Source organism: Salmonella sp. NW722 (assembly GCF_051702785.1).
Taxonomy (GTDB): domain Bacteria; phylum Pseudomonadota; class Gammaproteobacteria; order Enterobacterales; family Enterobacteriaceae; genus Salmonella; species Salmonella enterica.
In genome coordinates, this window is sequence record NZ_JAMMIN010000002.1 from 402,924 (window position 1) to 460,594 (window position 57,671).

The 57,671-nt window shown below is 53.6% G+C and carries 48 protein-coding genes and 1 tRNA gene (2 of these 49 cut by a window edge); 30 read left to right on the forward strand and 19 right to left on the reverse strand.

The window, feature by feature from the left end; all coding sequences use genetic code 11:
- The 6 genes from NA330_RS06305 to NA330_RS06330 form a co-directional block, all read left to right on the forward strand.
- Positions 1-219, forward strand: partial view of a LysR family transcriptional regulator gene (locus NA330_RS06305; RefSeq protein WP_001270773.1) — the end only. It extends 645 nt beyond the left edge of the window; 219 of the gene's 864 nt are visible here — the last part of the coding sequence; its start codon lies beyond the left edge, outside the window; the stop codon is at positions 217-219.
- Positions 220-341: 122 nt separating this feature from the next.
- Complete coding sequence (locus tag NA330_RS06310) at positions 342-1,520, forward strand: acetyl-CoA C-acetyltransferase (protein ID WP_000665984.1); 1,179 nt, start codon at positions 342-344, stop codon at positions 1,518-1,520.
- A 430-nt stretch (positions 1,521-1,950) separates the two neighbouring features.
- Positions 1,951-2,787 (forward strand): 5-dehydro-4-deoxy-D-glucuronate isomerase, encoded by an 837-nt coding sequence (gene kduI, locus NA330_RS06315; RefSeq protein WP_000383270.1) that lies wholly within the window; start codon positions 1,951-1,953, stop codon positions 2,785-2,787.
- A 56-nt stretch (positions 2,788-2,843) separates the two neighbouring features.
- A complete protein-coding gene (kduD, locus tag NA330_RS06320) occupies positions 2,844-3,605 on the forward strand; it encodes a 2-dehydro-3-deoxy-D-gluconate 5-dehydrogenase KduD (protein ID WP_017441100.1) in 762 nt (253 codons plus the stop codon).
- Positions 3,606-3,958: 353 nt separating this feature from the next.
- Positions 3,959-5,377: an arabinose-proton symporter AraE gene (gene araE, locus NA330_RS06325; protein ID WP_000253650.1), complete on the forward strand. Its 1,419-nt coding sequence runs from the start codon at positions 3,959-3,961 to the stop codon at positions 5,375-5,377.
- A 112-nt stretch (positions 5,378-5,489) separates the two neighbouring features.
- A complete protein-coding gene (locus tag NA330_RS06330; protein WP_000848629.1) occupies positions 5,490-6,197 on the forward strand; it encodes an aspartate/glutamate racemase in 708 nt (235 codons plus the stop codon).
- Here NA330_RS06330 and NA330_RS06335 read toward each other — a convergent pair.
- Positions 6,169-7,104, reverse strand: a complete 936-nt coding sequence (locus NA330_RS06335; protein ID WP_000741798.1) for a LysR family transcriptional regulator — start codon at positions 7,102-7,104, stop codon at positions 6,169-6,171. The two genes, NA330_RS06330 and NA330_RS06335, sit on opposite strands and share 29 nt — an antisense overlap.
- Before the next feature lie 117 nt (positions 7,105-7,221).
- Here NA330_RS06335 and lysA point away from each other — a divergent pair, with 117 nt between their 5' ends.
- The gene (gene lysA, locus NA330_RS06340) at positions 7,222-8,484 is read left to right on the forward strand and encodes a diaminopimelate decarboxylase (RefSeq protein WP_000056587.1); all 1,263 of its coding nucleotides are present in this window, start codon (positions 7,222-7,224) and stop codon (positions 8,482-8,484) included.
- 9 nt (positions 8,485-8,493) lie between these two features.
- On the opposite strand, the gene NA330_RS06345 is transcribed toward lysA, so the two are convergent.
- On the reverse strand, positions 8,494-9,516 hold the full coding sequence (locus NA330_RS06345) for a LacI family DNA-binding transcriptional regulator (protein WP_000968355.1): 1,023 nt from the start codon (positions 9,514-9,516) through the stop codon (positions 8,494-8,496).
- Between the two features lie 10 nt (positions 9,517-9,526).
- The gene (galR, locus tag NA330_RS06350) at positions 9,527-10,555 is read right to left on the reverse strand and encodes an HTH-type transcriptional regulator GalR (protein WP_000201030.1); all 1,029 of its coding nucleotides are present in this window, start codon (positions 10,553-10,555) and stop codon (positions 9,527-9,529) included.
- A 592-nt stretch (positions 10,556-11,147) separates the two neighbouring features.
- Between galR and aas the strand changes: the two genes are divergently transcribed.
- Complete coding sequence (gene aas / locus NA330_RS06355; protein WP_001726903.1) at positions 11,148-13,307, forward strand: bifunctional acyl-ACP--phospholipid O-acyltransferase/long-chain-fatty-acid--ACP ligase; 2,160 nt, start codon at positions 11,148-11,150, stop codon at positions 13,305-13,307.
- Positions 13,300-14,502, forward strand: coding sequence for a lysophospholipid transporter LplT (gene lplT, locus NA330_RS06360; RefSeq protein WP_000004686.1), 1,203 nt, complete (start codon positions 13,300-13,302; stop codon positions 14,500-14,502). Before aas ends, lplT begins: the two co-directional genes overlap by 8 nt.
- Positions 14,503-14,588: 86 nt before the next feature.
- On the opposite strand, the gene NA330_RS06365 is transcribed toward lplT, so the two are convergent.
- The 4 genes from NA330_RS06365 to mutH all read right to left on the reverse strand — a co-directional run bounded on the left by NA330_RS06365 (position 14,589) and on the right by mutH (position 17,798).
- Complete coding sequence (locus tag NA330_RS06365; protein ID WP_000558960.1) at positions 14,589-15,629, reverse strand: NADP(H)-dependent aldo-keto reductase; 1,041 nt, start codon at positions 15,627-15,629, stop codon at positions 14,589-14,591.
- Between the two features lie 190 nt (positions 15,630-15,819).
- Positions 15,820-16,038: a YgdI/YgdR family lipoprotein gene (locus NA330_RS06370; protein WP_000758662.1), complete on the reverse strand. Its 219-nt coding sequence runs from the start codon at positions 16,036-16,038 to the stop codon at positions 15,820-15,822.
- Positions 16,039-16,207: 169 nt separating this feature from the next.
- Positions 16,208-16,921 (reverse strand): TerC family protein, encoded by a 714-nt coding sequence (locus tag NA330_RS06375; protein WP_000895635.1) that lies wholly within the window; start codon positions 16,919-16,921, stop codon positions 16,208-16,210.
- A gap of 181 nt (positions 16,922-17,102) precedes the next feature.
- The gene (mutH, locus tag NA330_RS06380; protein ID WP_001274930.1) at positions 17,103-17,798 is read right to left on the reverse strand and encodes a DNA mismatch repair endonuclease MutH; all 696 of its coding nucleotides are present in this window, start codon (positions 17,796-17,798) and stop codon (positions 17,103-17,105) included.
- 682 nt (positions 17,799-18,480) lie between these two features.
- Here mutH and rppH point away from each other — a divergent pair.
- From rppH to recD, 12 genes are all read left to right on the forward strand, one after another.
- Positions 18,481-19,011 carry an RNA pyrophosphohydrolase gene (rppH, locus tag NA330_RS06385; RefSeq protein ID WP_000564481.1) on the forward strand — a complete coding sequence of 177 codons (531 nt, stop codon included), beginning with the start codon at positions 18,481-18,483 and terminating at the stop codon, positions 19,009-19,011.
- Between the two features lie 12 nt (positions 19,012-19,023).
- Positions 19,024-21,270, forward strand: coding sequence for a phosphoenolpyruvate--protein phosphotransferase (gene ptsP, locus NA330_RS06390; RefSeq protein WP_000957887.1), 2,247 nt, complete (start codon positions 19,024-19,026; stop codon positions 21,268-21,270).
- A 215-nt stretch (positions 21,271-21,485) separates the two neighbouring features.
- The gene (gene lgt, locus NA330_RS06395; RefSeq protein ID WP_000204645.1) at positions 21,486-22,361 is read left to right on the forward strand and encodes a prolipoprotein diacylglyceryl transferase; all 876 of its coding nucleotides are present in this window, start codon (positions 21,486-21,488) and stop codon (positions 22,359-22,361) included.
- 6 nt (positions 22,362-22,367) lie between these two features.
- Positions 22,368-23,162, forward strand: a complete 795-nt coding sequence (gene thyA, locus NA330_RS06400) for a thymidylate synthase (protein WP_000816247.1) — start codon at positions 22,368-22,370, stop codon at positions 23,160-23,162.
- Positions 23,163-23,346: 184 nt separating this feature from the next.
- Positions 23,347-23,817, forward strand: a complete 471-nt coding sequence (locus NA330_RS06405) for a prepilin peptidase-dependent protein (protein WP_017441103.1) — start codon at positions 23,347-23,349, stop codon at positions 23,815-23,817.
- Positions 23,808-24,371 carry a prepilin peptidase-dependent protein gene (locus NA330_RS06410; protein ID WP_000029156.1) on the forward strand — a complete coding sequence of 188 codons (564 nt, stop codon included), beginning with the start codon at positions 23,808-23,810 and terminating at the stop codon, positions 24,369-24,371. The genes NA330_RS06405 and NA330_RS06410 overlap by 10 nt, the downstream gene beginning before the upstream one ends.
- Positions 24,368-24,775: a DUF2509 family protein gene (locus NA330_RS06415; RefSeq protein ID WP_017441104.1), complete on the forward strand. Its 408-nt coding sequence runs from the start codon at positions 24,368-24,370 to the stop codon at positions 24,773-24,775. Before NA330_RS06410 ends, NA330_RS06415 begins: the two co-directional genes overlap by 4 nt.
- Complete coding sequence (locus NA330_RS06420) at positions 24,760-25,080, forward strand: prepilin-type N-terminal cleavage/methylation domain-containing protein (RefSeq protein WP_000019288.1); 321 nt, start codon at positions 24,760-24,762, stop codon at positions 25,078-25,080. Before NA330_RS06415 ends, NA330_RS06420 begins: the two co-directional genes overlap by 16 nt.
- Before the next feature lie 15 nt (positions 25,081-25,095).
- A complete protein-coding gene (gene recC / locus NA330_RS06425) occupies positions 25,096-28,467 on the forward strand; it encodes an exodeoxyribonuclease V subunit gamma (protein ID WP_023241565.1) in 3,372 nt (1,123 codons plus the stop codon).
- Between the two features lie 177 nt (positions 28,468-28,644).
- Complete coding sequence (gene ptrA / locus NA330_RS06430; protein ID WP_023241564.1) at positions 28,645-31,533, forward strand: pitrilysin; 2,889 nt, start codon at positions 28,645-28,647, stop codon at positions 31,531-31,533.
- Positions 31,526-35,071 carry an exodeoxyribonuclease V subunit beta gene (recB, locus tag NA330_RS06435; protein WP_023241563.1) on the forward strand — a complete coding sequence of 1,182 codons (3,546 nt, stop codon included), beginning with the start codon at positions 31,526-31,528 and terminating at the stop codon, positions 35,069-35,071. Before ptrA ends, recB begins: the two co-directional genes overlap by 8 nt.
- The gene (recD, locus tag NA330_RS06440; protein ID WP_023241562.1) at positions 35,068-36,903 is read left to right on the forward strand and encodes an exodeoxyribonuclease V subunit alpha; all 1,836 of its coding nucleotides are present in this window, start codon (positions 35,068-35,070) and stop codon (positions 36,901-36,903) included. The genes recB and recD overlap by 4 nt, the downstream gene beginning before the upstream one ends.
- Positions 36,904-37,005: 102 nt before the next feature.
- Here recD and argA read toward each other — a convergent pair whose 3' ends face one another.
- The gene (gene argA / locus NA330_RS06445) at positions 37,006-38,337 is read right to left on the reverse strand and encodes an amino-acid N-acetyltransferase (protein ID WP_000588964.1); all 1,332 of its coding nucleotides are present in this window, start codon (positions 38,335-38,337) and stop codon (positions 37,006-37,008) included.
- 232 nt (positions 38,338-38,569) lie between these two features.
- Between argA and amiC the strand changes: the two genes are divergently transcribed.
- Positions 38,570-39,823, forward strand: a complete 1,254-nt coding sequence (amiC, locus tag NA330_RS06450) for an N-acetylmuramoyl-L-alanine amidase AmiC (RefSeq protein WP_000011919.1) — start codon at positions 38,570-38,572, stop codon at positions 39,821-39,823.
- 109 nt (positions 39,824-39,932) lie between these two features.
- Here the strand turns inward: amiC and NA330_RS06455 are convergent.
- Positions 39,933-40,009, reverse strand: a tRNA-Met gene (locus NA330_RS06455).
- A 207-nt stretch (positions 40,010-40,216) separates the two neighbouring features.
- On the opposite strand from NA330_RS06455, the gene mltA reads away from it, so the two are divergent.
- Complete coding sequence (gene mltA, locus NA330_RS06460; protein WP_000678626.1) at positions 40,217-41,314, forward strand: murein transglycosylase A; 1,098 nt, start codon at positions 40,217-40,219, stop codon at positions 41,312-41,314.
- A 109-nt stretch (positions 41,315-41,423) separates the two neighbouring features.
- Complete coding sequence (gene tcdA, locus NA330_RS06465; protein WP_000117742.1) at positions 41,424-42,230, forward strand: tRNA cyclic N6-threonylcarbamoyladenosine(37) synthase TcdA; 807 nt, start codon at positions 41,424-41,426, stop codon at positions 42,228-42,230.
- Positions 42,231-42,281: 51 nt separating this feature from the next.
- Here tcdA and rarD read toward each other — a convergent pair whose 3' ends face one another.
- The 3 genes from rarD to csdA all read right to left on the reverse strand — a co-directional run bounded on the left by rarD (position 42,282) and on the right by csdA (position 45,117).
- Positions 42,282-43,169, reverse strand: a complete 888-nt coding sequence (gene rarD, locus NA330_RS06470; protein ID WP_077248417.1) for an EamA family transporter RarD — start codon at positions 43,167-43,169, stop codon at positions 42,282-42,284.
- A 299-nt stretch (positions 43,170-43,468) separates the two neighbouring features.
- The gene (csdE, locus tag NA330_RS06475; protein ID WP_000184198.1) at positions 43,469-43,912 is read right to left on the reverse strand and encodes a cysteine desulfurase sulfur acceptor subunit CsdE; all 444 of its coding nucleotides are present in this window, start codon (positions 43,910-43,912) and stop codon (positions 43,469-43,471) included.
- Positions 43,912-45,117 (reverse strand): cysteine desulfurase CsdA, encoded by a 1,206-nt coding sequence (gene csdA / locus NA330_RS06480; RefSeq protein WP_000991052.1) that lies wholly within the window; start codon positions 45,115-45,117, stop codon positions 43,912-43,914. The genes csdE and csdA overlap by 1 nt, the downstream gene beginning before the upstream one ends.
- A 192-nt stretch (positions 45,118-45,309) precedes the next feature.
- Here csdA and NA330_RS06485 point away from each other — a divergent pair, with 192 nt between their 5' ends.
- The 4 genes from NA330_RS06485 to rlmM all read left to right on the forward strand — a co-directional run bounded on the left by NA330_RS06485 (position 45,310) and on the right by rlmM (position 48,308).
- Positions 45,310-45,537, forward strand: coding sequence for a YgdI/YgdR family lipoprotein (locus NA330_RS06485; protein ID WP_000750393.1), 228 nt, complete (start codon positions 45,310-45,312; stop codon positions 45,535-45,537).
- A gap of 346 nt (positions 45,538-45,883) precedes the next feature.
- Positions 45,884-46,801: a glycine cleavage system transcriptional regulator GcvA gene (gcvA, locus tag NA330_RS06490; RefSeq protein ID WP_000044409.1), complete on the forward strand. Its 918-nt coding sequence runs from the start codon at positions 45,884-45,886 to the stop codon at positions 46,799-46,801.
- 18 nt (positions 46,802-46,819) lie between these two features.
- Entirely contained in the window at positions 46,820-47,215 is a 396-nt protein-coding gene (locus NA330_RS06495) for a DUF423 domain-containing protein (RefSeq protein WP_000203913.1), read from the forward strand.
- Positions 47,208-48,308: a 23S rRNA (cytidine(2498)-2'-O)-methyltransferase RlmM gene (rlmM, locus tag NA330_RS06500; RefSeq protein ID WP_001045494.1), complete on the forward strand. Its 1,101-nt coding sequence runs from the start codon at positions 47,208-47,210 to the stop codon at positions 48,306-48,308. Before NA330_RS06495 ends, rlmM begins: the two co-directional genes overlap by 8 nt.
- A gap of 58 nt (positions 48,309-48,366) precedes the next feature.
- Here rlmM and fucR read toward each other — a convergent pair whose 3' ends face one another.
- From fucR to fucP, 5 genes are all read right to left on the reverse strand, one after another.
- On the reverse strand, positions 48,367-49,077 hold the full coding sequence (fucR, locus tag NA330_RS06505; protein WP_000642331.1) for an L-fucose operon activator: 711 nt from the start codon (positions 49,075-49,077) through the stop codon (positions 48,367-48,369).
- Between the two features lie 57 nt (positions 49,078-49,134).
- Positions 49,135-49,557, reverse strand: a complete 423-nt coding sequence (fucU, locus tag NA330_RS06510; protein WP_000920848.1) for an L-fucose mutarotase — start codon at positions 49,555-49,557, stop codon at positions 49,135-49,137.
- A 1-nt stretch (position 49,558) separates the two neighbouring features.
- The gene (gene fucK, locus NA330_RS06515) at positions 49,559-50,977 is read right to left on the reverse strand and encodes an L-fuculokinase (protein ID WP_017441111.1); all 1,419 of its coding nucleotides are present in this window, start codon (positions 50,975-50,977) and stop codon (positions 49,559-49,561) included.
- 100 nt (positions 50,978-51,077) lie between these two features.
- Complete coding sequence (gene fucI, locus NA330_RS06520) at positions 51,078-52,853, reverse strand: L-fucose isomerase (protein WP_000724126.1); 1,776 nt, start codon at positions 52,851-52,853, stop codon at positions 51,078-51,080.
- A 31-nt stretch (positions 52,854-52,884) separates the two neighbouring features.
- Complete coding sequence (gene fucP, locus NA330_RS06525) at positions 52,885-54,201, reverse strand: L-fucose:H+ symporter permease (protein ID WP_000528622.1); 1,317 nt, start codon at positions 54,199-54,201, stop codon at positions 52,885-52,887.
- A gap of 555 nt (positions 54,202-54,756) precedes the next feature.
- Here fucP and fucA point away from each other — a divergent pair.
- Positions 54,757-55,404 carry an L-fuculose-phosphate aldolase gene (gene fucA / locus NA330_RS06530; protein ID WP_000440828.1) on the forward strand — a complete coding sequence of 216 codons (648 nt, stop codon included), beginning with the start codon at positions 54,757-54,759 and terminating at the stop codon, positions 55,402-55,404.
- Positions 55,405-55,420: 16 nt separating this feature from the next.
- Positions 55,421-56,569 carry a lactaldehyde reductase gene (gene fucO, locus NA330_RS06535; RefSeq protein ID WP_000013570.1) on the forward strand — a complete coding sequence of 383 codons (1,149 nt, stop codon included), beginning with the start codon at positions 55,421-55,423 and terminating at the stop codon, positions 56,567-56,569.
- A gap of 91 nt (positions 56,570-56,660) precedes the next feature.
- Here the strand turns inward: fucO and xni are convergent, their stop codons facing one another.
- Entirely contained in the window at positions 56,661-57,416 is a 756-nt protein-coding gene (gene xni / locus NA330_RS06540) for a flap endonuclease Xni (protein ID WP_001748700.1), read from the reverse strand.
- A gap of 170 nt (positions 57,417-57,586) precedes the next feature.
- On the reverse strand, positions 57,587-57,671 hold the final stretch of the coding sequence (gene sdaB, locus NA330_RS06545; RefSeq protein ID WP_000626384.1) for an L-serine ammonia-lyase II. It continues 1,283 nt past the right edge of the window; the window shows 85 of its 1,368 coding nt (coding positions 1,284-1,368); its start codon lies beyond the right edge, outside the window — the gene reads right to left on this strand; its stop codon occupies positions 57,587-57,589.

The following is a 57,671-nucleotide window of genomic DNA, read 5'->3' on the forward strand; positions in this document are numbered from 1 at the left end:
GCGCCAAACTATTTATTACTGTTGAGCATGGCGGTTCAGGGATTTGGCTGGTGCGTATTGCCCTGCGCGCTGGTGGAAGAGTTTGCGGCGGAAAAACCGCTGGCGCAGCTGGATGTTCCTGGCTGGCCGAGGGCGATTGCTATTGATTTGCTGTGGAACAAGAAGACGCCGCCCGGAACGGCGGGGAACTGGCTTCGCTACCATTTGCAGCAGAAATAAGCTGCGTCACCGTCAAATCAGTGTCATTTCCTTTGTGATAAAACTCACTTTTTTTAAACAATCAAGATAACTAATTTTAACAATGCTCTACTATGGCGGTGTCATTTTGCGCTGAGGTGGTAATGAAAGAGGTTGTGATAGTGGGGGCTTTACGGACACCCATCGGCTGTTTTCAGGGAACGCTGGCCCGTCATTCCGCCGTCGAGCTGGGGAGTATGGTCGTAAAAGCGTTAATTGAGCGCACCGGCGTGGACGCTAATGCTATCGATGAGGTCATCCTCGGTCAGGTACTGACGGCTGGCGCCGGGCAGAATCCGGCGCGCCAGTCAGCCATCAAAGGAGGGCTGCCGACTACCGTTTCCGCCATTACCATTAATGACGTTTGTGGTTCCGGTTTAAAAGCGTTGCACCTGGCGACGCAGGCTATTCAGTGCGGCGAAGCGGACATTGTTATTGCGGGCGGGCAGGAGAATATGAGCCGTGCGCCGCATGTCCTCAATGACAGCCGTACCGGCGCGTTGCCTGATGCCGACAATCTGGTGGATAGTCTGGTACATGATGGCTTATGGGATGCCTTCAACGATTATCACATTGGCGTGACGGCAGAAAACCTGGCGCGGGAATATGGCATCAGCCGCGAGTTACAGGATGCTTATGCGCTCAGTTCGCAGCAAAAAGCCAGGGCCGCGATTGATACCGGGCGTTTTAAAGATGAGATTGTCCCCATCGTCACGCAACGTAATGGGCAGACCGCAATTGTCGATACGGATGAACAACCGCGGGCTGACGCCAGTGCGGAGGGGTTAGCCCTGCTGCATCCGGCGTTTGATAGTTTAGGTTCGGTGACGGCGGGTAATGCCTCCTCAATCAACGATGGCGCCGCCGCGGTGATGATGATGAGCGAGACGAAAGCCCGGGCGCTGGGGCTGCCGGTGCTGGCGCGCATCCGCGCGTTTGCCAGCGTCGGCGTCGATCCTGCGCTAATGGGGATTGCGCCGGTATATGCTACCCGGCGCTGTCTGGAGCGTGCCGGCTGGCAATTGACGGAGGTCGACCTTATCGAAGCCAACGAAGCGTTTGCCGCCCAGGCGTTGTCGGTAGGAAAAATGCTGGAATGGGATGAGCGACGGGTAAACGTTAATGGCGGCGCGATTGCGCTGGGGCATCCTATTGGCGCTTCCGGCTGTCGAATTCTGGTTTCACTGGTGCACGAAATGGTTAAACGCGACGCGCGTAAAGGCCTGGCGACGCTGTGTATCGGTGGTGGCCAGGGCGTTGCTTTAACCATTGAACGCGATTGATCCTGCGCCAGCCATCCTTTTTCTGCTTCAGTATTCCGTCATAAAAAGCCCTCTATCACGAGGGCAAAGCCAGTGACAGAACCCCCTTTTTCGTTATAGCACAGAACGTTTTGCCGCGTCGGGCATTGCAGACGCATACCGCTTTTAATTCAATTCGCACATCAGACCTCGTTCTAAAACAAGCTCCAATTTTTATCTGAGTAACCGCATACAGCACCTGGCGCACATGTCTGAAAATCAGACAAGTGCGTAAGTTTTGGCGCCGATCGTGATCGCTACAGCAGTTTTAAAAATAACCAACCATATAAATGAAACGTTGTTTTATTTATTGTTGAAAACCTTTATCCAGGCGACTATGATGCCGTTAAATAAATCAAAACAGTGTTTTGAATTTTATGCCGTTGCGATCGATTTATCATTGGAGGGAAAAGTGGACGTAAGGCAAAGTATCCATAGCGAGCACGCTAAAACGCTGGACACCCAGGCGCTGCGACGCGAGTTTTTAATAGAAAATATTTTTGTCGCTGATGAATATACGATGGTCTACAGCCATATCGACCGTATTATTGTCGGCGGCATTATGCCCGTCAGCCATCCCGTTGAAATCGGCGGAGAGGTGGGTAAACAGCTTGGCGTTTCCCGGTTACTGGACCGCCGCGAGCTGGGCGTCATTAATATTGGCGGCGCGGGCGCCATTATCGTTGACGGGCAGCGCCATGACATTGGTCATCGTGATGCTCTGTATATTGGTAAAGGGGCGAAAGAGCTGGTCTTCGTCAGCAATGAGGCGAGCAGACCGGCGAAGTTTTATTACAACTGCGCGCCAGCGCATACCGCTTATCCGACGAAAAAAGTGTCGCCTGCCGACGTTGCGCCCGTCACCTTAGGCGATAACCTCACCAGTAACCGTCGCACTATCAATAAATACTTCGTACCGGATGTACTGGAAACCTGTCAGCTCAGTATGGGACTCACCGAACTGGCGCCCGGCAATCTATGGAACACCATGCCATGCCATACCCATGAGCGCCGTATGGAAGTGTACCTCTATTTCAATATGGAAGAAGACAGTTGCGTTTTCCATATGATGGGGCAGCCTCAGGAAACCCGTCATATTGTGATGCGTAATGAACAGGCGGTTATTTCCCCAAGCTGGTCAATACATTCCGGCGTTGGCACCAAAGCCTATACGTTTATTTGGGGCATGGTGGGAGAAAATCAGGTCTTCGATGACATGGATCACGTTGCGGTACAAGATCTGCGCTAGTCGCGACCGGTGATAACGCCTGTGCGTGACAGGCATGACAAAAATAAGGATTAACAATGATTTTGAATGCATTTTCTCTTGAAGGTAAAGTCGCGGTTGTGACGGGGTGCGATACCGGATTGGGGCAGGGGATGGCGTTAGGGCTGGCGGAAGCGGGCTGTGACATTGTCGGTATTAACATTGTTGAACCGACGGAAACTATTGCGCGCGTCACCGCTCTGGGACGTCGTTTTTTAAGCCTGACAGCCGATCTGCGTCAAATCGAGGGCATTCCGGCGCTACTGGAACGGGCGGTGACGGAATACGGTCATATTGATATTCTGGTGAATAACGCGGGTTTGATCCGTCGTGAAGATGCGATTGATTTCACGGAAAAAGACTGGGATGACGTTATGAACCTGAACATCAAGAGCGTGTTCTTTATGTCTCAGGCGGCGGCAAAACATTTTATTGCCCAGGGCAACGGCGGCAAAATTATTAATATCGCGTCTATGCTTTCCTTCCAGGGCGGCATTCGCGTTCCGTCTTATACCGCGTCGAAAAGCGGCGTAATGGGAATAACGCGTCTGATGGCGAACGAGTGGGCGAAACACAATATCAATGTAAACGCCATCGCGCCGGGCTATATGTCCACGAATAATACCCAGCAATTGCGCGCTGATGCACAACGTAGCGCCGAAATTCTCGACCGTATTCCGGCTGGACGTTGGGGGCTACCGGGCGATTTAATGGGGCCGGTAGTCTTCTTGGCATCCAGCGCCGCTGATTATATTAATGGCTATACCATAGCGGTAGATGGCGGTTGGCTGGCGCGTTAATCCGCTACTGACAAATGCGTTTCTGGAAAAATCGACTCTTTGGCCGAAAAAACTGATAAAGCCCTGTCCTCGTACAGGGTTTTTTTATGATCTCATTAGCATAGTCCATATTGTGGGTTTAACTTAATCCATATACTGTTAAATAATAGCTATGATCAATGGTTTAACTTATTGAAATATTGGTGGTTTAAAAAAATACCCGGCAACGGCGTTAAATTTAAAAAGTGTAATATCCATCACATATCGCTATAGCGTAGCCATTTAATCCATATTTATGCCGTTTCCAGCCTGACACTTGAGGAAGAGTATCCCGTACTTTCAGGCTATGTCTTACTCTGTTGTGGCAGGAAAATATGGTCTCTATTAATCATGACTCTGCTTTAACGCCGCGTTCGCTTCGCGACACACGACGTATGAATATGTTTGTTTCGGTTTCTGCAGCGGTAGCGGGACTGTTATTTGGTCTGGATATCGGCGTTATCGCCGGGGCGCTGCCTTTTATTACCGACCATTTCGTGCTGACCAGCCGGCTGCAGGAATGGGTCGTCAGCAGTATGATGCTTGGCGCGGCAATTGGCGCATTATTTAACGGCTGGCTTTCATTCCGGCTGGGGCGTAAGTATAGCCTGATGGCTGGCGCGATTTTGTTCGTGCTCGGCTCGCTGGGGTCGGCGTTTGCTTCCAGCGTGGAGGTATTGATTGGCGCCCGCGTGATACTGGGCGTAGCAGTAGGGATTGCGTCCTATACCGCGCCGCTTTATCTCTCTGAAATGGCAAGTGAAAATGTTCGCGGCAAAATGATCAGTATGTATCAACTGATGGTGACGTTAGGCATTGTGCTGGCTTTTTTATCCGATACGGCATTCAGCTACAGCGGCAACTGGCGCGCGATGTTGGGCGTGCTGGCGCTGCCTGCGGTGTTGCTCATTATTCTCGTGGTATTCCTGCCGAATAGTCCGCGTTGGCTCGCGCAAAAAGGTCGCCATATTGAAGCGGAAGAGGTGCTGCGTATGCTGCGCGATACCTCGGAAAAAGCCCGTGATGAACTGAATGAAATTCGGGAAAGCCTCAAACTCAAGCAGGGCGGGTGGGCATTATTTAAAGCTAACCGCAATGTTCGCCGCGCCGTGTTCCTCGGTATGTTGCTACAGGCAATGCAGCAGTTCACCGGCATGAACATCATTATGTACTATGCGCCGCGCATTTTTAAAATGGCCGGCTTTACCACCACGGAACAGCAAATGATCGCCACGCTGGTGGTCGGGCTGACCTTTATGTTCGCGACGTTTATCGCCGTCTTTACGGTCGATAAGGCCGGGCGTAAACCGGCGTTAAAAATCGGTTTCAGCGTAATGGCGTTAGGGACATTGGTGTTGGGCTACTGCCTGATGCAGTTTGATAACGGTACGGCATCAAGCGGCCTCTCCTGGCTTTCCGTTGGGATGACGATGATGTGTATCGCCGGTTACGCGATGAGCGCCGCTCCGGTGGTGTGGATACTGTGTTCGGAAATCCAGCCGCTGAAATGCCGTGATTTTGGCATTACCTGTTCAACCACGACAAACTGGGTATCGAACATGATCATCGGCGCGACATTCCTGACACTGTTGGACAGCATTGGCGCGGCAGGTACATTCTGGCTCTACACCGCGCTGAATATCGCTTTTATCGGCATCACTTTCTGGCTGATTCCGGAAACCAAAAATGTCACCCTGGAGCATATCGAACGCAAGCTAATGGCGGGCGAGAAGCTAAGAAATATTGGCGTGTAATCCCCCCTCCCATGCCGGATGACGCCTGTTATCCGGCATGATGAAAAATAGACTGGAAACGGATGTGTAAGTTTGCTTCACTGCCATAATGCTTTACAAAAAGGAGAGCGCAGTGAAAACGATCGGACTGTTGGGTGGTATGAGCTGGGAATCGACTATCCCTTATTACCGTTTAATCAATGAAGGCATTAAACAGCAGCTGGGAGGCCTGCACTCGGCGAGCTTACTGCTGCATAGCGTAGATTTCCACGATATTGAAGTATGTCAACGCCGCGGCGAGTGGGATAAAGCGGGCGATATCCTGGCGCAGGCCGCGCAGGGGTTACAGCAGGCGGGCGCAGAAGGCATTGTGCTGTGTACCAACACCATGCATAAAATCGCGCACATTATTGAATCTCGTTGTTCGCTGCCTTTCCTACACATCGCGGATGCTACCGGGCGAGCTATCGCCCGTCAGGGGTTGCATCGCGTGGCGCTATTAGGGACCCGCTATACGATGGAGCAGGATTTTTATCGCGGGCGGCTGGAACAGCAATTTGCGATTGAGACCATCGTGCCGGAGGCGGACGATCGGGCGCGTATCAATCAGGTCATTTTTGACGAGCTCTGTCAGGGGACATTCACTGACGCGTCGCGCCACTATTATTTACAGGTTATCGAACAACTGGCTGCGCAAGGCGCGCAGGGCGTTATTTTTGGCTGCACTGAAATAGGTTTGCTTGTTCCCCAGACGCAAAGCGCGCTACCGGTTTTCGATACCACGGCAATTCATGCCGCAGATGCCGTGAGCTTTATGCTTTCGTCATCGGCCCCAGAATAACCTCCAGCGGTTCGACCAGGCGCGAAAGATGCGTTTGTAAATGCTTACTGAAGGCGTCAACCAGCGCGGAGGCGGGGCGGTGTAGCGGGCGAATCAGGCTGACGGTAAAGGGCACGTCAATGCTGAAGCGGCGAACGGTGACGCCGCTGGCGGCATAGTCCAGCGCGGTCAGCGGGTTAACGATCGAAACGCCCGCCCCGGCGCGCACCATCGCGCAGACGGAGGCCGCGCTATGCGTTTCCACCACCATTCTGCGTTTCACCTGATGTTCGGCAAATAACGTATCCAACAACTGTCGATAGCTGTCCAGGCGGGAGAGGCTGATAAAGTTTTCCCCCTGAAAATCGTCTGGCGTCAGTACCGTTTTGGCGGCAAGCGGATGGTCGCAGGGCAGTACGCACACTTCATTTAGCGTTAGTAACTCGGTACGGGTTGTTCCTGCCGGGGCATGAAGCGTCTCCGTCAGCCCTAAATCGTGGCGCTGAGCGGAGAGCCACTCTTCCAGCAACGGCGACTCCTGCGGCACAATATTCAGGCTGACATCCGGATAACGCGCCAGAAAAGGCGGTAGTAGCGGCGGCAAAAAGGATTGTGAAAAGACCGGCAGGCAGGCGATAGAGAGTTCGCCCTGACGGAACTCGCGCAGACTTTCCGCCGCGCTGACGATGCGATCCAACCCATACCAGGAGCGTTGTACCTCTTCGAACAGGCGTAGCCCTTGCACCGTCGGATGTAAGCGCCCGCGTGTGCGCTCAAACAGCGTTAATCCCAGCACTTTCTCAAAACGCGCCAGCTCGCGACTGACGGTAGGCTGCGAGGTATGCAGCAGCCGCGCCGCTTCGGTGAGATTTCCGGCGGTCATTACGGCATGAAAAATTTCAATGTGACGTAAATTAACGGCAGCCATACGTTTCCCTGAATCATTTATCCCATATCATTTTTGCATAGACTGACAATAAAACGATATTTTTTATTCTTTCTAAGGTATGGCGTAATCGTTAAAAAGCCTGTTCCGGAGTTTGTTATGTCATTGCCGCATTATCACGCTGAAACTGACCTTAACGCTGAAAATTTGCTCAGATTGCCTGCTGAATTCGGCTGTCCGGTCTGGGTCTATGACGCGCACATTATTCGCCGTCAGATAGCCGCCCTGCAGCAGTTTGACGTCGTGCGTTTTGCGCAAAAAGCCTGTTCGAACATTCATATCCTGCGCTTAATGCGCGCGCAGGGTGTCAAGGTGGATTCTGTTTCATTGGGAGAGATCGAACGTGCGCTGGCGGCGGGCTACGATCCGCAAACGTGCCCTGATGATATCGTTTTTACCGCCGATGTGATTGACGCCGCCACGCTGGCGCGCGTCAGTGAACTGCATATTCCGGTCAATGCCGGTTCGGTAGATATGCTGACGCAGCTTGGTCAGGTTTCGCCTGGGCATCGCGTCTGGTTGCGCGTGAATCCTGGCTTTGGTCACGGCCACAGCCAGAAAACCAACACCGGGGGCGAAAACAGCAAACACGGCATCTGGCATAGCGATCTTCCGGCGGCGCTGGCGGTAATGCAGAAATACCGACTGAAACTTGTCGGTATCCATATGCACATTGGTTCCGGCGTCGATTATGGCCATCTGGAGCAGGTTTGCGGCGCGATGGTACGCCAGGTGCTGGAATGTGGTCAGGATGTGGAGGCGATTTCGGCAGGCGGCGGACTCTCGATACCTTATCGTGAGGGAGAAGAGCCCGTTGATACGCGCCATTACTATGGCCTGTGGAACGCGGCGCGCGAGCAAATCGCCCGCCATCTGGGACATGCGGTCAAACTTGAGATCGAACCCGGACGTTTTCTGGTGGCGCAATCGGGCGTGCTGGTAACGCAGGTGCGTAGCGTAAAACAGATGGGAAGCCGCCATTTCGTGCTGGTAGATGCGGGTTTTAACGATCTGATGCGCCCGGCGATGTACGGTAGCTATCACCGTATTTCGGCGCTGGCGGCGGATGGTCGCGCGCTTGAAAATGGCCCGTGGGTCGAGACGGTGGTCGCCGGGCCGCTATGCGAATCAGGCGATGTTTTTACGCAGCAGGAAGGGGGAATGGTTGAAACACGCGCCTTACCTGCGGTCATCCCCGGCGATTACCTCGTATTGCACGATACCGGCGCGTACGGCGCGTCTATGTCATCGAATTACAACAGCCGCCCGCTCCTGCCGGAAGTACTGTTTGACAATGGACAGGCGCGGCTGATCCGCCGTCGTCAGACCATTGAGGAGCTGTTAGCGCTGGAGATGCTCTGAAGCGCATCATTAGGCCGGACGTTGAAAAAACGGGCCCGCGGCGACGGACTCGCGCAGAATCAGCGTGCCGGTAAAGGGTGGGATCGGGGCGACCGGCTCGCTGTTCGCCAGACGAACGGCCTGATCGATCGCGGTGGCTATCATATCCTCGATGGGTAAATAGACTGTTGAAAGCCCCGGTTCAAGCCAGGTTGCGCCCGGCGCATCGTCAAAACCAAACAGCGACACATCCTGCGGGATGCGTAATCCGGCCTGGCGCAGCGCTTTTGCCGCGCCCAGCGCCGTGTCATCATTACAGGCGAATAGCGCGCTAAACGTGACGCCTTCCTCCAGTAATTCCCGGCAGGCGTCATAGCCGCGCGTCAGCGTGTAATCGCCGTATTTCACTTTTGCCGGTTGCCAGGGAATACCATACTTTTCCAGCGCCTTGCGATAACCCGCTACGCGTGATGTGCCAGTGGGAGTATGAACAGGCAGCGTAATACAGGCGATATCGCGATGGCCCTGCGTAATCAGATATTCCACCGCCTGGAATGCCGCCGTCTCCTGCTCGAAGAAAATAGCGCGATCGCGGGCCTGAGTGACGTTGCGATTAATAATCACCAGCGGCATTTCCGTGGCGTCAATCAACGACAAAATCGCCGGCTCATCCATATAGCGAGTGTAAAGAATAATAGCGTCGCACTGTCTGTCGGCCAACATTTGTACGGCTTTCTGCTCTCGTTCCGGCGTATCGTGACCATCGGTGACGATCAACTGCTTGTTATGAGACTCCGCCTGGCGCGACGCCCGGCGCAACAAACTGCCGAAATAGAAGCCGTCAAACGTAGAGACGACCAGACCGATGCTGTTGCTGGTGCGATTCGCCAGCGAGCGTGCCAGCAGGTTGGGGCGATAGCCCAGAGCCTGCATCGCCGTAAACACTTTCTGGCGCGTGCTTTCTTTTACCTGCCCCGTCCCATTCAGCACTCGTGAGACGGTGGCCTTTGATACGCCCGCATGGCGGGAAACATCCAGCATTGTCGCCATCATGCTACCCTGATTAATCGGTTGTCGACAGGTGCCCGGTATCCGTCGGCGTGGATACCGAATGTCGGCGTACCAGTGTCGGACTAAATACATGGGTCACTTCCGGCGTAGGGCATTTCCCTGCCAGCGCTAATGCCAGCTCCGCCGCCTGTGTCGCCATAGTGACGATCGGATACCGAATGGTGGTCAGTCGGGGACGCACATAGCGTGAGACCAGTACATCATCAAAACCGATGAGCGATACTTCGCCCGGCACCCCCACGCCATTATCATTTAATACTCCCATCGCGCCAGCCGCCATCGAGTCGTTATAGCAGGCCACTGCGGTAAAATTTCTGCCGCGACCTAATAACTCAGTCATCGCCTGCTCGCCGCCGCTTTCATCCGGTTCGCCGAACGTCACCAGCCGATCGTTAGCCGGGATATGGCTTTCCGCCAGCGCATCGTAATAGCCCCTCAGGCGATCTTCGGCATCAGAGATAGTGTGATTGGAACAGATATACCCAATACGCGTATGACCTTGCTGGATCAGATGCCGGGTCGCCAGCCATGCCCCGTAACGGTCATCCAGCGCGACACAGCGGTGTTCTAACCCCGGTAAAATGCGGTTAATCAGCACCATGCCGGGGATTTGCTTCATTAATGAGGCCAGGTCCGCATCCGGAATCATTTTGGCGTGCACCACTAACGCTGCGCAACGATGACGAATCAACTGTTCAATAGCCTGACGCTCTTTTTGTTCGTTATGATACCCGTTGCCAATCAGTAAAAAATTGCCGGTGTGATACGCCACCTGTTCAACGGCTTTCACCATCGCGCCGAAAAAAGGATCGGAAACGTCGCCGACCACCAGACCGAGGGTTTCCGTTGCCTGCTGTGCCAGCGCGCGCGCGTTGGCGTTAGGGTGATAGCTCAGGGACTCCATTGCGCTGGTCACCGCCAGCCGGGACGCTTCGCTGGCTTTTGGCGAATCGTTAATAACGCGAGAAACGGTGGCGACTGAAACACCGGCCAGTCGGGCTACATCTTTTATGGTCGCCATGATAATACCTATAGTGGGTAAACGCTTACATTACGCCAGTTTTACGGAAAATGAACGTCTGTTCAAGCCTCTTGCCCCGCCGTGTCGGGCAAATGTGACCTGCACGGGAGAAATGCGTCTGTAAAGTGACAATACAAATCTTTCGTTACAGTTTGCGAAGCGCTGTTGCGATTGTCTGCTGGCAGGCCAGCGAGTCAGGTTGATAGAGTGGTGATCCCAGAGGTATTGATAGGTGGAATCAACGTCATTGTTGATCACACGAATTACACCAACCTGCGTAGAGATGCGCAGGTTTTTTTTTGTTTCGCCTGAACCTGTAACAGTAACGGATAATTTACACAACTCGTTGCATTTCCGTTTATTCCTTTGCGTTTTCGGACTGGCGATGCAGACGCGCGAAGCCCACAATCAAGATCCCAGAGGTATTGATTGGTGAGATTATTCGGTACGCTCTTCGTACCTGTCTCTTGCACCAACCTGCGCGGATGCGCAGGTTTTTTTTCGAACCTATTTTGCTATCGCTCCTGTTACGCAACTCGTGTAATCTGCCACAATTCATGTTTTAGCGAATTGTCGGCCAAAGGGAGTTGAAATGCTGTTTGGATTTTTCCGTAACCTGTTTCGCGTGCTTTATCGTGTGCGCGTCACTGGCGATGTCCGGGCGCTACAGGGGAACCGGGTCTTAATTACCCCCAATCACGTTTCATTTATCGATGGTATGCTACTGGCGCTGTTTTTGCCGGTACGGCCTGTCTTTGCGGTATATACCTCCATCAGCCAGCAATGGTATATGCGCTGGTTAACGCCGCTGATCGATTTTGTACCGCTCGATCCCACTAAACCCATGTCCATTAAACACCTGGTACGTCTGGTGGAGCAGGGGCGTCCAGTGGTGATTTTCCCGGAAGGGCGGATTTCCGTGACCGGCTCGCTGATGAAAATTTATGACGGCGCAGGCTTTGTGGCGGCAAAATCGGGCGCAACCGTCATTCCGCTCCGTATTGACGGCGCGGAGCTTACCCCTTTCAGTCGCCTGAAAGGTCTGGTTAAACGGCGCTTATTCCCCCGCATTCAGCTTCATATTTTACCGCCGACGCAAATACCGATGCCGGAAGCGCCGCGCGCGCGCGACAGACGTAAGATAGCGGGTGAGATGCTGCACCAGATCATGATGGAAGCGCGTATGGCGGTGCGCCCGCGCGAGACGTTATACGAATCGTTGCTGGCGGCGCAATATCGTTACGGCGCGGGTAAAAACTGTATTGAGGACATTAACTTTACGCCGGATACGTATCGTAAGTTACTGACCAAGACGCTTTTTGTTGGCCGAATTCTGGAAAAGTACAGCGTTGAGGGCGAGAAAATCGGTTTAATGCTGCCGAATGCCGCCATCAGCGCGGCGGTGATTTTCGGCGCGGTTTCTCGTCGCCGCATTCCGGCCATGATGAACTACACGGCGGGGGTAAAAGGGCTGACCAGCGCGATTACCGCGGCGGAAATTAAAACGATTTTTACCTCCCGCCAGTTCCTCGATAAAGGTAAATTGTGGCACCTGCCGGAGCAGCTAACGCAAGTTCGCTGGGTTTACCTGGAAGATTTAAAAGCGGACGTCACACCCGCCGACAAGCTGTGGATTTTTGCCCACCTCCTGGCGCCGCGACTGGCGCAGGTAAAACAGCAGCCGGAAGACGAGGCGATTATTCTTTTTACTTCCGGCTCGGAAGGGCACCCGAAAGGGGTGGTGCACAGCCATAAAAGCATTCTGGCGAACGTCGAGCAGATAAAAACGATTGCGGATTTCACCGCCAATGACCGTTTTATGTCGGCGCTGCCGCTCTTTCACTCGTTCGGTTTGACGGTGGGCCTGTTTACGCCGTTGTTGACCGGCGCGGAAGTGTTTCTTTATCCAAGTCCGCTGCACTACCGCATTGTGCCGGAACTGGTCTATGACCGTAACTGTACCGTGCTGTTTGGTACGTCAACCTTCCTCGGCAACTATGCGCGCTTTGCCAATCCGTATGATTTTTATCGCCTGCGCTATGTGGTGGCCGGTGCGGAAAAACTTCAGGAGAGCACCAAACAACTGTGGCAGGATAAATTCGGTCTGCGCATTCTTGAAGGCTACGGGGTAACGGAATGCGCGCCAGTAGTCTCGATTAACGTGCCGATGGCGGCTAAGCCGGGCACTGTTGGCCGCATTCTGCCTGGCATGGACGCGCGTCTGCTGGCGGTGCCCGGTATTGAAAACGGCGGTCGGCTACAGCTGAAAGGGCCGAATATCATGAATGGCTATCTGCGCGTGGAAAAACCGGGCGTGCTGGAGGTGCCGTCGGCGGAAAACGCCAGAGGCGAAACTGAGCGCGGCTGGTACGACACGGGCGATATTGTACGCTTCGATGAAAATGGTTTTGTGCAGATTCAGGGGCGCGCGAAACGCTTTGCGAAAATTGCTGGCGAAATGGTCTCGCTGGAGATGGTCGAGCAACTGGCGCTTGGCGTTTCGGCGGACAAAATGCACGCTACCGCCATTAAAAGCGATGCCAGCAAAGGTGAAGCGCTGGTACTGTTTACGACTGACAGCGAACTCACCCGAGAAAAGTTACAGCACTATGCCCGTGAACACGGTATTCCGGAACTTGCCGTCCCGCGTGATATCCGTTATCTGAAACAGCTTCCCTTGCTTGGCAGCGGGAAACCCGATTTTGTGACGCTGAAAAGTTGGGTGGATGCGCCGGAACAACATCATGAGTGAGTCAGTACGTACTAACACCTCCATCTGGTCGAAAGGGATGCTGTCGGTTATTGTCGCGCAGTTTCTCTCGGCTTTTGGCGATAATGCGCTGCTGTTTGCGACGCTGGCACTGCTGAAAGCTCAGTTTTATCCGGACTGGAGCCAGCCTGTTTTGCAAATGGTGTTTGTGGGCGCTTACATTCTTTTTGCGCCGTTTGTCGGCCAGATAGCGGACAGCTTTGCCAAAGGCCGGGTGATGATGGTCGCCAATGGTCTTAAACTGGCGGGAGCGGCAGGTATCTGCCTCGGCGTGAATCCTTTTGTCGGTTATACGTTGGTCGGGATTGGCGCGGCGGCTTATTCTCCGGCGAAATACGGTATTCTGGGCGAACTGACGACGGGCGATAAGTTGGTGAAAGCCAATGGTCTGATGGAAGCCTCTACGATCGCGGCGATTTTGCTCGGTTCCGTTGCGGGCGGCGTATTGGCCGACTGGCATGTCATCGCCGCGCTGGTTGCCTGCGCGTTGGCCTACGCTGGCGCAGTGGCGGCGAACCTGTTTATCCCGAAGCTTGTGGCGGCGCGTCCAGGACAATCCTGGCGGTTGTCGGCGATGACGCGTAGCTTCTTCAGCGCTTGCGTTGTCCTTTGGCGTAACGGTGAAACGCGTTTTTCGCTGGTGGGGACCGGGCTATTCTGGGGCGCAGGCGTGACGCTGCGTTTTCTGCTGGTGCTGTGGGTGCCGGTGGCGCTGGGTATTACGGATAACGCCACGCCGACTTACCTGAACGCCATGGTGGCGGTAGGCATTGTGGTCGGCGCGGGCGCGGCGGCAAAACTGGTGACGCTGGAGACCGTATCGCGCTGTATGCCCGCTGGGATTTTGATTGGCGTTGTGGTTGCGATCTTCTCATTACAGCACGCATTGCTGCCTGCTTATGCCTTGTTGCTGTTGATAGGTATGCTGGGCGGCTTTTTTGTGGTGCCGCTCAACGCTTTGCTCCAGGAGCGCGGTAAGAAGAGCGTTGGCGCCGGGAATGCCATTGCCGTACAAAATCTGGGCGAGAATAGCGCCATGCTATTAATGCTGGGACTGTACTCGCTGGCGGTGCTGGTTGGCGTTCCGGCAGTGGCGATAGGTATCGGCTTTGGCGTGCTGTTCGCGCTGGCGATTGCGGCGCTGTGGATCTGGCAGCGCCGGCAGGCATCATACTGAGTGAATATGCCGGGCGGCGAGCGCGCGTTATCCGGCTTACATTGTCTCTGTAAGCCCGGAAGCGTAGCGCCACCGGGCACTGACCATCACGGCGCCGGATAGGTATAAACCTGATGCGCCGCCTCAATCTCCGCCAGAACCTCTTCGCTTAACGTCAGATGCAGACTTTCCACATTCGTCTTGAGCTGCGCCATCGTGGTTGCGCCCAGTAACGTACTGGCGACAAACGGCTGGCGGCGAACAAAGGCCAGCGCCATCTGCGCCGGATCAAGATTGTGACGCTTCGCGATATCGACGTAGGCGGCAACGGCTTTTTGCGCCTGTTCGCCGCTGTAACGTGTGAAGCGGCTGAACAGGGTATTCCGCGCGCCTGCGGGTTTGGCCCCGTTCAGGTATTTACCGGTTAATGTGCCAAACGCCAGACAGGAATAGGCGAGCAATTCAACACCTTCATACTGGCTGACTTCCGCCAGTCCGACCTCGTAGCTGCGGTTTAACAGGCTATAGGGGTTCTGGATCGTGACAATACGCGGCAGGTCATGTTTTTCCGCCAGATGCAGATAGCGCATAACGCCAAACGCTGTCTCATTTGAAACGCCAATATAACGAATCTTACCCGCTCGCTGAAACTCACTTAGCGCGTCTAACGTCTCCAGTAGACTTACTACTGGCGTGGAGTCCGTCCAGTTATAGCCGAGTTTACCGAAGCAGTTAGTGGGGCGCTGCGGCCAGTGCACCTGATACAAATCCAGATAGTCGGTCTGCAACCGGGTCAAACTGTCGTGTAGCGCTTCGCGAATATTTTTACGATCCAGCGCCTGATGAGGCCGGATGCCTTGATCATTATTACGTGCCGGTCCGCTGACTTTGCTGGCGATGATCAGTTTTTCACGGTTGCCGCGTTTGGCGAGCCAGTTACCGATATAGGATTCCGTCAGCCCTTGTGTTTCCGGGCGCGGCGGTACCGGATACATCTCGGCGGCGTCGATAAGGTTAATGCCATTTGCGATGGCATAGTCGAGCTGTGCGTGAGCGTCGGCTTCGCTGTTTTGTTCACCAAATGTCATTGTGCCCAGCCCTAGCGTACTTACTTCGAGCGAGCTGTGGGGTATACGGTGATAGTGCATAGCCGTTTCCTTTTTATTATGAAGTCAGAAATTCCCGACAAAGGACAATAAAAATGGCAGAGGGAAGGCAAAAGGGAAAGTAAAATTGCAGGCTGCGCGGCGTAATTGTTACCGGGCGTGGTCGCCACGCACCGTTACGGGACGCAGCCTGAAGGCTTGCAGAACGCTGACCTCGATCACAGGCCACCGCTTAACGTTCGATAATTTGAGACACTTCGTCACGGTTGATTTGCATCTCGTTTCCCTGCGCATCGGTATAGCTGACCAGACCGGTATCATCGTCAACTTGCGGTTTTCCATCGGTCAGGATCATACGACCATCTTTCGTCGCCATTACATAATCGCTGCTGCATCCGGATACCGCAAAAGCCAACCCTACTGCGGAAATTACAACTGCCCACTTTTTCATCCGTTTGTCCTCACATAGCCTGCATCTGATAATAGTCTGTTAATCATATGTCTGATAATAGTCTAGTAATAACGCGCAGCTCTGCATGTCGGAAGCAGCAAAATCTTAATCTGTGAGAAGAAAGGAAATAAAGTGAGTATTCGCTCCCCGGCGGGGGAGCGAGACAGGATTACAGCGGATTCTTTTTATTACGCAACAGGTTCAGGCTCTCTACTGCGATAGAGAAGAACATGGCGAAATAGATATACCCTTTCGGAACGTGAACGTCGAAACTTTCCAGAATCAGGGTAAAGCCAACCAGGATCAGAAAGGAGAGCGCCAGCATTTTTACCGACGGATGGCGATCGACAAACTCGCCGATGGGCCGTGCCGCAAACATCATGACGCCCACGGCAATAACGACTGCCGCCATCATAATAAACAGATGATCGGATAGGCCAACCGCTGTGATAACTGAATCAAGGCTGAAAATAATATCCAGCAGCATAATCTGTACTATTGCGCCCAGGAAAGAAGAAACCCGGGTTTTTAACCCTTCTTCTTCGCCTTCGATGGACTCATGGATCTCCTTGCTGGCTTTCCAGATTAAAAATAACCCACCCAGTAGAAGAATGAGATCGCGGGCGGAAATCGCTTCGCCGAAAAGCTCAAACAGCGGATTAGTCAGCCGAGTGACCCAGGCGATTGACGCCAGCAGCGCCAGGCGCATAACCATCGCCGCCGCCAACCCAAGCCGCCGTGCGTGGTTCCGTTGCGCCGTAGGAAGTTTTGCTACCACCAGAGAAAGAAAAATAATGTTGTCGATCCCAAGTACAATCTCCAGCAGCGTCAGCGTACCGAGCGCCAGCCAGGCATTAGGATCGGTTATCCATGCAAATAACATCGAACAAAGTCCTGCCAAAAAAAGAAGCGGTAATTATAGGCCCGTCGAGTGACGGGCGAAAGCCCAGGCTGAATTTGCGCAACCTGGAACGGTGTAAAATAGCGGCGACAATACGCTTACGTTTATCCGGCATCGGCCCGATGCGTAGCCATAGCGGAGGCGCATTTGCGTGTAATGGACGTTACGGATTCTGCAATAAAAAATGGCGAGCCAGCAGCGCCTGCGTAAAATTTTTTTTCAGATAAAATCCACGCGGTAGCGTCAAAATAGGTTCCCCGCGCGCGCCGATAGCCTCGGTGAGCGCCCTGGCATTGGCGGCTTTGGGTCGCAGTTGCAAGACTTCGCCATGACGGGCGGTAATGCGTTCCACCTGGCCCAGCACTATCATGTCCATCAGCTCTTCCCAGTCGAGGCGTAGCTGCCTGTCCTCTTCTTCACTCGGACTCCAGAGTAGCGGCGAACCTACGCGGCGTTCGGCTAACGGTATGCTGCGATCGCCTTCGACCGGCACCCATAGCACGCGCTTCAATTTATGCCGTACGTGACTTGTCTCCCAGGTCACGCCGCTGTTACCGGTTAACGGCGCCACGCAAACAAAGGTTGTTTCCAGAGGACGACCCAGACTATCCACCGGGATGGTTTTCAGTTCTACGCCTAACGCGGCGAAATCCTGCTCCGGCTTGCTCCCGGCGCTGGCGCCGAGCCAGATCTCCAACAAGACGCCGATCCAGCCTTTGTCTCGCTTCAAATCTTTAGGCGTGGTAATGCCGGCCATCGCCGCCAGCTCGCCTAACGTATAGCCGGAAAGCTGCCGCGCCTGGGCTAACAGCAATGCTTCCGAAGCAGGCGGAGTCAGTAGCGGACAAAGAGCGGACATGACAATTACCTTAGGTTAAAAAATGAGCAGTGATTTTATACCGTATGGGCAGAGTTTATCTTTTTCTGTGTCTTATATTCAATAGACTGATTTTTATTGCCTTTTTTGTGTTGTTTCTTCGTGTTGCGCAACACTGAAGCGGGTTTTCCAATTCTGGTCACTGACAATAAACAGGATCTTACACTATGTTATCCACAGAAAGTTGGGATAACTGTGTAAAACCACCACTACTGTTTCCATTTACAGCCTTGACGTGCGACGAAAATCGAAAATTCAGACAAATAGTGCGTAAGTTATTGGCACAATCTGTGGATAAAACCGACGCTGGTTGATCTTTCATCAGCATAAGGATCTTAGATGTGATACTGGTCACGCTTTATGAAGGTGGCATGTAAGATTTGTCTATAACACAATGAATATAAGGCACTATTTTTACTGTTTTCAGCATGAGGAATTCAGACTGTTCTGGGTTTTCCCGTGGTAATTCCATACTTCTTCACAACTATATCCACAGAAAAGGTGAATAAAATGGCGCAAGGGCGTCATCATCTGTTTATAACTCGGCTATTTACTGTGAGTTATTCAATTGTTATTAGGCTGTGTCACTATTACAGAGTGGTTTACCGCCTCACTGGAGTATGAAACAATCGTTCATATATAAGGTTTATGTTGAGGTAGTCCGGTGATTGATGACGATGGCTACCGCCCAAATGTAGGTATCGTAATTTGTAATCGTCAGGGGCAGGTGATGTGGGCCCGGCGATTTGGTCAGCACTCCTGGCAGTTCCCGCAGGGCGGGATAAATCCAGGGGAGTCGGCAGAACAGGCGATGTACCGGGAACTGTTTGAAGAAGTTGGGTTAAGCCGTAAAGATGTGCGGATCCTTGCTTCTACTCGCAACTGGTTGCGTTACAAGTTACCAAAACGTTTGGTGCGTTGGGACACAAAGCCGGTATGTATCGGCCAGAAACAAAAGTGGTTTCTTTTGCAGTTAATGAGCGCCGACGCCGAAATCAATATGCAAACCAGCAGTACGCCGGAGTTTGACGGCTGGCGCTGGGTAAGTTACTGGTATCCGGTTCGACAAGTGGTGTCATTTAAACGCGATGTCTACCGCAGGGTAATGAAAGAGTTTGCAAGTGTTGTCATGGCGCTTCAGGATAATCCCCCTAAGCTACAAAGCGCGCCTGCTTATCGACGTAAAAGAGGTTAAGCCACGCAAATTATGCTCACTCGCCTGCGCGAAATAGTCGAAAAAGTGGCCAGTGCGCCGCGTCTGAACGAGGCGCTGAATATTCTGGTCACGGATATCTGTCTTGCGATGGATACTGAGGTTTGCTCGGTTTACCTGGCCGATCATGACCGACGCTGTTATTACCTGATGGCGACGCGGGGGTTGAAAAAACCGCGTGGTCGAACCGTTGCGCTTGCGTTTGATGAGGGGATCGTCGGTCTGGTGGGCAGACTGGCGGAACCCATTAACCTTGCCGATGCGCAAAAACATCCCAGCTTTAAATACATTCCTTCGGTAAAAGAGGAGCGTTTTCGCGCGTTTCTCGGCGTGCCGATCATTCAGCGTCGCCAACTTCTCGGCGTGCTGGTCGTACAGCAGCGCGAATTGCGCCAGTACGATGAAAGCGAAGAGTCTTTCCTCGTCACGCTCGCTACGCAGATGGCGGCTATCCTGTCACAGTCGCAGGTCACAGCGCTGTTCGGGCAATACCGGCAGACGCGAATCCGCGCGCTTCCTGCGGCGCCGGGCGTGGCTATCGCAACGGGCTGGCAAGACGCGACCATGCCGCTGATGGAACAGGTTTACGAAGCGTCTACGCTGGATACCTCTCTTGAACGCGAACGACTGACCGGCGCGCTGGAAGAGGCGGCGAACGAGTTCCGACGATACAGCAAACGCTTTGCCGCTGGCGCGCAAAAAGAGACGGCGGCCATTTTCGATCTGTACTCACACCTGCTTTCAGATGCCAGACTGCGTCGCGAACTCTTCGCCGAGGTCGACAAAGGCGCTGTTGCGGAGTGGGCCGTTAAAAAAATCATCGAAAAATTTGCCGAGCAATTTGCGGCGCTAACCGATAACTACCTCAAAGAACGTGCGGGAGACTTACGCACGCTGGGGCAGCGGCTGTTATTCCACCTTGATGATTCAGTTCAGGGGCCAAACGCCTGGCCGGAACGTTTTATTCTGGTCGCGGATGAGCTGTCGGCGACCACCCTGGCGGAGCTGCCGCAGGACAGGCTGGCGGGCGTTGTGGTGCGCGACGGCGCGGCAAACTCGCATGCGGCGATTATGGTGCGCGCGCTCGGTATCCCGACCGTCATGGGCGCTGATATCCAACCTTCGGTGCTACATCGCCGTACGTTGGTGGTGGATGGCTATCGCGGTGAATTACTGGTCGATCCTGAACCCGTGCTTATTCAGGAATATCAGCGGCTCATTAGTGAAGAGATAGAACTCAGTCGTCTGGCGGAGGACGACGTCAATCTTCCCGCCCAACTGAAAAGCGGCGAGCGAGTCAAAGTGATGCTGAATGCCGGGCTCAGTCCCGAGCATGAGGAAAAGTTAGGCAGTCGGATCGACGGTATCGGCCTGTACCGTACTGAAATTCCCTTTATGCTGCAAAGCGGGTTTCCCTCGGAAGAAGAGCAGGTGGCGCAGTATCAAGGGATGCTGCAAATGTTTAACGATAAACCGGTGACGCTGCGGACCCTGGATGTGGGAGCGGATAAGCAACTGCCCTATATGCCGATCAGCGAGGAGAACCCGTGTCTGGGCTGGCGCGGGATCCGCATTACGCTGGATCAGCCGGAGATCTTTTTGATCCAGGTCCGCGCGATGCTGCGCGCCAATGCGGCGACTGGCAACCTCAGTATTTTGCTGCCGATGGTCACCAGTATTGATGAAGTCGATGAAGCGCGACGTCTGATCGAACGCGCCGGGCGCGAGGTCGAGGAGATGATCGGCTATGCGATCCCGAAACCGCGTATCGGCATTATGCTGGAAGTACCGTCAATGGTATTTATGCTGCCGCATCTGGCTAACCGGATCGACTTTATCTCGGTCGGCACCAACGATTTAACGCAATATATCCTGGCGGTAGATCGCAACAATACCCGCGTGGCCAGTATTTATGACAGTTTGCATCCGGCTATGCTGCGCGCACTGTCCATGATTGCGCAGGAAGCCGAAAAACATGGTCTCGATCTTCGCTTGTGCGGCGAGATGGCGGGCGATCCGATGTGCGTGGCGATTCTTATCGGTCTGGGATATCGCCATCTTTCGATGAATGGCCGTTCGGTAGCGCGTGTGAAATATCTGCTGCGGCATATCGATTTTGAAGACGCGCAAACCCTTGCCAGACGCAGCCTTGAGGCGCAGATGGCGACCGAAGTGCGTCATCAGGTGGCGGCGTTTATGGAGCGCCGCGGGATGGGGGGATTGATTCGAGGAGGGTTGTAACGACTGGAGCGGGAAAAGAGAGTGACTGTGGATTCACGGCGCAGACAACACGCCTGCAAGGTGAAAGACAATGCGTATACATATCTTTTAACGGTAATCGGCATCTCGCTTTTAACCCTTGTGCTATTATTCGCACCTTTGGAGCGTCTGCAACGCGCAGGCGCGCTTATCAATCGCTATCTCTTCAGCGAAATAACAAGAAATTGTGGTGACAGATGACCAGTAGCTATCTGCATTTTCCGGACTTTGATCCGGTCATTTTCTCAATTGGGCCCGTCGCGCTTCACTGGTATGGCTTGATGTATCTGGTGGGGTTCGTTTTCGCGATGTGGTTGGCGGTGCGTCGCGCTAACCGTCCGGGAAGCGGTTGGACCAAAAACGAAGTTGAAAATTTACTCTATGCAGGTTTCCTGGGGGTCTTCCTGGGGGGACGTATTGGCTATGTCCTGTTTTATAACTTCCCTCTGTTTCTGGATAACCCGCTCTATTTATTCCGCGTCTGGGACGGCGGCATGTCCTTCCACGGCGGGCTTATCGGCGTGATACTGGTGATGATTATCTTCGCCAGGCGCACGAAGCGCTCGTTCTTTCAGGTGTCTGATTTTATTGCGCCGTTAATTCCGTTCGGCCTGGGCGCCGGGCGTCTGGGCAACTTTATCAACGGTGAATTGTGGGGGCGCGTCGATCCTGACTTCCGGTTTGCCATGCTCTTTCCTGGCTCACGCGCGGAAGATATTGCGCTGCTGCCGTCACATCCGCAATGGCAGCCTATTTTTGATACCTACGGCGTATTGCCGCGCCACCCTTCCCAGTTGTATGAGCTGGCATTAGAAGGCGTGGTGCTGTTTATCATCCTTAATCTCTTTATTCGCAAACCGCGTCCGATGGGCGCAGTCTCCGGATTATTCCTGATTGGCTATGGCGCGTTTCGTATCATTGTTGAATTCTTCCGCCAGCCGGACGCGCAATTTACCGGCGCGTGGGTACAGTACATCAGCATGGGGCAGATTCTCTCTATCCCGATGATTATCGCTGGCGCGATCATGATGGTTTGGGCATATCGCCGTCGCCCGCAGCAACACGTTTCCTGAGGAACCATGAAACAGTATTTAGAACTGATGCAAAAAGTGCTGGATGAAGGCACACAGAAAAACGACCGTACCGGCACCGGCACGCTTTCCATTTTTGGCCATCAGATGCGTTTTAACCTGCAGGAAGGCTTTCCTCTGGTGACGACAAAACGCTGCCATTTACGTTCAATTATTCACGAACTGCTATGGTTTTTGCAGGGCGATACCAACATCGCTTACCTGCACGAAAATAATGTCACCATCTGGGACGAATGGGCCGATGAGAACGGCGATTTAGGCCCGGTTTATGGTAAGCAGTGGCGTGCATGGCCAACACCGGATGGCCGCCATATCGATCAGATCGCCACGGTCTTAAGCCAGCTTAAAAACGACCCGGACTCTCGTCGTATTATCGTTTCTGCGTGGAACGTCGGCGAGCTGGATAAGATGGCGTTGGCGCCGTGTCACGCCTTTTTCCAGTTTTATGTCGCAGATGGAAAACTCTCCTGTCAGCTTTATCAGCGCTCCTGCGATGTGTTCCTCGGTCTGCCGTTCAACATTGCCAGCTACGCGTTACTGGTGCATATGATGGCGCAACAGTGCGACCTGGACGTCGGCGATTTTGTCTGGACCGGCGGCGACACGCACCTGTACAGCAACCATATGGAGCAGACGCACCTGCAATTAAGCCGTGAACCGCGCGCGCTGCCGAAGTTGGTCATTAAGCGTAAACCCGATTCGCTTTTTGACTACCGGTTCGATGATTTCGAAATTGAAGGCTATGATCCGCACCCCGGTATTAAAGCGCCGGTCGCTATCTAAGCGCTGACGATCCTGCCATAACCGACGTCATCGCGCGTCGGTTTTTTTTACCCTTCGTCTCAATCTTCGGCGCGGATTCCTGAAATTTTGCAACGCGCTGCAAGACATGAACTTTTTTCCGTAACGCGCCGAACAATCTGTATTTGGCGCTCGTTATTTTTCTTCCGCCCGCCATACTGCCGACATGAAAAAACAACAGGGCTATACGCTCATTGAAACGGTGGTCGCGATGTCGCTCATTATCATTCTCAGCGCCACAGGACTTTATGGCTGGCAACGCTGGCAGCAGCAACAGCGCCTGTGGCAAACCGCATGTCAGGTGCGGGATTACCTGCTGCAACTTCGTGAGGACGCTCACTGGCATAACCGCGATCATATTCTTCGCGTGGTCAGCGAAGGCGGTTCATGGTGCTTTGTCAGCTCTGTTGCTACGCAAACATCGTGTACGCCATCTTCCCCCTTTGTGTTTACGCCCGACTGGCGTGATGTCGTCCTTGCCGATATCACGCCGTCGTTAGCCTTCTTTGGCCTGCGCAATACGGCATGGGCAGGGCACATCGTACTGAAAAACGCTGCCGGAGAGTGGCGTCTGGTCGTCTCCTCCTGGGGGCGAATCAGGCTATGCGAGCATAATGAGGCCGCCACGTGTCAATAACCACGCGGGGGTTCTCGCTACTGGAGGTTGTGCTGGCGATGGCGATAGGTTCCATTTTACTGCTTGGGTCCGCACGATTTTTACCGGCGCTACAGCGTGAGATCTGGCACAACACGCGACAGTTATCGCTGGAAGATGAAATCTGGCAGCGCACCTATACCGTAGCGAAGCATCTTCAACGTGCGGGTTACTGCCATGGCCACTGTACTGGCGAAGGGTTACATCTTGCTGAACAGGGGCAATGCGTCATCGTTCAGTGGGACGGGAATAATAACGGTGTCTGGGATACCATACCGGCGAAAGAGGCCGACCAGACCGGGTTCCGTATGAAGGATAACGTTCTGGAGACATTACGCGGAGCAACATCTTGCCAGGGTAAGGGATGGGAAAAAATGACCGATCCCAATACGGTACTCATCACGGCGTTTACCGTTGAGCGCCGGGATATAACGGGATTCTCGCCAGTGCTCATGCTGCATCTGCGCGGCGCCAGCAAAGCCGAGCCTCAGACGGTTATTGACGCGCAATACAGCGTAACGGGATTTAATCTGTGAATCGGGAACGTGGCGCTTCTTCGCTAATACTGGCGCTTTTAATACTGATTCTGGGTAGTCTGCTACTGCAAGGCGTAAATCAGCAGCAGGCCGGCTATGCCGCCCGCGTAACGACGCAGAGCCTGGCGATACAACGCCAGGCGCTCGTACAGTCGGCGCTGGAATGGGGGCGGGGGCAGCTATGGTCAGGCGTAACCGAAATGGAATGTCGGCGCTATTCCCCTTCAGGAGCGAGGGTCTGTTTGCGGAGATTATCGGGGGATGAGGTGGTGATGGCGGCGCAAGATGACGGCATGACGTTATGGCGTTTGGGCAACGTCATTCAGGGAAGCATTGTCTTTTCTCCCCACGGCTGGAGCGATTTTTGTCCGTTAAAAGAGGTGGCGTTATGTCGCATCCCCTGAATTTACAACGCGGGTTTAGCCTCCCGGAAGTTTTAGTGGCGATGGTTCTAATGGTAATGATCGTCACCGCGCTGTCAGGCTATCAGCGGGTATTAATGCACAGTTTTGCATTACGACACCAGTATCTCCAGATCTGGCGGCAGGCGTGGCAGCAAACGGCGCTGTATCCATTTTCGCCTGCTGACGGCTGGAAGGCCAACCGGATGCAGACAACGCAATCGGGATGTGTCAGCATCAGCGTCACGATGGTTTCACCCTCTGGCAGGCAGGGGCAGATGACGCGCTTGCATTGTCCAAATCGTTAATCGTCAGGAGTAATTATGTTAAGGGTCTACCACTCCAATCGTCTGGATGTGCTGGAAGCGTTGATGGAGTTCATCGTCGAACGCGAGCGGCTGGATGATCCCTTTGAACCAGAAATGATTCTGGTACAAAGCACGGGTATGGCGCAGTGGCTGCAGATGACCCTTTCACAAAAGTTTGGTATTGCGGCGAATATCGCTTTTCCGTTACCGGCGAGTTTTATCTGGGAGATGTTTGTCCGCGTGTTGCCGGATATCCCCAAAGAAAGCGCTTTCAGCAAACAAAGCATGAGCTGGAAACTGATGACCTTGCTGCCGCAGTTGCTGGATAAGGATGAGTTTGTACTGCTGCGCCATTATCTGACCGACGACACCGATAAACGCAAACTCTTTCAGCTTTCCGCGCGCGCCGCCGACCTGTTCGATCAGTATCTGGTTTATCGGCCTGACTGGCTTACGCAGTGGGAAGCAGGAAAAACCGTGGAAGGTCTGGGGGAGGCGCAAAACTGGCAGGCGCCGCTGTGGAAAGCATTGGTGGAATATACCGCCGCGCTGGGGCAGCCACGCTGGCATCGCGCCAATCTCTACCAACGCTTTATTCAGACGCTGGAAAGCGCGACTGCCTGCCCGCCAGGGTTGCCATCCCGCGTTTTTATTTGCGGTATTTCCGCGTTACCGCCAGTGTATCTCAGAGCATTGCAGGCGTTGGGTAAACATATTGAAATCCATCTCCTTTTTACTAATCCGTGTCGGTATTACTGGGGGGATATTAAAGACCCAGCCTGGCTGGCAAAACTCATGGCTCGCCAGCGTCGTCACACTTTTGAAGACCGTCATTTACCGTTGTTCCGTGAAAACCAGAATCCGGAAGCCTTATTTAACAGCGACGGCGAACAGGATATCGGTAATCCGCTACTGGCCTCATGGGGAAAACTGGGACGGGATTATATCTACCTGCTATCTGAACTGGAAAACAGCCAGGAGCTGGATGCGTTTGTTGATATTACGCCAGATAATCTTTTGCATCGGATTCAGGCGGATATCCTTGAACTGGAAAGCCATGCGGTGGCGGGCGTAAATCTTGAGGAGTATTCGCGCAGCGACAATAAGCGTCTGCTCGATCCCGAGGATAACAGCCTCTCTTTTCACGTTTGTCACAGCCCGCAGCGCGAGGTGGAAATACTGCACGATCGCCTGCTGGCGATGCTGGAAGCCGATCCGACGCTAACGCCGCGCGACATTATCGTTATGGTGGCTGATATTGACAGCTATAGCCCGTTTATCCAGGCGGTATTTGGTAGCGCGCCAACGGAGCGCTATCTGCCTTATGCCATTTCCGATCGGCGGGCGCGTCAGTCACATCCGGTGTTACAGGCATTTATCAGCCTACTTTCGTTACCGGACAGCCGCTTTGTCTCCGAGGATGTTCTGGCGTTGTTAGACGTACCGGTATTGGCTGCCCGCTTTACGATCAACGAAGAAGGGTTGCGTTATTTGCGCTTGTGGGTCAATGAGTCAGGCATTCGCTGGGGAATTGACGATGACAACGTACGCGAGCTGGAACTTCCTGCCACGGGGCAGCATACGTGGCAATTTGGCCTGACGCGTATGCTGCTGGGGTATGCCATGGAAAGCGCCCAGGGCGAGTGGCAGTCGGTTCTGCCTTATGACGAATCCAGCGGTCTGATTGCTGAGCTGGTCGGGCATCTGGCTTCGCTGCTGATGCAGCTTAATATCTGGCGGCGCGGTCTGGCGCAGGAGCGACCGCTGGAAGAGTGGTTGCCCGTTTGTCGCGATATGCTCAATGATTTCTTCCTGCCCGATGCGGACACGGAAGCGGCAATGACATTGATTGAACAGCAGTGGCAGGCCATTATCGCCGAAGGCGTCGCGGCGGAATATGGCGACGCGGTACCGATTTCGCTACTGCGGGATGAACTGGCGCAGCGTCTGGATCAGGAACGTATTAGCCAGCGCTTCCTGGCGGGCCCCATCAATATTTGTACGCTGATGCCGATGCGTTCCATTCCGTTCAGAGTCGTTTGCCTGCTGGGAATGAACGACGGCGTATACCCGCGCCAGCTTGCGCCGTTGGGCTTTGACCTGATGAGCCAAAAACCCATGCGCGGGGATCGTAGCCGTCGCGACGATGACCGCTACCTGTTTCTGGAAGCGTTAATCTCGGCGCAGCAGACGCTGTATATCAGCTACATCGGTCGCTCCATCCAGGATAATAGCGAACGCTTTCCCTCTGTACTGGTGCAAGAATTGGTGGATTACATCGGGCAAAGCCACTATTTGCCGGGCGACGAAACGCTGACCTGTGATGAGAGCGAAGCACGAGTCAAAGCGCATATTACGCGTCTGCATACCCGTATGCCTTTTGATGCGCAAAATTACCAACCCGGCGAACAGCAAAGTTATGCCAGAGAGTGGTTGCCTGCGGCGAGTCAGTCGGGAAAAGCGCATTCTGACTTTGTGCAGCCGCTTCCTTTTACGATGCCGGAAACATTGACTCTGGAAAGTCTGCAGCGTTTTTGGGCCCATCCGGTACGCGCATTTTTTCAGTTGCGGCTTCAGGTTAATTTCCGCTCGGAAGAGAGTGAGATTCCTGATGCGGAACCGTTTGAATTAGAGGGATTGACGCGATATCAACTTAACCAACAGTTGCTCAATACGCTGGTTGAAGAAGACGACGCCGAACGCTTGTTCCGCCGTTTCCGGGCTGCGGGAGAGTTGCCTTACGGCGCGTTTGGCGAAATATTCTGGGATGCGCAATGTCAGGAGATGCAGCAACTGGCAAGCCGGGTCATCGCCTGTCGTAAGCCGAGCCAAAGCCTGGAAGTGGATCTGCTTTGCAATGGCGTTCAGCTAACCGGCTGGCTACCGCAGGTACAGGAGGATGGATTATTGCGCTGGCGTCCCGCTTTAATCAGCGTTGCGCAAGGTGTGCAACTTTGGCTGGAACACCTTGTCTATTGTGCCAGCGGCGGGAGTGGCGAAAGTCGCCTGTTTTTGCGCAAAGAGGGAGAATGGCGATTTCCGCCTCTTGATAAAACGCAGGCAATGGCTTACCTGGCGCAACTGATTGAAGGCTACCGGGAAGGCATGTCTTCTCCGCTATTGGTACTGCCGGAAAGCGGCGGCGCATGGATAAAAGCCTGTTATGACGCTGAAAATGATGTCATGTTAGACGACGATGACACCTTACAGAAGGCCAGAACAAAGTTTTTACAGGCTTATGAAGGCAACATGATGGTGAGCGGCGAAGGCGAAGATATCTGGTATCAACGTCTTTGGCGTCAGCTGGAATCGGAAACGTTGCAGGCTATCATTGCGCAGTCCCGGCATTACCTGTTACCGCTGTTTCGTTTTAATCAGTCTCGTTGATTGTATGAAAATCGCGCAATTAAAAGGCTTCGACTATGATGCGCTCTTCGTCACGGACTGATTACTGATAAAAAGATGCTGCCTGGTTCAGCACAATAATATCCCGTTCCGCTCAGGTCGATGGTTTACGTGACCATACAGATGAGTGGGAATGAAAGTTAATGATGAGGTCCGTGAATGCCCCGCAGCACCTGGTTCAAAGCGTTATTGTTATTGGTCGCCCTCTGGGGGCCTGCAGTTCAGGCGGATATCGGTTGGCAACCGCTGCAAGAAACTATCCGTAAAAGCGATAAAGATACCCGGCAGTATCAGGCGATACGTCTTGATAATGACATGGTGGTGTTGCTGGTATCCGATCCGCAGGCTGTAAAGTCACTTTCTGCGTTAGTGGTGCCCGTTGGATCGCTTGAAGATCCTGAGGCTCATCAGGGGCTTGCTCATTATCTTGAGCATATGTGCCTGATGGGGTCAAAAAAATATCCGCAGGCGGATAGCCTTGCCGAATACCTTAAAAGACATGGCGGTAGCCACAACGCCAGCACCGCGCCTTATCGAACAGCCTTCTACCTGGAGGTTGAAAACGACGCGCTTCCAGGCGCCGTAGATCGCCTGGCCGACGCCATTGCCGCGCCATTGCTCGATAAAAAATACGCCGAACGCGAACGAAACGCGGTGAATGCCGAGCTGACGATGGCGCGCACCCGCGACGGTATGCGTATGGCGCAGGTAAGCGCCGAAACCATTAACCCGGCGCATCCAGGCTCGCACTTTTCTGGCGGCAATCTGGAAACGCTAAGCGATAAGCCGGGAAATCCGGTGCAACAGGCGTTGATCGCTTTTCATGAAAAATACTATTCATCTAATCTGATGAAGGCGGTGATTTACAGTAATAAACCCTTGCCGGAACTGGCGAGTATTGCCGCCGCAACCTATGGTCGCGTGCCGAATAAACAGATTAAAAAACCGGAAATTACCGTACCTGTCATCACCGAGGCGCAGAAGGGCATCATTATTCATTACGTGCCGGCACTACCGCGTAAAGTGCTGCGCGTGGAGTTTCGTATTGATAACAATAGCGCGCAGTTCCGTAGCAAGACCGATGAACTGGTCTCTTATCTGATTGGCAATCGTAGCCCGGGGACGCTCTCTGACTGGCTGCAAAAACAAGGACTGGTCGAAGGTATTAGCGCGGATTCCGATCCGATTGTTAATGGTAACAGCGGCGTATTTGCCATTTCGGCAACGCTGACTGATAAAGGTTTGGCCAATCGTGATGAAGTCGTCGCAGCTATCTTTAGCTATCTCAACACGTTACGTGAAAAAGGGATAGATAAACGTTACTTTGACGAGCTGGCGCATGTGCTGGATCTCGACTTCCGCTATCCGTCGATTACCCGCGATATGGACTATGTCGAATGGCTGGCGGACACTATGATCCGCGTCCCGGTAGCGCATACGCTGGATGCGGCGAATATCGCCGATCGTTACGATCCTGCCGCTATCAAAAATCGCCTGGCGATGATGACGCCGCAGAATGCGCGCATCTGGTACATCAGTCCCCAGGAACCCCATAATAAGATTGCGTATTTTGTGGATGCGCCTTATCAGGTCGATAAGATTAGCGAACAGACGTTTAAAAACTGGCAGAAAAAAGCACAGGGCATTGCGTTGTCGCTGCCGGAGTTAAACCCCTATATTCCTGATGATTTTACGCTTGTTAAGAATGACAAAAACTACGTGCGGCCAGAACTGATTGTCGATAAAGCGGATTTGCGCGTGGTTTATGCGCCGAGTCGTTATTTCGCCAGCGAGCCAAAAGCTGACGTGAGCGTGGTATTGCGTAACCCGCAGGCGATGGACAGCGCCCGCAATCAGGTACTGTTCGCCCTTAATGATTATCTGGCGGGAATGGCGCTCGATCAGCTCAGCAACCAGGCGGCAGTGGGCGGCATTAGCTTTTCTACTAACGCCAACAATGGTCTGATGGTCACTGCGAACGGTTATACCCAGCGTTTGCCGCAGCTTTTCCTGGCGTTGCTGGAAGGATATTTTAGCTACGACGCCACGGAGGAACAGCTGGCGCAAGCGAAATCCTGGTATACGCAGATGATGGATTCTGCGGAGAAGGGAAAAGCCTACGAACAGGCGATTATGCCAGTGCAGATGATTTCGCAGGTGCCTTATTTTTCCCGTGATGAACGTCGCGCTTTGCTGCCGTCCATTACGTTAAAAGAGGTGATGGCCTATCGTAATGCGTTAAAAACGGGCGCTCGTCCGGAATTTCTGGTTATAGGAAATATGAGCGAAGCCCAGGCGACCTCTCTGGCGCAAGATGTTCAAAAACAGCTCGCGGCGAACGGATCGGCGTGGTGTCGTAACAAAGACGTGGTGGTTGAGAAAAAGCAGTCCGTAATATTTGAAAAAGCGGGCAGTAGCACCGACTCTGCGTTAGCCGCGGTCTTTGTCCCGGTCGGCTACGACGAGTACGTCAGCGCCGCCTACAGCGCGATGTTAGGTCAGATTGTTCAACCGTGGTTTTACAATCAGCTACGAACCGAAGAGCAACTGGGATACGCCGTTTTCGCCTTTCCGATGAGCGTTGGCCGTCAGTGGGGAATGGGATTCCTGCTACAGAGCAACGATAAACAGCCCTCTTACCTGTGGCAACGCTATCAGGCATTTTTCCCTGACGCCGAGGCGAAGCTGAGGGCGATGAAGCCGGAAGAGTTCGCCCAAATTCAGCAGGCGATCATTACGCAAATGCGCCAGGCGCCGCAAACGTTGGGCGAAGAAGCATCCCGTTTAAGCAAGGATTTCGATCGGGGTAATATGCGCTTTGACTCGCGTGATAAAATCATCGCTCAGATAAAATTGCTGACGCCACAAAAGCTTGCTGACTTCTTCCACCTGGCGGTGGTGGAACCACAAGGTATGGCAATATTGTCACAGATTGCTGGTAGCCAGAATGGAAAAGCAGAATACGTGCATCCGACAGGCTGGAAAGTGTGGGATAACGTCAGCGCATTGCAGCAAACGTTACCTCTAATGAGCGAAAAGAATGAATGATGTCGCCGAGACTCTTGATCCTCTACGCTTGCCCCTGACAGGCGAGCGTCTGATTGAAGCATCAGCGGGCACAGGCAAAACGTTTACTATCGCGGCGCTGTATCTGCGGTTATTGCTCGGTTTAGGCGGCAGTGCCGCATTTCCCCGTCCGTTGACCGTTGAAGAACTGCTGGTGGTAACCTTTACGGAGGCCGCCACTGAAGAGCTGCGTGGGCGAATCCGCAGTAATATCCATGAGTTGCGCATCGCCTGTCTGCGGGAAAGCACGGATAATCCGCTGTATGCCCGCTTGCTGGAAGAAATTAGCGACAAAAAGCAGGCCGCGCAGTGGTTATTACTGGCGGAACGACAAATGGACGAGGCCGCGGTCTTTACCATCCACGGTTTTTGCCAGCGTATGCTCAGCCTGAACGCTTTCGAATCCGGTATGTTGTTTGAGCAACAGCTTATTGAAGACGAATCTTTGTTGCGTTATCAGGCCTGCGCCGATTTCTGGCGGCGTCATTGCTATCCGCTGCCGCGCGACATCGCGCAGGTGGTGTTTGACGTGTGGAAGGGGCCGAAGGCGCTCTTAAAAGATATCGATCGTTATCTGCAGGGCGAAGCGCCGGTCATTAAAGCGCCGCCATCGCAGGAGGAGACGCTGGCATCGCGTCATGAACAGATCCTGGCGCGCATCAACCAGGTGAAGCAGCAGTGGTGTGAGGCGGTTAGCGAGCTGGACGCGCTGATCGAATCATCCGGCATCGATCGCAGAAAGTTCAACCGCGGCAATCAGGCGAAATGGATCGAAAAGATCACCGCGTGGGCGCAAGAAGAGACGAAAAACTATCAATTACCCGAGGCGTTGGGAAAATTTTCACAACGTTTTTTAGCTGAGCGCACCAAAGCTGGCGGCGTGACGCCCCAGCACCCATTGTTTGTCGCCATCGATAACCTGTTGGGCGAACCGCTATCGATTAAAGATCTGGTTCTTACCCGAGCGCTCTCAGAGATCCGTGAAACGGTGGCTCAGGAAAAACGCCGGCGCGGCGAGCTGGGGTTTGACGATATGCTCAGCCGTTTAGATACCGCGCTGCGTAGTGAAAGCGGCGAGGCGCTGGCTGCGGCGATTCGTACCCGTTTTCCGGTGGCGATGATCGATGAATTTCAGGATACCGACCCACAACAGTACCGTATTTTTCGCCGTATCTGGCGACATCAACCCGATACGGCGCTATTGCTGATTGGCGATCCTAAACAGGCGATTTATGCGTTTCGTGGCGCGGATATCTTTACCTACATGAAGGCTCGCAGCGAAGTGAGCGCGCACTATACGCTTGACACTAACTGGCGCTCCGCGCCGGGGATGGTGAATAGCGTTAACAAGCTGTTCAGTCAGATGAACGACGCCTTTATGTTCCGCGATATTCCCTTCAGTCCGGTAAAGTTTGCGCCCAGAAACCAGTCGCTGCAATTTAAAGTGAATGACGCGCCTCAACCGGCGATGACCCTGTGGCTAATGGAGGGAGAAAGCTGCGGTTCGGGCGATTATCAAAGTTATATGGCGCAGGTGTGCGCCACACAAATTCGCGACTGGCTGCGCGCCGGGCAAACGGGTGACGCGCTGCTGACGAACGGCGATTCGTCGCGGCCCGTTCGCGCCTCGGATATCAGCGTGCTGGTGCGCAGCAGGCGGGAAGCCGCGCTGATACGGGATGCGCTGACCTTACTGGCGATCCCCTCCGTCTATCTTTCTAACCGCGACAGCGTATTCGAAACGCTCGAAGCGCAGGAGATGCTGTGGGTGTTGCAGGCGGTGATGGCGCCCGAACGTGAGAATACGCTGCGTAGCGCTCTGGCGACATCAATGATGGGCCTTACCGCGCTGGATATCGAAACGCTTAACAATGATGAAAATGCGTGGGATGCGGTTGTCGAAGAGTTTGATGGCTACCGACAGATTTGGCATAAACGCGGCGTGATGCCTATGCTGCGCGCGCTAATGTCGGCGCGCAATATTGCTGAAAACCTGCTGGCGACGGCGGGAGGCGAACGTCGGCTGACGGATATTCTGCATATTAGCGAACTGTTACAGGAAGCCGGTTCGCAGCTGGAAAGCGAACATGCGCTGGTGCGTTGGCTGGCGCAACATATCCTTGAACCCGATAGCAATGCTTCCAGCCAGCAACTACGTCTGGAAAGCGATAAGCATCTGGTGCAAATCGTCACCATTCATAAATCGAAAGGTCTGGAATACCCGCTGGTCTGGTTACCTTTTATCACCCATTTCCGCGTGCAGGACCAGGCTTTTTATCACGACAGGCACTCCTACGAGGCAGTGCTGGACCTTAGTCACGCCGAAGAGAGCATAGCACTGGCGGAAGCCGAACGCCTGGCGGAAGACCTGCGCCTACTTTATGTCGCGCTGACCCGTGCAGTGTGGCATTGCAGCCTCGGCGTCGCGCCGCTGGTGCGGCGTCGCAGTGATAAGAAAGGCGAGACGGATGTGCACCAAAGCGCGCTTGGGCGACTCCTGCAAAAAGGCGAACCGATGGATGCCGCAGGCCTTCGCGCCTGTATTGAGGCGCTATGCGACGAGGATATCGTGTGTCGAACGCCAGGCAATACGGATAACGACCGCTGGCAAATTGCCGCTGCATCGCACGCGGAACTCAGCGCCAGAACGCTGCAACGCCTGCTTTATGATAGCTGGCGCGTCACCAGTTATTCCGGTTTGCAGCAGCGGGGACATAGCGTGGCGCAAGATCTTATTCCTCGTCTCGACATTGACGCCGCAGGCGTTGGCGAAGCGGCGGAAGCGCCGGCAATGACGCCGCATCACTTTCCTCGCGGGGCATCGCCGGGAACATTTTTGCACAGCCTGTTTGAAGAGCTTGATTTTACTCAACCGATAAACCCCCAATGGGTACAGGAAAAACTGGAGCTGAGTGGTTTTGAAACGCGATGGCAGCCCGTACTTACCCGCTGGCTGGACACCGTGTTGCACGTTCCCCTTAACGAGACGGGCGTTAGTCTGAGCGTGCTGACCGGGCGTGAAAAACAGGTCGAAATGGAGTTTTATCTGCCGATTGCCCAGCCGCTTACCGCCGGAGAGCTGGATGCGTTGATTCGTCGATACGACTCGCTTTCAGCAGGTTGCCCTGCGCTGGATTTCATGCAGGTTCGCGGCATGTTAAAGGGCTTTATCGACCTGGTGTTCCGTTATGAAGGGCGCTATTACCTGCTCGACTATAAATCTAACTGGCTGGGCGAGGATAGCGCCGCTTATACCCAGACGGCGATGGCTGCGGCGATGCAGGCGCATCGCTATGATTTGCAGTACCAGCTTTATACGTTGGCATTGCACCGTTACCTTCGTCATCGAATGGCGAATTACGACTATGAACGCCATTTCGGCGGCGTCATCTATCTCTTTTTACGCGGGGTGGATAGCGAACGTCCGCAGCAGGGTATTTTTACCACTCGTCCTGCGGCGGCGTTAATTAACCAACTGGATGATATGTTTGCAGGTGAAATGAGTGAGGAGGCGCAATGACAATCCAGGAGCGGTTGCTGGAGGCCGTTGAACAAAAACTCTTACGGCCCATTGATGCCCAGTTTGCTTTAACCGTCGCCGGTAACGACGATCCCGCCGTGACGCTGGCGGCAGCGCTGCTTAGTCATGACGCAGGTGAAGGTCACGTGTGTCTGCCGTTGTCGCGTTTAACGTTAACGGAGGAGGCGCATCCCTTACTGGTCGCCTGGATAAGCGAAACGCCTACGCCAATCGACTGGAAAAAGCGGTTACTGGCGTCTGCGGCGGTTAGCTGCGGCGATAGCCCCGCGCCGTTAATTCTGTGCGGCGATCGCCTCTACCTGAATCGCATGTGGTGCAACGAGCGTACGGTTGCGCGCTTTTTTAACGAGGTTAACCAGGCCATCGCCGTAGATGAAGCGCAGTTATCCCGTATTCTGGACGCGCTTTTCCCTCCGACTGACGAGGTGAACTGGCAAAAGGTGGCCGCCGCCGTAGCGCTAACTCGCCGTATCTCCGTGATTTCAGGCGGTCCCGGCACCGGTAAAACCACCACCGTCGCGAAGCTGCTGGCGGCATTAATTCAAATGGCGGATGGCGAACGTTGCCGTATCCGGCTGGCGGCGCCGACCGGGAAAGCGGCCGCACGCCTGACGGAGTCGCTTGGCGCGGCGTTGCGTCAGCTTCCTCTTACCGATGCGCAGAAAAAGCGTATACCGGAGGACGCCAGTACGCTGCACCGACTGCTGGGCGCACAGCCCGGCAGCCAGCGATTACGCCATCATGCGGGCAACCCGTTGCATCTGGACGTGCTGGTGGTCGATGAAGCATCAATGATTGATTTGCCGATGATGTCACGTTTGATTGACGCTCTGCCGCCGCACGGGCGGGTCATTTTTCTTGGCGATCGCGATCAGTTGGCATCCGTTGAGGCGGGCGCTGTGTTGGGCGATATTTGCGCCTATGTCAACGCAGGGTTTACGGCGGAACGCGCCCGACAGCTAAGTCGACTAACAGGGAGCGCTATTCCGGCGGGGGCCGGAACGCAAGCCGCGTCTTTACGCGATAGCCTCTGTTTGTTGCAAAAGAGCTACCGTTTCGGCAGCGATTCTGGCATCGGCAAGCTGGCGGCGGCGATTAACTGCGGCGACAGGTCGGCAATCCAGGCGGTTTTTCAGCAGGGGTTTAGCGATATAGAGAAGCGTACATTGCAAAGCAGCGACGATTATGCCGGGATGCTGGATGAAGCGCTGGCGGGCTATGGTCGCTACCTGCGGTTGCTGCATGAGAAAGCGACGCCGGAGGCAATCCTTCAGGCTTTCAATGAGTATCAACTGCTTTGCGCGCTGCGCGAAGGCCCATTTGGCGTGAGGGGATTGAATGACCGCATTGAGCAGGCGATGGTGCAGCAACGAAAAATTCAGCGGCACCCGCATTCTCGCTGGTATGAAGGGCGTCCGGTAATGATTGCGCGCAACGATAGCGCGTTGGGGCTATTTAACGGCGATATTGGTATTGCGCTCGATCGCGGGCAGGGGTTACGCGTCTGGTTTGTGATGCCGGACGGCACGATCAAGTCCGTTCAGCCCAGCCGTCTGCCGGAACATGATACAACCTGGGCGATGACGGTACATAAATCACAGGGGTCTGAATTTGATCACGCCGCGCTGATTTTACCCAGCCAGCGTTCGCCGGTCGTGACGCGGGAGCTGGTGTATACCGCTGTTACGCGAGCGCGGCGGCGGTTATCGCTGTATGCCGATGAACGGATCCTTGCAGGCGCGATTGTGACGCGTACGGAGCGGCGCAGCGGGCTAGCCACCTTATTTGATGAAGTCAGTCGTACCGGATAAGACGAGTTCTCGCCGGATGGCGACGCGTAGCGTCTTATCCGGCCTCCAAATGATGCTTTCGAGCGTAGGCCTGATAAGCGCAGCGCCATCAGGCCCACCTTGTTATCCTAAATCCGCCATCAGCACCTTTGAACGTCGCTGATAGTTATACATTTTTTTCTTGCTCTCAGGCAGTAACTCAATATCGACAGGCGTAAAACCGCGCTCCTGGAACCAGTGAATACTGCGCGTCGTCAGCACAAACAATTTACGCAGCCCCATTTGCCGCGCCTGGGCGGCAACCCGCTCCAGAAGCACTTCTCCACGCGATGAGCTGCGGTAATCCGGATGTACCGCTACGCAGGCCATTTCGCCTATTTTCTCTTCCACAAAAGGATACAGCGCCGCGCAGGCGATAGTCATATTATCGCGCTGAATAATGGTAAATTTATCGATCTCCATCTCCAGTTGTTCACGGGAACGGCGTACCAGAATGCCCTGCTGTTCCAGTGGGCGGATAAGCTCCAGAATACCGCCAATATCGTTGATGGTGGCGCGGCGGATCTGCTCGGCGCTCTCCATGACGATCTGCGTACCGATACCATCACGCGAGAACAATTCCTGTAATAGCGAGCCATCTTCCTGATAGCTGATCAGATGGCAACGACGAACGCCGCTACGACAGGCTTTTACCGCGCCGCGCAAAAAACGTACGGTACCGGAGTTGTAATCGCCCTGCGCTTCCAACTCTTCCACCCGTGCCTGCGCTTCATTCGGGAAGAGTTCAGAAATGATGCCGCCCTCGCTATTGGTAACGCCCTGAGAAGAACAGAAACCGATCATTTTTTCCGCTTTCAATTTAACGGCGAGTTGAGTGGCAATCTCTTCTGAGGTCAGATTAAAACTTTCGCCGGTCACTGAGACGGCGACCGGCCCCATCAGAACGATCGCGCCGTTATCCAATTGGCGGTTGATCGCATCTTCATCAATGCGCCGGATACGGCCGCTATGACAGTAGTCCACGCCATCATCAACGCCCAGCGGCTGTGCAATGGTGAAATTGCCGCTGACGACATTAATGTGCGCGCCCTGCAACGGCGTATTGTTCAGACTCATCGACAGACGGGCGGTAATATCAAGCTGGAGTAAACCGGCGGCCTGTTTCACCAGCTCCAGTGCTTTGGCGTCCGTCACCCGCGTGTTTTTGTGGTAAATCGGTTCATGATGATGCGCGGCCAGATTGGCGTCGATTTGTGGTCGCGCGCCATACACCACGACAAGGCGAATACCGAGGCTATGCAGTAGCCCGATATCGCTAACGATGCTGGAAAAATTGTCATGCTCAATGGCTTCGCCGCCGAGCATAATGACAAAGGTTTTTCCGCGATGGGTGTTGATATAGGGAACTGAATGGCGAAACCCTTCTACCAGTTCGGTTTTACGTTCCTTTATCATTGCGCGCCCCACTAGTGAATTATTATTCGAAATTAGTGTATTTTTATTCTGTTTTTGCCCTCTGTGCAAGCGTAAATTTTATGCGGTCCGATCGCTTTTCTTAGTAATGCCGTGAATATAAAAAGAATGTTTACCCTTTTATAGATGACAGATTATGCGTCATTCGCTAAAGTTTCCGGTCAATTTGGATGAACTTTGTATGATCTCTATTTAGTTTTTGCTCGGGAGAAGCATGTCGGGAGCCAATTCAGCAATCAGCCGTCGCCGTTTACTACAAGGCGCGGGCGCCATGTGGCTATTAAGCGTGAGCCAGGTCGGGCTGGCTGCCGTAAGCCAGGTCGTTGCGGTGCGTATCTGGCCTGCGTCCAGCTATACCCGCGTCACGGTAGAGTCGAATCGTCTGCTGAAATATAAACAATTTGCCTTAAGTAACCCGGACCGCGTGGTGGTAGATATTGAGGATGTGAATCTGAACTCGGTGCTTAAAGGCATTGGCGCGCAGATTCGCAGCGACGATCCGTATATCAAATCCGCAAGGGTAGGGCAGTTTGATCCTAAGACTGTGCGTATGGTCTTTGAGCTAAAACAAAACGTGAAGCCGCAGCTATTTGCGCTGGCGCCTGTGGCAGGCTTTAAAGAACGTCTGGTGATGGATCTTTATCCTGCCAATGCGCAGGATATGCAGGATCCGCTGCTGGCGCTGCTGGAAGACTACAATAAAGGCGATCTGGATAAACAGGTGCCGCCTTCGCAAAGCGGGCCGCAGCCCGGTAAAGCGGGGCGCGACCGTCCCATTGTCATTATGCTTGATCCGGGACACGGCGGCGAAGACCCCGGCGCGATAGGCAAATACAAAACGCGTGAAAAAGACGTGGTGCTCCAGATAGCCCGCCGCCTGCGCGCGTTGATCGAAAAAGAAGGCAACATGAAGGTCTATATGACGCGCAATGAAGACATCTTCATTCCGTTAAAAGTCCGGGTGGCGAAAGCGCAGAAACAGCGCGCCGACCTGTTTGTCTCTATTCATGCGGATGCCTTCACCAGCCGGCAGCCTAGCGGTTCATCCGTATTCGCGCTATCAACCAAAGGCGCCACCAGTACCGCGGCGAAATATCTGGCGCAAACGCAGAACGCCTCGGACTTAATTGGCGGCGTGAGCAAAAGCGGTGACCGTTATGTCGACCATACGATGTTCGATATGGTGCAATCGCTGACCATTGCCGATAGTTTGAAATTCGGTAAAGCGGTGTTGAAGCAGCTTGGTAAAATTAATGACCTGCATAAAAACAAGGTCGAGCAGGCGGGGTTTGCGGTGTTAAAGGCGCCCGATATTCCGTCTATTCTGGTCGAGACGGCGTTTATCAGTAACATTGAAGAAGAACGCAAGCTCAAGACCGCGACGTTCCAGCAACAGGTCGCAGAGTCGATTCTGGCAGGCATTAAAGCGTATTTTGCCGATGGGGCGACGCTGGCGAGAAGAAGTTAACCTGAGATGACGGCGAGTTTATTGCGCGGGTAAGTAGGATGCTGCCCGCACTGTCGTTGCGGACCAGACGACAGATACAAAAAAACACCCGTAAGGGTGTTCATTAAGTTGGTTGCGGGGGCCGGATTTGAACCGACGACCTTCGGGTTATGAGCCCGACGAGCTACCAGGCTGCTCCACCCCGCGTCCGTGGATGCGCACTATACTCCGCTGAGCTTTTGTTGCAACCCTTTTTTCATATAAATCGCTAATTTCTCATGAATTGCGCAAATACACCGCAGATAGCGCGATTTTTAAACGAATTTACATAATGAGATCGCGATCGCATTTCATTACTTCGGACGGTTTGTTATCTTCACCGGGCACTTTCGATTACGCAGAAGACGAGACACCATGAAAGGACGTTGGGCAAAATATGTGGCGACAGGCGTAATGCTGGCAATGCTGGCTGCCTGTTCATCAAAACCGACCGATCGCGGTCAGCAATATAAGGACGGGAAATTTACCCAGCCCTTCTCCCTGGTAAACCAGCCGGACGCGGTGGGCGCGCCGATTAATGCTGGTGACTTTGCCGAGCAGGTCAACCAGATCCGTTCCGCGTCGCCGCGTTTATACACCAATCAAAGCAACGTCTATAACGCTGTCCAGAACTGGTTACGTTCCGGAGGCGATACGCGCACTATGCGCCAGTTTGGTATTGATGCCTGGCAGATGGAAGGCACCGACAACTACGGTAACGTCCAGTTCACGGGCTACTATACGCCCGTCGTTCAGGCTCGCCATACGCGCCAGGGCGCGTTCCAGTATCCTATCTATAGTATGCCGCCAAAACGCGGACGCTTACCGTCCCGCGCTCAGATCTACGCAGGCGCGCTGAGCGATAAGTACATCCTGGCCTGGAGTAATTCGCTGATGGATAACTTTATTATGGATGTCCAGGGCAGCGGTTATATTGATTTCGGTGATGGTAGTCCGCTGAACTTCTTTAGTTATGCCGGTAAAAACGGCTGGCCTTATCGCAGTATTGGTAAAGTGCTTATCGATCGCGGTGAAGTGAAAAAAGAAGATATGTCGATGCAGGCTATACGCGAATGGGGAGAGAAGCACAGCGAAGCGGAAGTGCGTGAATTACTGGAGCAGAACCCGTCGTTCGTCTTCTTTAAGCCGCAATCTTTTGCGCCGGTCAAAGGCGCCAGCGCTGTACCGCTGATTGGGCGAGCATCCGTCGCCTCCGACCGCAGCATCATTCCGCCTGGCACGACCTTGTTGGCGGAAGTACCGTTGCTGGATAACAACGGTAAATTTAGCGGTCAGTATGAGCTACGTTTGATGGTCGCGCTGGATGTCGGCGGAGCGATTAAAGGCCAGCACTTTGATATTTACCAGGGGATCGGCCCGGATGCCGGGCATCGTGCCGGATGGTATAATCACTATGGTCGCGTCTGGGTGTTAAAAAGCGCGCCGGGCGCCGGTAACGTGTTTAGCGGCTGATTGTGGTATTCTGCGACAACCGGATTGCCCGATAACGCGATCGCTATCGGGCCTGAAAATAGTGAGCAGGGGTGAGGAATAACCTCGCCTTTTTTTATTCTGAGGTCATATGTCAGTGGTGATAAGTGATGCCTGGCGCCAACGCTTTGGCGGCACCGCGCGTCTGTACGGTGAAAAAGCGCTGCAGCGGTTTGCTGAGGCGCATATCTGCGTCGTGGGAATCGGCGGGGTGGGATCATGGGCGGCAGAGGCGCTGGCGCGTACGGGCATCGGTGCGATTACGCTGATTGATATGGACGATGTCTGCGTGACCAATACGAACCGTCAGATCCATGCGTTGCGTGATAACGTCGGGTTGGCGAAAGCGGAAGTGATGGCCGAACGGATTCGGCAAATTAACCCGGAGTGCCGGGTAACGGTTATCGATGATTTCATCACGCCGGATAATGTGGCGGGTTATATGGACGCGGGTTTTACCTATGTCATTGACGCCATTGACAGCGTTCGTCCAAAAGCCGCTCTGATTGCGTACTGTCGCCGATATAAGGTTCCTTTAGTGACCACTGGCGGCGCGGGCGGGCAGATCGATCCGACGCAAATCCAGGTCGCTGATTTGGCGAAAACCATACAGGATCCGCTGGCGGCAAAACTGCGCGAGAGATTGAAACATAATTTTGGCGTAGTGAAGAACAGTAAAGGTAAGCTGGGCGTGGACTGTGTTTTTTCCACTGAAGCGCTGGTTTACCCACAGGCGGACGGTTCCGTATGCGCGATGAAAGCTACCGCAGAAGGGCCAAAACGGATGGATTGCGCCTCTGGCTTCGGCGCGGCGACGATGGTGACGGCAACGTTCGGTTTTGTCGCCGTTTCCCATGCGCTGAAGAAGATCATGGCTAAAGCGGCGCGACAAGAATAAAAGGACGGGGCGGAGTGTCACGCAGACGCGTATCCGGCCCTGCGCCCTTTGTTAGCGAAAGAAGCGCTGTACCCTGCCGAACACCGGTTTCAGACGGGCGCGGAGATAATGGGAATATAAATTTTCAGATATGCATAGAAACAACCCGAACCATACTGCACAAAAGCAGAGCAGTTCCGCGTAATTAATGTGCTCGCCAAATATCATAATGGCAAGTAAGAACTGTAACGACGGCTCTATATATTGCGCCAGTCCGGTGACAATCAACGAGGTGTGATTTAACGCGATGGCAAATAATACCAGTGGAATGATCGTCACTGGCGCCGTCATGACATACAAAAAGAAAGGAGTATTAGCGGATATAATTGGTCCGCTATCGCTAAAGAGAAAAATTAATAGTGAGACAGGCAATGCCCATAATGTTTCAATCGTTATCGATGTCATCACATCATAATGTATAAACTTTCGCGCCAGGCCATATAGCGCAAATGATAATCCCATGGTTAGCGCCAGCGCCGGGAAATGCCGTAACATGATAATTTGAAAAGTCAGGCCACAGACACCAGAAAAAACGGCGATGGCCTGAAACAACGACAGTTTTTCTTTAAGAAAAATGCATCCCAGCGCAATAACAAATAGCGGGTTGATAAAATAGCCGAGGCTGGCATCAAGCACCAGATGATGGGTTAGCGCATAAATAAAAGATGACCATGAGACAATCATCAAAAGTCCGGCAATCATGCAGAAGAAAAAAGATTTTTTATCTTTCCAGGCATCATGAAATCGCGTTCGCTGCCGAAATAACAATCTTACTGCCAGTAATAATGGAATTGACCAGAACACCCGGTATATCAATATTTGTGCGAGGTTCCCCCCTGATAAATATTGATAATATAAAGGTGTTAACCCCCATAATATAAATGCCAGTACCACAAACATGGTACCGCTACGCAGATATTTTTCCACTTATCCATATCCTGTTATAACTTCACCCGATACGTATGAATTTTCCAGTTCTCCTGCTACGCTACATCGAGTGGCTTTATTTACTCTAAAATCTTCACGCCGTTTTAACATGGATTCTAACATTGTAATTTCATTGTGATAGCTGATAAAAATCAAAAGAATGTTTATCAGGGAAATCTGACGCCGAAACTAATAAAGTGACTGGATTATTTTATCTGCATCGCCTGACCGCTGCGGGCGGCGCTGTCAGGCGACAGAATATTTACGCTATTTCAACCCTTATGCGTTGCGGCAACAATCGCTTCGCTCAGCGCGTTCAGCCCCTGACTGCGTGAGGCGCTAAGCTGGGCGCGTAAACCCAGCTCATCAAATAGCGCCAGCGGTGAACGAGCCTGCAACTCGGCGGCGTTTTTTCCTTCCACCGCGGTGAGCAATACCGCCAGCAGGCCGCGGACAATCCGCCCCTCACTGTCGCCGAAAAAGTGCATCGTTCCGTTATCTGATCGGGTAAAGCCCAGCCAGACGCGGTTCTCGCAGCCGGCTATCTCCTTCGCCTGCGCTTTGCATTCATCCGGCAGCGCGGGGAGCTGTTTTCCTAACAGAATCAACTGACGATATTTATCCTCCCACTGGGTCAGCGGGAGAAAGATAGCGCGTAACGTCTCTTCCGTTACCGTTGTGCCGAACGGGTGTCCGGTATAAAGAGGGTTTGTCATTAATCCACCAGCAGTTCCAGCGCGCGGTCAACGGCGTTAACCAACGCATCCACATCATGTTGGGTATTATACGGCGCAAAAGAGGCGCGCAGAGTCCCTGTGACGCCAAGTTCCGCCAGCAATGGCTGGGCGCAATGTTGCCCGGCCCGGAGCGCAATACCGTATTCCGCCAGCAGCGTCACCATATCGCCGTGGTGCACGCCGACAAAATCAAAGGCCAGCAGGCTGGAGTCCTGGCAGCGGAACGAACGAAAGCCCGGACGTTTCGCCAGTGCGTCTTCCGCCAGCGTCGCCAGCCCCCGGCTCCAGTTTTCGGCCTGTTCAATATCGATATCGGACAGCCATTCCAGCGCAGCGCTCAGGCCGATGACCCCGGCGACGTTCGGCGTCCCCGCTTCCAGCTTCCAGGGAGCGCTTTGAGTGGTGAAGCCTTCAAAGCTAACGTCACGGATCATCTTGCCGCCGCCGAGCCAGGGCGACATCGCCTCAAGAAGCTCCGGCTTACCGTACAGCACGCCGATACCGGTCGGGCCATACAGTTTGTGAGCGGAAAAAGCATAAAAATCGATATCAAGTTGCTGGAGATCCGCCGGGAAGTGTACCGCGCCTTGCGCGCCATCCACCATCACTACCATTCCCGCCGCGTGAGCGGCGCTGATAGCGCTTGCGAGATCCGGACAGCCGCCCGTTACGTTCGACATTTGCCCCAGCGCCAGAATTCGGCTGCGCGACGTGATCAGTTCCGGCAGACGCTCAACATCAGGAAGACGCCGGTCATTAAGCGGCAGTTTTATGACCTGCGCGCCGGTTTGTTGCGCCACCATCAGCCAGGGCACAAGGTTGGCGTGATGCTCGGCGACGCTAACGATAATTTCATCGCCGGGGCGCAGACGAGGACGGGCGTAACACTGCGCCACCATGTTGATCGCTTCGGTGGTGCCGCGTGTCCAGACGATACTTTTTTCATCGGGCGCGTTTAACAGCCGCGCTGCTTTTGCTCTGGCCGCTTCATATTGCGCCGTCAGGCGCTGCGCCTGCGCAAACTGGCTACGATGAACGTTACCGGCGCTCAAACAATAAAACTGGTGCGTGGCGTCAATGACTGCCTGTGGCTTTAATGCCGTGGCGGCGCTATCGAGATAAACACCCGCATCGGCTAGCGCGGGAAACTGCGCGCGAAACTGCGTGGGATTAAAAGCGTTCATGATATTCCTCGGTTCAGTTTACCGATCGTGGCGTAAAAGCGCGGCTGATACAAGGTTTGTCCTAACCATCGGAATCGTCTGTATATCCTGGCGAATTATGTAAAGGAGGTTATGCTGAATAATGTTAGGCGAATGTTTAAGCCTGTTACGGAGTCCGCTTTAAATAGCACAAACAGCTTTAAGGAGAAGAAGATGAAAAAGACTGCCGCAATTATCTCTGCATGTATGCTGACTTTTGCCCTGAGCGCCTGTTCCGGTCCTAATTACGTTATGCACACCAATGATGGACGTAGCATTGTGACCGACGGTAAACCCCAGACCGATAACGATACCGGTATGATTTCGTATAAAGACGCTAATGGCAACAAACAGCAGATCAATCGTACTGACGTGAAAGAGATGGTGGCTCTGGAAAACTAACCGTTTGTTATACAAAAAAAAGCACCGCAATATGGCGGTGCTACATTAATCACTATGGACAGACAGGGTAAATGTACAGGAAGTGAAAAAGGGTAGTCTCGCTACCGTGGTCTGAATCGCAGACCAATTGCAAACACAACAACACAACATCACAACCGTAAGCCAAAAGCCCATCAGAACACGCATTCCGATAAAACTTTTCGTTCCGGCTCAGGAAGTGCCGCCACTATAGGTATTTGCTGGTAGAACCTCAACGGACAATTTATAATGTCTCAGATTAAAAAAACTAATAGGTTACATATTGTTACCTATTTGTTAAATTCATTCGACATTAAGTCCAGAGGCCATGTCAAAACGATTACCTCCTTTAAATGCGTTACGCGTTTTTGATGCTGCCGCGCGCCATTTGAGCTTTACGCGAGCAGCGGAAGAACTTTTTGTGACGCAGGCCGCAGTAAGCCACCAAATTAAGTCACTTGAGGATTTTTTGGGGCTAAAACTGTTCCGCCGCCGCAATCGTTCGCTGCTGCTGACGGAAGAAGGCCAAAGCTATTTTCTCGACATTAAAGAGATATTTTCCCAGCTCACGGAAGCAACGCGTAAGCTCCAGGCGCGCAGTGCCAAAGGGGCGCTGACGGTGAGTTTACCACCCAGTTTTGCCATCCAGTGGCTGGTGCCCAGGCTCTCCAGCTTTAACTCAGCTTATCCGGGAATTGACGTTCGGATACAAGCCGTTGACCGTCAGGAAGATAAACTGGCAGACGATGTCGATGTCGCGATTTTTTATGGCCGGGGAAACTGGCCGGGCTTGCGCGTCGAAAAATTATACGCAGAATATTTACTGCCCGTCTGTTCTCCTTTATTGCTCACAGGCGAAAAACCGTTAAAAACGCCGGAAGATCTGGCGAAACACACGTTATTGCACGATGCCTCCCGGCGTGACTGGCAGGCCTATACTCGTCAGTTAGGGCTCAACCATATTAACGTTCAGCAAGGGCCGATATTTAGCCACAGCGCGATGGTGCTACAGGCCGCTATTCACGGACAGGGGATCGCGCTGGCGAATAATGTTATGGCGCAGTCGGAAATTGAAGCCGGGCGACTGGTGTGTCCATTTAACGATGTTCTGGTGAGTAAGAATGCTTTTTATCTGGTTTGTCATGACAGCCAGGCAGAACTGGGTAAAATAGCCGCCTTCCGTCAGTGGATTTTGGCGAAGGCGGCGACGGAGCAAGAAAAATTCCGTTTTCGTTACGAACAATAATTAACTTAGGGTATGACCATGACCAGCCGTTTTATGCTGATTGTCGCCGCTATCAGCGGTTTTATTTACGTTGCTCTGGGCGCGTTCGGGGCGCATGTTTTGAGTAAAACCCTGGGCGTGGTTGAAATGGGCTGGATTCAGACCGGCCTGCAATATCAGGCGTTCCATACGCTGGCGATCTTTGGCCTGGCGGTGGCGATGCAGCGCCGTATCAGCATCTGGTTTTACTGGAGCAGCGTTTTTCTGGCGCTGGGCACGGTGCTGTTTAGCGGCAGTCTGTACTGCCTTGCGCTTTCGCATCTGCGCCTGTGGGCGTATATCACGCCTGTCGGCGGCGTCAGTTTCCTGGTGGGCTGGGCGCTATTGCTGATTGGCGCCATTCGTATGAAACGTAAGGGCGCGAGCCATGAATAAAGTTGTCTTGCTCTGCCGTCCGGGGTTTGAAAAAGAGTGCGCTGCAGAAATTACCGATAAAGCGGGAAAACGGGAAATATTTGGTTTTGCACGCGTAAAAGAGAACGCAGGCTATGTCATTTATGAATGCTACCAGCCGGAAGATGGCGAAAAGCTGATTTCAGAACTGCCGTTCAGTTCGCTGATTTTCGCCCGCCAGTGGTTTGTGGTGGGGGAACTGCTGCAACATTTACCGCCGGAAGACAGAATTACGCCGATTGTCGGCATGTTGCAGGGCGTAGTGGAAAAGGGCGGCGAGCTGCGGGTTGAAGTCGCCGACACCAATGAAAGTAAAGAACTGATGAAGTTCTGCCGCAAATTTACGGTGCCGCTGCGCGCCGCTTTGCGTGATGCGGGCGTATTGACGAATTATGAAACGCCGAAGCGTCCGGTCGTTCATGTCTTTTTTATCGCGCCAGGATGCTGCTATACCGGTTATTCGTTCGCGCATAACAATTCACCGTTTTATATGGGCATCCCGCGTTTGAAGTTTCCGTCTGATGCGCCGAGCCGCTCAACGCTGAAACTGGAAGAGGCGCTCCACGTTTTCATCCCGGAAGATGAGTGGGATGAACGTCTGGCGAACGGCATGTATGCGGTGGATTTGGGCGCCTGTCCCGGCGGATGGACGTACCAGTTAGTGAAGCGCAATATGTGGGTCTACTCCGTAGATAACGGCCCGATGGCGCAAAGCCTGATGGACACCGGACAGGTGACCTGGTTGCGTGAGGATGGCTTCAGGTACCGTCCGAACCGGAATAATATTTCATGGATGGTCTGCGATATGGTGGAGAAGCCAGCCAAAGTCACCGCGTTAATGGCGCAGTGGCTGGTGAACGGCTGGTGTCGGGAGACGATTTTTAACCTTAAACTGCCGATGAAAAAACGCTATGAAGAGGTATCGCATAATCTGGCGTATCTTCAGGCGCAGTTGGATGAGCATGGCGTTAATGCGCAGATCCAGGCGCGTCAGCTTTATCACGATCGCGAAGAAGTGACGGTACACGTGCGTCGGTTGTGGGCGGCTGTTGGCGGACGTCGCGACGAGCGATAAAAACGCGCTGCCGTCATCCGGCGCGTCATCAGCGCCGGATAGCGCACGCTTATCCGGCCTATGACTGCGGCGCATCTGAAACAATATGCGTCACGTCATCCAGATGGCCGATGCGCGCCTCTCCTGAACGATTAAATTTACTTTTATCAATCAATAATAAAGACTGCGAGGCGCGTCTGAGCAGGATAGATTTAAAATCGGCGTTGATCGCATTGGAGTCCCACAGATCGCCGCCGCTGTCGATCCCCTCGCAGGAAAAGATGAACAGATCGATATCAAGCGATTTTAGCTGTGAGATAAGCGACGGATTAACGTAACAGCCATATTTACGTTCAAGCTGGCCGCCGGAACTTATCAGCGCAATGCGTTCGCGTTTTCCCAGCTCCTGACAGATAGGATGGCTATTGGTAAAAACCTGAATGGGAATATCCGGCAACTGGCGGGCCAGATACCAGCAGGTTGAACTGGCATCCAGCGCAATCGTCATTCCTTCTTCTATCCACGCTAACGCTTCACGGGCAATATCGGCTTTGTGCGCATAATGGCTTTTCAGGCGGATATGGAATGGATCGCCGCTGTCCTGATTTTCACGATGAATATATTTAGCTCGTCCGTGATTACGCAGCACTTTTCCCTGCGTCTGTAGTTCACTGAGATCGCGGCGGATGGTCTCTTTACTGACGTTAAGCCGGGTGGCCAGCGCTTCGGTGGTCAGACTTTTATGATTGATCAGCAGATCGACTATCGCTTGTTGGCGTGCCGCTTTCATTTTTCTCATCCCATCATTCGATGAACGCCCGCGTCATGCGGGCGCACCGGCAAGAGATTACGGCGTTACCCCTTTTTTTAAAAGAATATTTCCGTACTTCGCGCACTCACCTGTGATAACGATCGCAAACGCTTTTTGCGCCCGCTCATAAAACGCATAGCGGTCGATACGAACGATATCCGGGCACGGCGCTTCTAATGACAAGGCATCGCGATAGCGCGCTTCAACGCTGGGATCGAGCGTGTCGCCTTCCACGGCGGCCATCATCACCAGCGGCGGAGCGTAGCTATCCAGCTCAAAGAGCGGAATAATTGCCCGCAGTAGATCGCTGACGCTAAGACCATCGGCGCGAATCACCTGCGGGCCCAGGCTATGCGCGGGAAAGTGAGCGTCGGAAAAAATGATTTCGTCCCCGTGGCCCATCTCGGCCAGCACTTTGAGCAGTGTCGGGGAAATTAACGGTGAAATGGTTTTTAGCATTTCATACTCCCTTAATAATTTCAGGTTCGGTTTGCGGCCAGAAATAGCGATACTGATAATTGACCTGCGCGCGCGCCTGTTCCGGGCTACTAAATTCGCCTACGCCGTACCAGCCAAACATGGCAGCGCCGGCCACGGTGGTTTCCGCGTCGTCCAGCACTTTGATAGGGATATCAAGCTGATTCGCTTTAATTTGATTCCATAAAGCATTGCGACTGCCGCCGCCAACCAGTAACAGTTCTGTGGCGTTAAAATGACCGATTTTCTCCAGCGTGCGCAGATTACGCTGCAGTTGCGCCGTCAGGCCTTCCAGCGCGGCGCGATAGAAATGGCCGCGGGTGGTATTGAGCGTTACGCCCTGCCAGCCTGCATTTTGGCAGGCGAGTAGATCGCACTGCATCCGCACGCCTTCCGCGCCAGCGGGAATAGCGCGCGCTTCGTCGATCAGCGTTTGCCATGGCGTTTCCGGCGTCCACAGCAGTTTTCGTACCCATTCGAGTACGCCGGAGGCCAGCCACTGCATTCCGGGGTTATAAAGCCCCGACTGACTGTCCAGTTCACAGGTCGAGCCCGGATACTGACTGAGCATCGAGGTATCCACCTGACCGCTGCGCACCATCAGAATCTCCCATGTTCCTGAGGAGAGCACCGGTTCACCTTGCTGCGCGCCAGCGCCGAATAACGCGAACTGAGTATCGTGTCCGGCAGAGATCACCGGCACACCCGCCGGGAGACCGAGTAGCCTGGCCGCGTCTGTCTGTAGCGTGCCTATCTGGGCGCCCGCTTCCACGATACGCGGGAACAGGCGGCGCGCCAGGCCCGTCGCCTGCAGGATTTCCGGACTAAAGTCGCGCTGATGGATATCCAGTAGCTGGCTGGTGCCTGCCATAGTGATATCGGTCGTAAACTCGCCGGTCAGACGGTGGTTAATCAGCGACGAGATAAACAGCCAGCAGTGAGCTTGTTCCAGCAGGCGCGGATGATTCTCTTTAAGCCAGACCAGTTTATACAGCGTGTTAAAGCTGAACGCGCCGACGCCGGAGAGCGTCTGCAATTGCCGGGGCGAGATAAAGCGCCCAATCGTTTCCATCACGGCAGCGGTTCGCGGGCATTTCCAACTGATGACCGGGTAGAGCAGCTCGCCCTGCGCATCGACCAGCGCGCCATCGACGCCGAACGTAGTCACCGTAATACCGCGAACAACACACTCCGACAGGGCGCTGGAAAGTGACCTGCAACAATCGGCGAAACGTTGCAGGATGGCGTCCAGCGACCACTGATGCCAGGTGCTATTTTCTGCGGCAATGTCGCTGGCGTTAGCGGTTGAGGCGCGGGCGACAATTTTCCCCAGGCGATCAACGGCGATCGCCCGAACGTTAGTCGCACCGCAGTCGAGAACCAGGATAACGTCTTGTTTCATAGATAACTCCATAAACGCCGCCCGATGGCGCTACGCTTATCCGGCCTACGGTTCACGCGCCCGTAGGCCCGGTAAGCCTGCGCCACCGGGCTAAGCCGCATTAACGTTTATACAGCGGGCCATAATTCTGGCAGGCGCGATAATCCTGGCCTTCGATATCCATACCGTGAGCCGCCCAGGCGGAAGGACGGTAGATCTTCGCCTCCTCCACGTTGTGCATACATACCGGGATACGCAGCATCGCGGCGAGAGTAATAAAGTCCGCCCCTACATGGCCGATGGTGAGTACGCCGTGGTTAGCGCCCCAGTTCGCCATCACCGAATAGACATCGGTAAACGGACCTTTGCCGGTAAGACGCGGCGCAAACCAGGTGGTAGGCCAGGTAGAGTTGGTGCGGGCATCAAGCTGATCGTGCATCGCTTTCGGCAGTTCGACGCTCCAGCCCTCGGCGATTTGCAGTACTGGCCCCAGGCCTTTGATGATATTCACGCGGGTCATGGTGAATGGCACGCCGCCTTCGGTCAGGAAACGGGATGAGTAGCCGCCGCCGCGGAAGTATTCGTGAATCGCCGGGCACCATTCGGTGGCCGCCAGACACGCATCCGCCTCTTGTTGGCTGATTTCCCAGTGTGGTTTCATGGTCGGCTTGCCTTCGCTGTCGCGCTGTTTACAGGCACCGTCCAGAGCGGCAGAACCGGAGTTAATCAGGTGAATAATGCCGTGTTCCGCCAGGCCGCTGAGCGCCTGGCCGGTGACGCGTTCTACGGCTTCCGGCGACCAGTAGGTTCGCACGTCGGCGAAGATCTGCGCGGTACCGGTGAGTTGATGGCCGAACAGCATCGCTACGCCGTTCAGACTGTCATTTTCGGTGGCGACGACAAACGGTTCGCGTACGCCGTTCCAGTCAAAAGAGCTATTGAGCAGCGCTTCGGCGGTATCGCCGTTCGGGTATTGATCGGTCCAGTGGCGCTGGCCCTGGAAGCCGGCGGCAATGGCGTTGTAGCCCAGCGATTCTTCAACTAACCCTTTGTCTGCCAGCGTCTTGTTGCCCTGCATCATGTCGCGAATACACATCGCCATCAGCAGGCTCTCTTTTAACACCGCGCGGTTCTGGGCTTCATTGCGCTTATACTGCGAGGCGTTCTGATCTTCGCCGTAGCGGAAGTTTTTATCCGCCCACGCCAGCGCCATCTCCAGTTCGGCCTCATCATAAATTTTTTGATCGATACGGCGGCGCAGTTCGGTCATATCTACCGCTTGCACCTTCATGCCCAGCCAGGATTCAAAGAAGTTATGATCGACAATGGAACCCGCGATCCCCATCGACACGCCGCCGACGGAGAGGTAGCTTTTGCCTTTCATGCTGGCTACCGCTAACCCTGCCCGCGCAAAACGCAGCAGTTTTTCTTCGACGTCGGCAGGAATGGAGGTATCGTCGGCATCCTGCACGTCATGGCCATAAATGGAGAACGCCGGAATGCCTTTTTGGCTGTGCGCCGCCAGCGCCGCGGCAAGGTAAACCGCCCCGGGACGCTCTGTGCCGTTAAAGCCCCAGATGGCTTTCGGACGCATCGGGTCCATATCAATGGTTTCGCTGCCATAGCACCAGCACGGCGTAACGGTAATGGTCACGCCCACGTTCTGGCTACTGAATTTTTCTTCACAGGCGGCGGATTCCGCCATTCCGGCAATACAGGTATCCGCAATGACGCACTCCACCTGAGCCCCGCAGGCGTGGCGGATTTTCTCGGTGATGAGCGCCGCCGTCGCTTTCGCCATGTTCATGGTTTGTTCTTCGAGCGACTCGCGTACGCCCATACGACGTCCATCAATCACCGGGCGGATACCGATTTTCGGTAAGCTGATTTTTTTCATGACAGATTCCTCACGTTATTCGGATAAATGTTCAGTTTGTCGCCGCTTGTGAACGGAAACGGGCAAAGATGAAGATGACGGCAAAGCACAATGCCGGAACCAGTTCGGCGGTCGGGATTTTGCCTGCGGCGTCGCTAACGAAGCCCATTACTGGCGTGACAATACCGCCGCCAATAATGGTCATGACGATAAAAGACGAGCCGTACTTAGTGTCCTGTCCCAGATTTTTGATACCCAGCGAGAAGATGGTCGGGTACTGGATTGACATAAATGCGCTACACAACGTCAGCGCCAGCAGGCCGATATGTCCGCCGCTAAAGGCGGAAATCAGACACAGGAGCATGGCAAACAGGGCGTAGGCGGCCAGCACTTTATGCGGTGCGAAGCGGCTGATAAGCCAGGTCCCGGTGAAACGGCCGATAAAGAAGCACACCATCGTGCCGGTCAGGTAATTGGCGGCGAAACCGGGCGTCATTCCAGGGATCTCCTCAATGGCGTAGCGGATCAGATAGCTCCAGCAGGCGGTTTGCGCCCCCACGTAGCAGAACTGCGCCAGCACCGCCCAGCGCCAGTGGCGGATACGGATGAGTCGGGAGAGAGAAGATAAGAAAGAGCTTTGTTTAGCATCGCTATGATCGTCACTTTGCAGGGCCGGAAATTTGGTCAGCATAATCAGCAGCGCAACTACTAATACGATGGCGACGATAATCATGTATGGCGTTTGTACCGATAACACCAGGCTGTGTTTATAGGCGCTAAGCTGATCCGGCGTCATTTTATCAAGCGCTTCTTGCGATTGATGCGGCACGTTAGACAAAATAAGGCTTTGCCCAAACACAACGGCGATAATAGCGCCAAAGGAGTTAAAAGTTTGCGCCAGATTAAGCCGGAAATGTCCGCCGCTTTCTGGACCTAATACCGTAACAAAAGGGTTGGCCGCAGTTTCAAGGCAGCCTAAACCGGCGGCGATGATAAACAGGCCAATTAAAAATAATGTGTAATTCATTATCTCGGCGGCAGGCCAGAATAATGCGGCGCCAACAGCATACAAAAAAAGCCCAGTGATAATCCCTGCTTTATAACTGAGTTTTTTCATCAAAATCCCAGCAGGAATTGGAATGACGAAATAACCGAAATAAAAGGCTGACTGAATAAGTCCGGCCTGAAAGTTAGTTAGCGTAAAAGCTTGTTGAAACTGCGGTAGTAAAATGTCATTCAGATTATTGGCGACGGCCCACAGAAAAAATAGCGAGCAAAGTAAGGCGAATGGAATAATGTAGCGCTTGCTCTTGCTTTGCTCTGCATCCACAGCACGAAAACTCTGCGTTTGTATTGTTGTGTTTCCCATAGCATCCTCATCGGTTCAGAAGCTTTTGCGTGCGGTCGGTTCTGGTCACCAGACCGTAAAATTAGGTGAGTTCGCTTTTCTTACCGGTAATAAATTGGCGTCCGGAATGAACTCATGGATTCATTTTCAAATAAAAAAGGCCTTTTAATATGATGGCGGTCACATTTATACCTGAGAGCAGAGCGTTCTGTGATTATCATCACTTTAATTTTCATAAAAAAATGACCGTTTGAGATGTTTAATTTAAAAAACCACAGACTGAATGCCCGAATTAAATTATTGCCACGAAAACGGGCAGTAGTAACTTATTCTTCATTTTTGCCCGTTTTAAAAAATATTATTAAGAGCGGGCATTTATCGGCGAGAGAAACGGTAGTCGTCTGGTTTATCGTGGCGAATTAATTGATGTGAATCACAAAATATCGTTATTTAAATTCCCTTCTCTTTATTCAGTATGATGATAGTTGCTAACTATTTGATTATTTCAACAGGACAGCAGCGCGATGCGAAAGGCGGTTTTGTTGTCTCATTTTGAATCACAGAGAGAGGTAAATAATGGAACGAAATAGACTGGCGCGGCAGATTATTGATACCTGTCTGGAAATGACGCGGTTAGGGTTAAATCAGGGGACGGCAGGTAACGTGAGCGTACGTTATCAGGGCGGAATGCTGATTACGCCGACGGGGATCCCCTACGAGAAGCTGACAGAGTCGCACATTGTTTTTATTGATGCTGACGGTCAGCATGAGCAGGGCAAGCTGCCTTCCAGCGAGTGGCGTTTTCATATGGCGGCATACCAGACGCGCCCTGACGCCAATGCCGTGGTACATAACCACGCTGTCCATTGTACGGCAGTCTCGATCCTGAATCGCCCGATTCCGGCGATTCACTACATGATTGCCGCCGCGGGTGGAAACTCTATTCCCTGCGCGCCCTACGCCACTTTTGGCACCCGCGAACTTTCTGACCATGTTGCCGTGGCGCTTAAAAATCGTAAAGCGACGCTGTTACAGCATCACGGGCTTATCGCTTGTGAAGAAAATTTAGACAAAGCGTTGTGGCTGGCGCATGAAGTGGAAGTGCTGGCGCAGCTCTATTTAAGTACGCTGGCCATTGTCGATCCGGTACCGGTACTGGATGACGAGGCGATCGCTATCGTACTGGAGAAATTTAAAACTTACGGATTACGTATTGAAGAGTGATGTCAGGAGACAGGCGATGGCGAACAGAATGATTCTGAATGAAACGGCATGGTTTGGCCGGGGAGCGGTGGACGCATTAACCGATGAGGTGACGCGCCGCGGTTATCATAAAGCGCTGATTGTTACGGATAAAACGCTGGTGCAATGCGGTGTGGTCGATAAAGTGACAAGCAGAATGGATGCCGCAGGGCTGGCGTGGGAGATCTATGCGGGCGTGATCCCTAATCCTACGATTTCCGTTGTCCAGGAAGGGCTTAAGGTCTTTACCCAAAGTGGCGCGGACTATCTCATCGCCATTGGCGGCGGTTCTCCGCAGGATACCTGCAAAGCGATCGGTATTATCAGTAACAATCCGGAATTTGCCGATGTGCGCAGTCTGGAAGGGCTATCGCCGACCCGTAAACCCAGCGTGCCGATTATGGCGATCCCGACAACGGCGGGAACCGCGGCGGAAGTCACTATCAATTATGTGATTACCGATGAAGAGAAACGGCGCAAATTCGTTTGTGTCGATCCGCATGATATTCCGCAGGCGGCATTTATCGATGCCGATATGATGGACGGTATGCCGCCCGCGCTGAAAGCGGCAACGGGCGTGGATGCGCTAACCCATGCTATTGAAGGCTATATTACCCGGGCCGCATGGGCGCTGACGGATGCATTACATATCAAAGCCATTGAGATTATTGCTGGCGCGCTGCGCGGCGCCGTAGCCGGAGAAAAAGAGGCCGGTGAGGCGATGGCGCTGGGGCAATACGTTGCCGGGATGGGGTTTTCCAATGTGGGGCTGGGGCTGGTGCATGGGATGGCGCATCCGCTGGGCGCGTTTTACAACACGCCGCATGGCGTCGCGAATGCTATTTTGCTTCCGCATGTGATGCGTTTTAATGCCGGGTATACCAACGAGAAATTCCGTGATATCGCCCGGGCGATGGGGGTGAAGGTAGAAGGATTGAGCCTTGAAGAGGCGCGTAATGCCGCAGTGGAAGCCGTATTTACGCTAAATCGCGATGTGGGAATTCCGCTGCATTTGCGTGATGTCGGCGTTCGAAAAGAGGATATCCCGGCGCTGGCGCAGGCGGCGTTCGATGATGTCTGTACGGGCGGCAATCCGCGTGAAGCGAGTCTGGCGGACATTGTCGAACTGTATCATACCGCCTGGTAATTTTGCCGGATGGCGCTGCGCTTATCCGCTCTACATTTCGTGCAGTCCTGTAGGCAGGATAAGGCGTTCACGCCGCCATCCGGCAACAAAACTACCGCGCCAGCCGTAGCTGCTGTAAGTTTCCGTCGATATGTAAATCGGTTTGCAGACGTGCAATATCGCGGCAAAGAAATGCCATTTCTTTATGCGTCTCAAGCTTTTTGCGCCACTTTTCCGGCACCTTGTCCAGATGGGCGTAAATTCCCTCCAGATTTTGAAACTGAATCAATAGCTGGGTCGCGCTTTTGGGGCCGATACCGGCAACGCCGGGGACTTTCGAACTGCTGATTCCTGCCAGCCCCCAGTAATCCGGCAACTGCCGGGGGAGTACGCCAAACTCTTTTTCAATAAACGGCGCGTCCAGCCAGCGTTTCTGGAAGTAGTCGCGAATGCGCAATCCCGGAGAGAGCAACTGGCAATAGCCTTTATCGGTTGACACAATGGTTGCCTGGTGTCCGGCTTCGGTAACTTTTAGCGCCAGCGTCGCCGCCAGATCGTCCGCTTCGTTACCATCTGATGCCCAACAGCGTACGCCGCGCTGTTCAAACGCGGCGCGTAGGGCGGGCATTTCATTATGTAAATCGTCAGGCATCGGCGGACGTCCTGCTTTGTAGTCCGGCAAACGCTGATGACGCCAGCCGCTACTGCGCGCGTCGTCATCAAATACCGCTACGGCATGGGTTGGCTGGCTGTGAATAATCAATTGATCGAGCGCGTGTTGGCAGGTTTCCACACAGGGCGATCCCTGAACGGCGTGAATACGGCGAATCAAATTGAGCGCGTCGACGATAAGCAGATGAGCAGCCACGGTGTTCTCCCTTACAAACCTGCGCGTAGGGTAACATTCACGGCGGGGGGAGGCGAGCATTGCGAAATAGCGCTATCCGTAGGCCTGATAAGCGAAGCGCCATCAGGCAACAAAAGCCGGATGGCGGCGAGCGCCTTATCCGGCTTACAGATCCTAAAATGTGCTGAGAATTAATCGCAGGTAACGATCTTCATCGCCAGGCCGCCGCGCGAAGTTTCGCGGTACTTAGCGTTCATGTCTTTACCGGTTTCGTAC

Excerpts from the sequence above, each read along its gene's own strand:
- NA330_RS06405 (WP_017441103.1), top strand. The coding sequence starts at position 23,347 with ATGAAAAAACAACAGGGCTATACGCTCATTGAAACGGTGGTCGCGATG.
- fucA (WP_000440828.1), top strand. The coding sequence starts at position 54,757 with ATGGAACGAAATAGACTGGCGCGGCAGATTATTGATACCTGTCTGGAA.
- csdE (WP_000184198.1), bottom strand. The coding sequence starts at position 43,912 with ATGACAAACCCTCTTTATACCGGACACCCGTTCGGCACAACGGTAACG.
- lysA (WP_000056587.1), top strand. The coding sequence starts at position 7,222 with ATGTCATTGCCGCATTATCACGCTGAAACTGACCTTAACGCTGAAAAT.
- NA330_RS06485 (WP_000750393.1), top strand. The coding sequence starts at position 45,310 with ATGAAAAAGACTGCCGCAATTATCTCTGCATGTATGCTGACTTTTGCC.
- thyA (WP_000816247.1), top strand. The coding sequence starts at position 22,368 with ATGAAACAGTATTTAGAACTGATGCAAAAAGTGCTGGATGAAGGCACA.
- rlmM (WP_001045494.1), top strand. The coding sequence starts at position 47,208 with ATGAATAAAGTTGTCTTGCTCTGCCGTCCGGGGTTTGAAAAAGAGTGC.
- lgt (WP_000204645.1), top strand. The coding sequence starts at position 21,486 with ATGACCAGTAGCTATCTGCATTTTCCGGACTTTGATCCGGTCATTTTC.
- argA (WP_000588964.1), bottom strand. The coding sequence starts at position 38,337 with ATGATAAAGGAACGTAAAACCGAACTGGTAGAAGGGTTTCGCCATTCA.
- mutH (WP_001274930.1), bottom strand. The coding sequence starts at position 17,798 with ATGTCCGCTCTTTGTCCGCTACTGACTCCGCCTGCTTCGGAAGCATTG.
- NA330_RS06420 (WP_000019288.1), top strand. The coding sequence starts at position 24,760 with ATGTCGCATCCCCTGAATTTACAACGCGGGTTTAGCCTCCCGGAAGTT.
- aas (WP_001726903.1), top strand. The coding sequence starts at position 11,148 with ATGCTGTTTGGATTTTTCCGTAACCTGTTTCGCGTGCTTTATCGTGTG.
- amiC (WP_000011919.1), top strand. The coding sequence starts at position 38,570 with ATGTCGGGAGCCAATTCAGCAATCAGCCGTCGCCGTTTACTACAAGGC.
- fucK (WP_017441111.1), bottom strand. The coding sequence starts at position 50,977 with ATGAAACAAGACGTTATCCTGGTTCTCGACTGCGGTGCGACTAACGTT.
- kduD (WP_017441100.1), top strand. The coding sequence starts at position 2,844 with ATGATTTTGAATGCATTTTCTCTTGAAGGTAAAGTCGCGGTTGTGACG.
- fucU (WP_000920848.1), bottom strand. The coding sequence starts at position 49,557 with ATGCTAAAAACCATTTCACCGTTAATTTCCCCGACACTGCTCAAAGTG.
- tcdA (WP_000117742.1), top strand. The coding sequence starts at position 41,424 with ATGTCAGTGGTGATAAGTGATGCCTGGCGCCAACGCTTTGGCGGCACC.
- mltA (WP_000678626.1), top strand. The coding sequence starts at position 40,217 with ATGAAAGGACGTTGGGCAAAATATGTGGCGACAGGCGTAATGCTGGCA.
- recC (WP_023241565.1), top strand. The coding sequence starts at position 25,096 with ATGTTAAGGGTCTACCACTCCAATCGTCTGGATGTGCTGGAAGCGTTG.
- fucI (WP_000724126.1), bottom strand. The coding sequence starts at position 52,853 with ATGAAAAAAATCAGCTTACCGAAAATCGGTATCCGCCCGGTGATTGAT.
- ptsP (WP_000957887.1), top strand. The coding sequence starts at position 19,024 with ATGCTCACTCGCCTGCGCGAAATAGTCGAAAAAGTGGCCAGTGCGCCG.
- NA330_RS06310 (WP_000665984.1), top strand. The coding sequence starts at position 342 with ATGAAAGAGGTTGTGATAGTGGGGGCTTTACGGACACCCATCGGCTGT.
- NA330_RS06335 (WP_000741798.1), bottom strand. The coding sequence starts at position 7,104 with ATGGCTGCCGTTAATTTACGTCACATTGAAATTTTTCATGCCGTAATG.
- rarD (WP_077248417.1), bottom strand. The coding sequence starts at position 43,169 with ATGTTTGTGGTACTGGCATTTATATTATGGGGGTTAACACCTTTATAT.
- NA330_RS06375 (WP_000895635.1), bottom strand. The coding sequence starts at position 16,921 with ATGTTATTTGCATGGATAACCGATCCTAATGCCTGGCTGGCGCTCGGT.
- csdA (WP_000991052.1), bottom strand. The coding sequence starts at position 45,117 with ATGAACGCTTTTAATCCCACGCAGTTTCGCGCGCAGTTTCCCGCGCTA.
- ptrA (WP_023241564.1), top strand. The coding sequence starts at position 28,645 with ATGCCCCGCAGCACCTGGTTCAAAGCGTTATTGTTATTGGTCGCCCTC.
- recD (WP_023241562.1), top strand. The coding sequence starts at position 35,068 with ATGACAATCCAGGAGCGGTTGCTGGAGGCCGTTGAACAAAAACTCTTA.
- NA330_RS06495 (WP_000203913.1), top strand. The coding sequence starts at position 46,820 with ATGACCAGCCGTTTTATGCTGATTGTCGCCGCTATCAGCGGTTTTATT.
- NA330_RS06365 (WP_000558960.1), bottom strand. The coding sequence starts at position 15,629 with ATGCACTATCACCGTATACCCCACAGCTCGCTCGAAGTAAGTACGCTA.
- NA330_RS06370 (WP_000758662.1), bottom strand. The coding sequence starts at position 16,038 with ATGAAAAAGTGGGCAGTTGTAATTTCCGCAGTAGGGTTGGCTTTTGCG.
- NA330_RS06345 (WP_000968355.1), bottom strand. The coding sequence starts at position 9,516 with ATGATGGCGACAATGCTGGATGTTTCCCGCCATGCGGGCGTATCAAAG.
- gcvA (WP_000044409.1), top strand. The coding sequence starts at position 45,884 with ATGTCAAAACGATTACCTCCTTTAAATGCGTTACGCGTTTTTGATGCT.
- fucP (WP_000528622.1), bottom strand. The coding sequence starts at position 54,201 with ATGGGAAACACAACAATACAAACGCAGAGTTTTCGTGCTGTGGATGCA.
- araE (WP_000253650.1), top strand. The coding sequence starts at position 3,959 with ATGGTCTCTATTAATCATGACTCTGCTTTAACGCCGCGTTCGCTTCGC.
- galR (WP_000201030.1), bottom strand. The coding sequence starts at position 10,555 with ATGGCGACCATAAAAGATGTAGCCCGACTGGCCGGTGTTTCAGTCGCC.
- fucO (WP_000013570.1), top strand. The coding sequence starts at position 55,421 with ATGGCGAACAGAATGATTCTGAATGAAACGGCATGGTTTGGCCGGGGA.
- fucR (WP_000642331.1), bottom strand. The coding sequence starts at position 49,077 with ATGAAAGCGGCACGCCAACAAGCGATAGTCGATCTGCTGATCAATCAT.
- recB (WP_023241563.1), top strand. The coding sequence starts at position 31,526 with ATGAATGATGTCGCCGAGACTCTTGATCCTCTACGCTTGCCCCTGACA.
- lplT (WP_000004686.1), top strand. The coding sequence starts at position 13,300 with ATGAGTGAGTCAGTACGTACTAACACCTCCATCTGGTCGAAAGGGATG.